At 71.9% G+C, this 56,542-nt stretch carries 50 protein-coding genes (1 of these 50 cut by a window edge); 14 read left to right on the top strand and 36 right to left on the bottom strand.

The genetic code is table 11. The annotated features are described in order from the left end of the window. Positions 1-2,743 carry the 3' portion of an ATP-binding protein gene (locus MDN94_RS00250; RefSeq protein WP_482723996.1) on the top strand. The gene continues 542 nt to the left of window position 1, outside the view, so the window shows 2,743 of its 3,285 coding nt (coding positions 543-3,285); its start codon lies beyond the left edge, outside the window; it ends in the stop codon at positions 2,741-2,743. Between the two features lie 3 nt (positions 2,744-2,746). Here MDN94_RS00250 and MDN94_RS00245 read toward each other — a convergent pair whose 3' ends face one another. The 4 genes from MDN94_RS00245 to MDN94_RS00230 form a co-directional block, all read right to left on the bottom strand. Next, on the bottom strand, positions 2,747-3,571 hold the full coding sequence (locus tag MDN94_RS00245) for an ABC transporter permease (protein WP_482723995.1): 825 nt from the start codon (positions 3,569-3,571) through the stop codon (positions 2,747-2,749). Then, on the bottom strand, positions 3,568-4,569 hold the full coding sequence (locus tag MDN94_RS00240; protein WP_482723994.1) for an ATP-binding cassette domain-containing protein: 1,002 nt from the start codon (positions 4,567-4,569) through the stop codon (positions 3,568-3,570). The genes MDN94_RS00245 and MDN94_RS00240 overlap by 4 nt, the downstream gene beginning before the upstream one ends. 84 nt (positions 4,570-4,653) lie before the next feature. Continuing rightward, positions 4,654-5,295, bottom strand: a complete 642-nt coding sequence (locus MDN94_RS00235; protein ID WP_482723993.1) for a hypothetical protein — start codon at positions 5,293-5,295, stop codon at positions 4,654-4,656. Further along, positions 5,292-5,642, bottom strand: a complete 351-nt coding sequence (locus MDN94_RS00230; RefSeq protein ID WP_482723992.1) for a hypothetical protein — start codon at positions 5,640-5,642, stop codon at positions 5,292-5,294. Before MDN94_RS00230 ends, MDN94_RS00235 begins: the two co-directional genes overlap by 4 nt. A 66-nt stretch (positions 5,643-5,708) precedes the next feature. On the opposite strand from MDN94_RS00230, the gene MDN94_RS00225 reads away from it, so the two are divergent. Continuing rightward, positions 5,709-9,017 (top strand): CHAT domain-containing protein, encoded by a 3,309-nt coding sequence (locus tag MDN94_RS00225; protein WP_482723991.1) that lies wholly within the window; start codon positions 5,709-5,711, stop codon positions 9,015-9,017. A 59-nt stretch (positions 9,018-9,076) separates the two neighbouring features. Here MDN94_RS00225 and MDN94_RS00220 read toward each other — a convergent pair whose 3' ends face one another. Both MDN94_RS00220 and panB read right to left on the bottom strand, forming a co-directional pair. Then, positions 9,077-9,439 (bottom strand): cupin domain-containing protein, encoded by a 363-nt coding sequence (locus MDN94_RS00220; protein ID WP_482723990.1) that lies wholly within the window; start codon positions 9,437-9,439, stop codon positions 9,077-9,079. Between the two features lie 133 nt (positions 9,440-9,572). Then, positions 9,573-10,433 (bottom strand): 3-methyl-2-oxobutanoate hydroxymethyltransferase, encoded by an 861-nt coding sequence (gene panB, locus MDN94_RS00215; RefSeq protein WP_482723989.1) that lies wholly within the window; start codon positions 10,431-10,433, stop codon positions 9,573-9,575. A gap of 346 nt (positions 10,434-10,779) precedes the next feature. On the opposite strand from panB, the gene MDN94_RS00210 reads away from it, so the two are divergent. Together MDN94_RS00210 and MDN94_RS00205 are read left to right on the top strand one after the other, a co-directional pair. Beyond that, positions 10,780-11,811 (top strand): endonuclease/exonuclease/phosphatase family protein, encoded by a 1,032-nt coding sequence (locus tag MDN94_RS00210; RefSeq protein ID WP_482723988.1) that lies wholly within the window; start codon positions 10,780-10,782, stop codon positions 11,809-11,811. 169 nt (positions 11,812-11,980) lie between these two features. Further along, positions 11,981-13,210: an MFS transporter gene (locus tag MDN94_RS00205; protein WP_482723987.1), complete on the top strand. Its 1,230-nt coding sequence runs from the start codon at positions 11,981-11,983 to the stop codon at positions 13,208-13,210. On the opposite strand, the gene MDN94_RS00200 is transcribed toward MDN94_RS00205, so the two are convergent. From MDN94_RS00200 to MDN94_RS00165, 8 genes are all read right to left on the bottom strand, one after another. Then, complete coding sequence (locus MDN94_RS00200; protein WP_482723986.1) at positions 13,179-14,936, bottom strand: NAD+ synthase; 1,758 nt, start codon at positions 14,934-14,936, stop codon at positions 13,179-13,181. The genes MDN94_RS00205 and MDN94_RS00200 overlap by 32 nt on opposite strands. 115 nt (positions 14,937-15,051) lie before the next feature. Beyond that, on the bottom strand, positions 15,052-15,507 hold the full coding sequence (locus MDN94_RS00195; RefSeq protein ID WP_482723985.1) for a CBS domain-containing protein: 456 nt from the start codon (positions 15,505-15,507) through the stop codon (positions 15,052-15,054). A 185-nt stretch (positions 15,508-15,692) separates the two neighbouring features. After that, complete coding sequence (locus tag MDN94_RS00190) at positions 15,693-16,361, bottom strand: DUF305 domain-containing protein (protein ID WP_482723984.1); 669 nt, start codon at positions 16,359-16,361, stop codon at positions 15,693-15,695. A 5-nt stretch (positions 16,362-16,366) separates the two neighbouring features. Then, positions 16,367-17,014, bottom strand: a complete 648-nt coding sequence (locus MDN94_RS00185) for a DUF3105 domain-containing protein (RefSeq protein WP_482723983.1) — start codon at positions 17,012-17,014, stop codon at positions 16,367-16,369. Positions 17,015-17,085: 71 nt separating this feature from the next. Next, positions 17,086-17,520 carry a hypothetical protein gene (locus tag MDN94_RS00180; protein WP_482723982.1) on the bottom strand — a complete coding sequence of 145 codons (435 nt, stop codon included), beginning with the start codon at positions 17,518-17,520 and terminating at the stop codon, positions 17,086-17,088. Positions 17,521-17,658: 138 nt separating this feature from the next. Then, a complete protein-coding gene (locus tag MDN94_RS00175) occupies positions 17,659-19,773 on the bottom strand; it encodes an MMPL family transporter (protein ID WP_482723981.1) in 2,115 nt (704 codons plus the stop codon). A gap of 169 nt (positions 19,774-19,942) precedes the next feature. Further along, positions 19,943-20,197, bottom strand: coding sequence for a hypothetical protein (locus MDN94_RS00170; protein ID WP_482723980.1), 255 nt, complete (start codon positions 20,195-20,197; stop codon positions 19,943-19,945). Then, on the bottom strand, positions 20,194-20,574 hold the full coding sequence (locus MDN94_RS00165; protein WP_482723979.1) for an ArsR/SmtB family transcription factor: 381 nt from the start codon (positions 20,572-20,574) through the stop codon (positions 20,194-20,196). The genes MDN94_RS00170 and MDN94_RS00165 overlap by 4 nt, the downstream gene beginning before the upstream one ends. Positions 20,575-20,797: 223 nt before the next feature. Here MDN94_RS00165 and MDN94_RS00160 point away from each other — a divergent pair, with 223 nt between their 5' ends. Then, positions 20,798-22,159: a glutamine synthetase family protein gene (locus MDN94_RS00160; protein ID WP_159692659.1), complete on the top strand. Its 1,362-nt coding sequence runs from the start codon at positions 20,798-20,800 to the stop codon at positions 22,157-22,159. Between the two features lie 569 nt (positions 22,160-22,728). On the opposite strand, the gene MDN94_RS00155 is transcribed toward MDN94_RS00160, so the two are convergent. Then, entirely contained in the window at positions 22,729-23,190 is a 462-nt protein-coding gene (locus MDN94_RS00155) for a MarR family winged helix-turn-helix transcriptional regulator (protein WP_482723978.1), read from the bottom strand. Between the two features lie 107 nt (positions 23,191-23,297). Here MDN94_RS00155 and MDN94_RS00150 point away from each other — a divergent pair, with 107 nt between their 5' ends. Beyond that, positions 23,298-24,245 carry a quinone oxidoreductase family protein gene (locus MDN94_RS00150; RefSeq protein ID WP_482723977.1) on the top strand — a complete coding sequence of 316 codons (948 nt, stop codon included), beginning with the start codon at positions 23,298-23,300 and terminating at the stop codon, positions 24,243-24,245. 553 nt (positions 24,246-24,798) lie between these two features. After that, positions 24,799-25,005, top strand: coding sequence for an antitoxin (locus MDN94_RS00145; protein WP_307706019.1), 207 nt, complete (start codon positions 24,799-24,801; stop codon positions 25,003-25,005). 68 nt (positions 25,006-25,073) lie between these two features. Here MDN94_RS00145 and MDN94_RS00140 read toward each other — a convergent pair whose 3' ends face one another. The 3 genes from MDN94_RS00140 to MDN94_RS00130 form a co-directional block, all read right to left on the bottom strand. Beyond that, positions 25,074-25,742, bottom strand: a complete 669-nt coding sequence (locus tag MDN94_RS00140; RefSeq protein WP_482723976.1) for a class I SAM-dependent DNA methyltransferase — start codon at positions 25,740-25,742, stop codon at positions 25,074-25,076. After that, a complete protein-coding gene (locus MDN94_RS00135) occupies positions 25,739-25,870 on the bottom strand; it encodes a hypothetical protein (RefSeq protein ID WP_482723975.1) in 132 nt (43 codons plus the stop codon). Before MDN94_RS00135 ends, MDN94_RS00140 begins: the two co-directional genes overlap by 4 nt. Before the next feature lie 118 nt (positions 25,871-25,988). After that, positions 25,989-26,420: a VOC family protein gene (locus tag MDN94_RS00130; RefSeq protein WP_482723974.1), complete on the bottom strand. Its 432-nt coding sequence runs from the start codon at positions 26,418-26,420 to the stop codon at positions 25,989-25,991. Positions 26,421-26,827: 407 nt separating this feature from the next. Between MDN94_RS00130 and MDN94_RS00125 the strand changes: the two genes are divergently transcribed. Continuing rightward, positions 26,828-29,815, top strand: coding sequence for a bifunctional [glutamine synthetase] adenylyltransferase/[glutamine synthetase]-adenylyl-L-tyrosine phosphorylase (locus tag MDN94_RS00125; RefSeq protein WP_482723973.1), 2,988 nt, complete (start codon positions 26,828-26,830; stop codon positions 29,813-29,815). Positions 29,816-30,070: 255 nt separating this feature from the next. On the opposite strand, the gene MDN94_RS00120 is transcribed toward MDN94_RS00125, so the two are convergent. The 6 genes from MDN94_RS00120 to MDN94_RS00095 form a co-directional block, all read right to left on the bottom strand. Further along, positions 30,071-30,964 carry a phosphatase PAP2 family protein gene (locus tag MDN94_RS00120; RefSeq protein WP_482723972.1) on the bottom strand — a complete coding sequence of 298 codons (894 nt, stop codon included), beginning with the start codon at positions 30,962-30,964 and terminating at the stop codon, positions 30,071-30,073. A gap of 74 nt (positions 30,965-31,038) precedes the next feature. Continuing rightward, a complete protein-coding gene (locus tag MDN94_RS00115; RefSeq protein ID WP_482723971.1) occupies positions 31,039-32,118 on the bottom strand; it encodes a LacI family DNA-binding transcriptional regulator in 1,080 nt (359 codons plus the stop codon). 78 nt (positions 32,119-32,196) lie between these two features. Continuing rightward, positions 32,197-32,766 (bottom strand): GNAT family N-acetyltransferase, encoded by a 570-nt coding sequence (locus tag MDN94_RS00110; RefSeq protein WP_482723970.1) that lies wholly within the window; start codon positions 32,764-32,766, stop codon positions 32,197-32,199. A gap of 30 nt (positions 32,767-32,796) precedes the next feature. Then, positions 32,797-33,537, bottom strand: a complete 741-nt coding sequence (locus MDN94_RS00105) for a TetR/AcrR family transcriptional regulator (RefSeq protein WP_482723969.1) — start codon at positions 33,535-33,537, stop codon at positions 32,797-32,799. A 185-nt stretch (positions 33,538-33,722) separates the two neighbouring features. Further along, complete coding sequence (locus MDN94_RS00100; protein WP_482723968.1) at positions 33,723-35,624, bottom strand: hypothetical protein; 1,902 nt, start codon at positions 35,622-35,624, stop codon at positions 33,723-33,725. A 162-nt stretch (positions 35,625-35,786) separates the two neighbouring features. Continuing rightward, complete coding sequence (locus tag MDN94_RS00095; RefSeq protein WP_482723967.1) at positions 35,787-36,587, bottom strand: tyrosine-protein phosphatase; 801 nt, start codon at positions 36,585-36,587, stop codon at positions 35,787-35,789. Between the two features lie 448 nt (positions 36,588-37,035). Here MDN94_RS00095 and MDN94_RS00090 point away from each other — a divergent pair, with 448 nt between their 5' ends. Next, on the top strand, positions 37,036-37,596 hold the full coding sequence (locus MDN94_RS00090) for a hypothetical protein (RefSeq protein WP_482723966.1): 561 nt from the start codon (positions 37,036-37,038) through the stop codon (positions 37,594-37,596). A gap of 171 nt (positions 37,597-37,767) precedes the next feature. On the opposite strand, the gene MDN94_RS00085 is transcribed toward MDN94_RS00090, so the two are convergent. From MDN94_RS00085 to MDN94_RS00070, 4 genes are all read right to left on the bottom strand, one after another. Next, positions 37,768-39,339, bottom strand: a complete 1,572-nt coding sequence (locus tag MDN94_RS00085; protein WP_482723965.1) for a DUF1996 domain-containing protein — start codon at positions 39,337-39,339, stop codon at positions 37,768-37,770. Between the two features lie 164 nt (positions 39,340-39,503). Beyond that, the gene (locus tag MDN94_RS00080; protein WP_482723964.1) at positions 39,504-40,166 is read right to left on the bottom strand and encodes a LuxR C-terminal-related transcriptional regulator; all 663 of its coding nucleotides are present in this window, start codon (positions 40,164-40,166) and stop codon (positions 39,504-39,506) included. Next, positions 40,151-41,419 carry a sensor histidine kinase gene (locus MDN94_RS00075; protein ID WP_482723963.1) on the bottom strand — a complete coding sequence of 423 codons (1,269 nt, stop codon included), beginning with the start codon at positions 41,417-41,419 and terminating at the stop codon, positions 40,151-40,153. The genes MDN94_RS00080 and MDN94_RS00075 overlap by 16 nt, the downstream gene beginning before the upstream one ends. A 164-nt stretch (positions 41,420-41,583) precedes the next feature. Beyond that, positions 41,584-42,567 (bottom strand): NAD-dependent epimerase/dehydratase family protein, encoded by a 984-nt coding sequence (locus MDN94_RS00070; protein ID WP_482723962.1) that lies wholly within the window; start codon positions 42,565-42,567, stop codon positions 41,584-41,586. A gap of 118 nt (positions 42,568-42,685) precedes the next feature. Between MDN94_RS00070 and MDN94_RS00065 the strand changes: the two genes are divergently transcribed. Next, entirely contained in the window at positions 42,686-43,270 is a 585-nt protein-coding gene (locus tag MDN94_RS00065; protein WP_482723961.1) for a hypothetical protein, read from the top strand. 58 nt (positions 43,271-43,328) lie between these two features. Next, positions 43,329-44,759 carry a PepSY-associated TM helix domain-containing protein gene (locus MDN94_RS00060; RefSeq protein WP_482723960.1) on the top strand — a complete coding sequence of 477 codons (1,431 nt, stop codon included), beginning with the start codon at positions 43,329-43,331 and terminating at the stop codon, positions 44,757-44,759. Here MDN94_RS00060 and MDN94_RS00055 read toward each other — a convergent pair. Further along, positions 44,756-45,292 carry a winged helix-turn-helix domain-containing protein gene (locus MDN94_RS00055; RefSeq protein WP_482723959.1) on the bottom strand — a complete coding sequence of 179 codons (537 nt, stop codon included), beginning with the start codon at positions 45,290-45,292 and terminating at the stop codon, positions 44,756-44,758. The two genes, MDN94_RS00060 and MDN94_RS00055, sit on opposite strands and share 4 nt — an antisense overlap. 378 nt (positions 45,293-45,670) lie before the next feature. Beyond that, entirely contained in the window at positions 45,671-46,690 is a 1,020-nt protein-coding gene (gene glnII / locus MDN94_RS00050) for a glutamine synthetase (RefSeq protein WP_482723958.1), read from the bottom strand. 497 nt (positions 46,691-47,187) lie between these two features. Here glnII and MDN94_RS00045 point away from each other — a divergent pair, with 497 nt between their 5' ends. Next, positions 47,188-48,108, top strand: coding sequence for a Gfo/Idh/MocA family protein (locus MDN94_RS00045; protein ID WP_482723957.1), 921 nt, complete (start codon positions 47,188-47,190; stop codon positions 48,106-48,108). Between the two features lie 194 nt (positions 48,109-48,302). Here MDN94_RS00045 and MDN94_RS00040 read toward each other — a convergent pair whose 3' ends face one another. From MDN94_RS00040 to MDN94_RS00030, 3 genes are all read right to left on the bottom strand, one after another. Then, positions 48,303-49,031: an RlpA-like double-psi beta-barrel domain-containing protein gene (locus MDN94_RS00040; protein WP_482723956.1), complete on the bottom strand. Its 729-nt coding sequence runs from the start codon at positions 49,029-49,031 to the stop codon at positions 48,303-48,305. 158 nt (positions 49,032-49,189) lie between these two features. Further along, positions 49,190-50,584 carry a hypothetical protein gene (locus tag MDN94_RS00035; protein WP_482723955.1) on the bottom strand — a complete coding sequence of 465 codons (1,395 nt, stop codon included), beginning with the start codon at positions 50,582-50,584 and terminating at the stop codon, positions 49,190-49,192. A gap of 20 nt (positions 50,585-50,604) precedes the next feature. Further along, on the bottom strand, positions 50,605-50,967 hold the full coding sequence (locus MDN94_RS00030) for an arsenate reductase family protein (protein WP_482723954.1): 363 nt from the start codon (positions 50,965-50,967) through the stop codon (positions 50,605-50,607). Positions 50,968-51,089: 122 nt separating this feature from the next. Between MDN94_RS00030 and MDN94_RS00025 the strand changes: the two genes are divergently transcribed. Further along, on the top strand, positions 51,090-51,356 hold the full coding sequence (locus MDN94_RS00025; RefSeq protein WP_441262654.1) for a hypothetical protein: 267 nt from the start codon (positions 51,090-51,092) through the stop codon (positions 51,354-51,356). Between the two features lie 10 nt (positions 51,357-51,366). On the opposite strand, the gene MDN94_RS00020 is transcribed toward MDN94_RS00025, so the two are convergent. The 3 genes from MDN94_RS00020 to glnA all read right to left on the bottom strand — a co-directional run bounded on the left by MDN94_RS00020 (position 51,367) and on the right by glnA (position 55,545). Beyond that, the gene (locus MDN94_RS00020; protein WP_482723953.1) at positions 51,367-52,233 is read right to left on the bottom strand and encodes an MOSC domain-containing protein; all 867 of its coding nucleotides are present in this window, start codon (positions 52,231-52,233) and stop codon (positions 51,367-51,369) included. Positions 52,234-52,413: 180 nt separating this feature from the next. Next, on the bottom strand, positions 52,414-53,673 hold the full coding sequence (locus tag MDN94_RS00015) for a S8 family peptidase (protein WP_482723952.1): 1,260 nt from the start codon (positions 53,671-53,673) through the stop codon (positions 52,414-52,416). Positions 53,674-54,135: 462 nt separating this feature from the next. Then, a complete protein-coding gene (glnA, locus tag MDN94_RS00010) occupies positions 54,136-55,545 on the bottom strand; it encodes a type I glutamate--ammonia ligase (RefSeq protein WP_189476444.1) in 1,410 nt (469 codons plus the stop codon). A gap of 207 nt (positions 55,546-55,752) precedes the next feature. Between glnA and MDN94_RS00005 the strand changes: the two genes are divergently transcribed. Further along, on the top strand, positions 55,753-56,220 hold the full coding sequence (locus MDN94_RS00005) for an RDD family protein (RefSeq protein WP_482723951.1): 468 nt from the start codon (positions 55,753-55,755) through the stop codon (positions 56,218-56,220). Positions 56,221-56,542 lie beyond the last annotated feature (322 nt).

Here is a 56,542-nt window from a genome sequence, read left to right as displayed (position 1 = left end):
GGCGCATCCGCTCGACGAACGGCTCCAGGCCCTGCGGATCCGGGCGCTGCGCGACGCCGGCCGGCACGCCGAGGCCCTCGCGGCGTACGAGGAGGTACGCCGCGGGCTCGCCGAACGGCTCGGCACCGACCCGGGCCCGGAACTGGCCGCGCTGCACGCCGAGTTGCTGGACCCGCCGGCGCCGGCCGCCCCCGTGGGCAACCTCCGCGCCCGGCTCACCAGCTTCGTCGGACGCGAACCCGAACTGCGCGAGATCGGCGAGGACCTGTCCCGGGCCCGGCTGGTGACCCTGCTCGGGCCCGGCGGCGCCGGCAAGACACGGCTGTCGCAGGAGGCCGCGGAACAGGCAGCCGCACAGCCGGGCAGCCGCTGGCCCGACGGCGTCTGGCTGGCCGAACTCGCGCCCGTCAGCGACCCGTCGGCCGTTTCCGAGGCGGTGCTCACGGCGCTCGGCGCGCGGGAGACGGTACTGCGCGGCGCGGGCGCGGAGGAGCTGCGTGCCGCTGACCCGCTCGTGCGCCTCGCCGAGCACTGCGCCCGGCGCCGCATGCTGGTGCTGCTCGACAACTGCGAACACGTCGTGGAGGCCGCGGCGCTGCTCGCGGAGCGCCTGCTGGGCAGCTGTCCCGGTCTGACGATCCTGGCCACGAGCCGCGAACCGCTCGGGGTCCCGGGCGAGCAGGTCCGCCCGGTGGGTCCGCTGCCGGACGCGACGGCGCTGCGGCTGCTGGCAGACCGGGGCGCGTCCGCGCGGCCGGGCTTCCGTGTCGACGCGGACGAGGAGACCGCCGCCGCGGCTGTCGAGATCTGCCGTCGCCTCGACGGACTGCCGCTCGCCGTCGAACTGGCCGCGGCGCGGCTGCGGATGCTCACACCGCGCCAGATCGCCGACCGTCTCGACGACCGCTTCCGTCTCCTGACGAACGGCGCCCGTACGGTCCTGCCCCGTCAGCAGACGCTCCGCGCGGTCGTCGACTGGTCCTGGGACCTGCTCACCCCCGAGGAACGGGCGGTGCTGCGCCGTCTGTCGGTCTTCGCCGGCGGTTGCGACCTGCCGGCTGCCGAAGCGGTCTGCCCCGCACCGGGCCCGGCCGGGACCGCCGCCGGCACGGGGGACGTGGGTGACGTCGCCGGAGTGGTCGGCGCCCTTGTCGACAAGTCGCTCGTCGTCGCCGAGCCCGCCGCCGACGGGCGGATGCGGTACCGGCTGCTCGAGACCGTCGCCGAGTACGCCGCCGAACGGCTCGACGAGGCCGGGGAGCGGGCCGGGGCCGAGCGCCGGCACCTGGTGCACTACCGGGAACTCGCCCGTACCACCGAGCCCCGGCTCCGCGGTCACGGCCAGCACGCCGCCCTCGCCCTGCTGCGGCGCGAGTACGAGAACCTGCGCACCGCCCTGCGGCGGGCGGTCGCCGCCCGTGACGAGCACGAGGCGCTGTGCCTCGTGCTCTCCTTGGCATGGTTCTGGCACATGCAGGACCTGCGGTCCGACGCCCGCCAGTGGACCGATGCCGTGGCCGCCCTCCACCACGACCCCTTCGCGCCGCCCGCGCGCCCTGCGCCGCCGCTCAGCGAGCGGTGCACGGACTCGCCCCCGCCGCTCACGCCCGAACTGCTCGCGGAGGCGCGGCGGCAGGCCGCGCTGATCCGGATGGTCAACATGGACCACGGCACCGAGAAGTGGACCACTCCGGAGAAGCTCGCCTGGCTGCGCCGCGTCGTCGACGTCTACGACGCGGGCCAGCCGCAGAGCTGCCGCTTTCCCGCCTCACTGTGGTTCTACGCCGTACTGGTCACGGGCGACGGAGACCAACTGCGCCGTGTCCTCGACCGTACCGTGCGGGTCGCCGAGGAGTACGGCCCGGAATGGGAATTGGCCAACGCCCTTCAGTGGCGGGCCAACATCCTGGCCAACCGCGGCATGTGGGCCGGCGACGCACACCGCGACGCGGACCGCAGTCTGCGGATCTTCGAGCGCCTCGGGGACGCCTGGGGCATGGCAGAGGCGCTCTCGTCCCGCGGCGAGGCCCATGAGCAGCGGGGCGCGTACGAGGAGGCCGCCGTCGACTACCGCGCGGCCGTCGAGTACGCAGCGGTGCTCGGCGCCAGGGGGCAGGCGCTCCTTCTGCGGGCCCGCCTGGCGAACGTCCTGTTGGAGACCGGCCGGGGGGAGGAGGCGGAGATCATCCTGCGCGAGGTGGTCTCCGCCGGACACGACCCCGGGTACGAAGCCAGGTCACTGGCCCGGGCGCTGCTCGCGACATGGCTCGGCCGTTCCGGCCGCACCGGCGAGGCACGCAGGGAGCTTCAGACGCTGCGCCGGGAGCTCAGGAGCGACACCCTCGCCATTTTCGAGGGCATCGTCATCGGGTCCCTGGCCTGGCTGGACACGGTCGACGGCCGTTATGCGCAGGCTCGCGAAGGACTCCGTACGGCACTGGCCTACGCCATGGAGCCGTTGTCCATGGTGGTCGCCCCCCAGATTCCGTCGGTGCACATCCTGACGGCGGCCCGTGCGATCGCCGGCGAGGGTGACGCCCTGCTCGCGGCCCGGCTGCTCGGAGCGCATGAAGTGCTGCTTCCGCCGCGGCACTTCATGGCCTCGATGGAGCGGGAGAACCGCAGCATCGCCGAGGACACCGCCCGCGCCGCCCTCGGGGACGCCGCCTTCGAGGACGCGTACGCCGAAGGCGGCAGCCTCACGTTGGAGGAGGCCGCCGCCCTGGTGTGCGGGACGAAGTGAACGTCACGTCTTCTTGCGGAACCTGGCGATCGCGAGGGGCGCCGTCACCACCGTGATGGCGGCGGCCCACCCCAGCGTCATCCACACCGAGTGGGCCACCGGCCCGCCGTTGACGAGCGCGCGGGCCGCGTCCGCGAGGTTGGAGAGCGGATTGTAATCGGTGAACGACTCCAGCCAGCCGGGCATGGTCGACGGCGGTGTGAAGATCGATGAACCGAACTGCAGCGGCACCAGTACCAGTACCGCCATCCCCTGGACGGCCTGTGCCGTCTTCATCGTCAGCCCCAGCAGGATGAAGATCCAGGTCAGCGACGCGCCGAAGACCAGCGAGAGCCCGACGGCGCCGAGGAGTTCGAGCACGGAGGTCTTGATCTCCAGCCCGAGCAGGAAGCCCACGCCGAGCAGGATCGCGATGGCGACCAGCATCCGGCCGACTTCGACGACGATCTTCGCGACGAGGACCGACGACCGGGCGATGGGCATCGTCCGGAACCGGTCCATGACGCCCTTCCTGAAGTCGTCGTTGATGCCTGTCCCGACGGCCATGGCGATGTTCAGGCCCATCATCGCCATCAGCCCGGGGACCACGTAGTTGACGTACACGTCCTGGTTCCCCTTGCCGGAGATGGCGCCGCCGAAGACGTACACGAACAGCAGCGTGAAGACGATCGGCATCAGCAGGACGTCGAACATCGACTCCGGGTCCTGCTTGATCTGCATGATGTTGCGGCGCACCAGGGCGCCGATGTGCCGCAGGTTGGCCCGCAGGCCGATCCTCCCCTCCGGGCGGGGAACGGCGGCGGGGGCGGTGACGGTTGCCGCGTTCATGCCGCGACCTCCTCGGGGATCGTGGTGCCGACGGGTGCGGACGAGGTCTTGTCGCCGGTGATGGCGAGGAACACCTCGTCCAGACTGGGCAGATGGGTGCCGATGTGCGCGATCTTGAAGCCGTGGATGCTCAGCACACCTACGACCGCGGTCAGTTGCTCGTCGCTGAGGATCGGTACGTACAGCTGTCCTTCGTCCGGCACCGCCGAAACGCCTCCGATGCCGTCGAGCCCGGCCTCGGCCACCGCCCGTCCCATGGCGGCCAGTTGTGCCGGGTCGCTCGGCCGGATCTGCAGGGTGCGCCCGCCGACCCTGGCCTTCAGCTCGTCCACGGCTCCGCCCGCGATGACCCGGCCCCGGTCGATGACGGTCAGCTCGCTCGCGAGCTGTTCGGCCTCTTCCATGTACTGGGTGGTGAGCAGTACGGTCGCGCCTTCCGCGACCATCCGCCGCACCTCGTCCCAGACCTCGTTGCGGGTGCGGGGATCGAGCCCGGTCGTCGGCTCGTCGAGGTAGAGCACGGCCGGCCGGCCGATCATCGAGGCGGCCAGGTCGAGCCGGCGCCGCATACCGCCGGAGTACTGCCCTGCGGGCCGCTTGGCGGCCTCGGCGAGCGAGAAGCGCTCCAGCAGCTCCTCCGCGCGGCGGCGGGCGTCCTTGCGGGACAGGTCGAGCAACCGCCCGATCATGTACAGGTTCTCGCGTCCGGACAGCTTCTCGTCCACCGAGGCGTACTGGCCGGTGAGCCCGATGGTGCGGCGCAGCTGACGGGGCTGCCGGACCACGTCGTAGCCGCCGACGGTGGCGTGGCCGGCGTCGGGGACGATCAGCGTGGAGAGGCAGCGTACGAGGGTGGTCTTGCCGGCGCCGTTGGGTCCGAGGACCCCGAGGACCGTGCCTTCGCGGACGTCGAGGTCCACCCCGTCGAGCGCCTTGGTCTCCCCGAAGTGCTTGACGAGGCCCCGTACCTCGACTGCGTTCTTGTCGATTCGCGTCATGGGGACCACGGTGTCCGACCGCGCCGACAGACGGCCGACAGATCACCGACAGGCCGCCGACGGACACCAGCAGGCGGGCGGGACCTAGGGGCAGGCGCCGGTCACGGCCATGTTGTCGACCGACGCGAGCGGGATCTCGACCGGGCCCGCCCGCCCGGCCACGGACAGGCGGACCTTGCCGCCGTCCGCCGACACCAGAACACCGCAGCTGGTCCCCGAGCCGTGTGTCACCTTCAGGAAGGCGGGCCGGGCCGCGGGCGCCCACCAGCTGAGCGCGGTGCCGGCGAACAGCAGCGCGAGGGCCACGGCGACCGCACGGCGGGCACGGGTGAGCCGCCGGGCGGCCCGTATCGCCGTCGCCACCTCGAAACCGTCCACCGATCCGTGATCGCGGTGGATGTCGGCCAGTGTCACGGCGAGCGGCCGGTTTCCCGCCTGCGCGGCGAGGGCGTGCCACAGACCCACCACGGCCAGGGCCAGCCCACCGCCGACGAGCACGGTGACGGCGACCCTCCAGCCGAAGGGCAGCTCGGCGGTGGTGCCCCGCCCCTTGATCACGATCGCCGCGCCGATCAGGGTGATGAAGGCCGCCAGGCCGTTCCGCCACGCCTCCGCGCTCGCACGCACCGCGGGCAGCGACTCGCGCACCAGTTCGCGGAACCGGTCCCGCTCCGCCAGGTCGGTCGCGGTGGGCGGACCGGCCGGCCTGCGAGGCCGCAGGTTCACACGATGTCCAGTTCGAGGCGGAAGGCGGCACCGCACCCCGTCAGGCCCTCCGGGGCGTCCAGGTGGGTGCTGCCGCAGCCGCAGGAGATGTCCAGCACCACGCTCTCCACCGGGCCGGCGCCCGCTGAACGGCCCACCCCGCCGGTGCCGGTGAGCGCGACCGAGACCTGCCGGTCGACGATCGGGTGGGCGCAGCGGGGACACGGACCGGCCACCACGAAGCCGTACACGTCGCCCGAGCCGTGAGGCGAGACCGTGATCTGCCCGGCCTCGAGCAAGTCGTAGGCGCGGTCGGTCAGTTCACGGTCGGTGGTGGCGAGATAGGCAGGGGCCGCTGCGTCGGACATGGCCACACTGTAATGAGCGCCGGTTTACCTTGAGTACTGTTTCGACCACTCGCGGCAAGGGGGCTCATGTCGGTCGGCAGCGGTGAGGGCAAGGTCGGGGGCGACGGGGCGGTGGAAAGCCGTGGGCGGCAACTCCTGCTGCGTGGGATCGAGTTGGACAGCCACGGTCGTACCGAGGAGGCGGAGAAGCTCTTCAGGGAGGCCGCGGAGGAGTACGGCGACTTCAACGGGATGTACAACCTGGCGCTGCTGGCGGAGCGCACCGGCCGGATCCGCATGGCCCGTCTCTGGTACACCGAGGCGTTCCGCCACGGGCATCCGGAAGCCGCCAACAACCTGGGGGTCCTGCTGCACAACCAGGAGGACCCGGACGCGGTCCGGTGGTTCCGGATCGCGGCCTCCACGGGCCACCCCCAGGCCGCCGCCAACCTCCGGCGGCTGCAGGCCGCCCGCACCGCTCCTTCGGTGGACCCGGAGGTGGCGCCGGTGGTCAAGTACCTGAAGGCGGAGGCAGCGTTCAAGCAGTTCGAGGAGACGGGCGACGACGCGGCCCTCGTAGCGGCAGTCAACATCACGAGGGAGGGGGTGCGCCTGGCCCCCGAGGGGCATCCGGCACGTGCGGCGCTGCTCGGGGCCTTACGGGGAGTCCTGCGCCACCGCTACGACCTGCGGGGACACACCGCAGACCTGCGCGAGGCCGTCACCGTGGCGCAGGCGGAGCTGTCGGCCCGTCCCCCCGACGATCCGGGGCGCATGGACGCCGCACAGGCTGCCGTCGCGCTGCTCCGCGACCTGTCCCAGGTCCTCGGCGACGAGGGCCCGGTGCGTCAGGCCGTGGACATCGGCAGGCAGGCACTGGCGCGGCCGGGCGGCGACGAGGGATCACGGGCCCACCTGGAGGCGAGTCTCTGCGGCGCCCTGACGTGGCTGGCCGTCCAGCACACGGACGCCCGTGCCGGGGCAGCGGGCACCGGCGGTGCGGACGCGGCGGACGCGATCGACAGCTACCTGGACGAGGCCGTCGCGCTGGGGCGCGCGGCCGTCGGGCGCCTGCCGTCGGACGACGCCGTCTCGCGCACCAACCTCGGGGCGGCGCTGGCAGTGCGGGGCACGCTCAGAGGTTCGCCGGACGATCTGGACGACGCCGTCGACCTGCTGCGCGCCGCTGCACGCACCGCGGACACCCCGAGGCAACGGGCGGACGCCGCCGTCAACCTCGCGTCGGCGCTGAGCCGCCGGGCCTCCATCACCCGCAGGTCGCAGGACCGGCGCGAGGCCGAGGCGGTGGCGGAAGAGGCGCGGACCGTCCTGCGGGAGGCACCAGCGGACCATCCGCGGACGCTGACGCACGCCCTGTTCGCGGCCGGTCGCGCCGCGACCTCGGGCGAGGCCCGCCGCGCGCTGGAGGCCGTGCCCCGCTCACACGCCCTGCGACCGAAGCTGCTGGTCCTGCTGGCCACGGCACTCGACGAGGAGGGCGACCGGGACGCCGCGGTCGTCGCGGCGCGGGAGGCGGCGGCCACCGCGATGAGCAGGGAGAACACGGTCGAGTCGCAGCGGCTCCTCGGCTCACTGCTGCTGCGTTCGCGCGACGGGGCAGAGCCTGGCCCCGCCGAGGTGGAAGAGGCCGTAGGGGCCTTCACCGCGGCGGTCGCGGCATGTGAGGCGACGGACGTGGACCGCGCCGAAGTGCTGATCGGTCTGACCGTGGCGCTGGTGAACCGCTTCCGGTACGCACCGGACGGCCCCGACCGCGACGCCGCGCTGACGGCGCTGCGGGAGGCGGCCCACGCCGTCGGCTCCTCGCCCGAGCACCGTCTGTCCGCCACACGCATGTGGGCGGGCCTCGCCCACGAGGCCGGCGACACCGCGGACGCCCTGGCGGGGGCGCGCGTCGCCGTCTCCCTGCTGCGGGACCTCGGCTGGACCGGTCTGGAGCGTGCCGACCAGGAAGAGGGCCTGCGCAGCGGCGCCGCGATGCCGCGGGACGCGGCGGGCCTCGCGATCGGCGATGGCCGGCCGGAGACGGCGGTGGAACTCCTGGAGCAGGGGCGTTCGGTGCTGTGGCGTTCCACGCTGCACCTGCGCGGCGACCTGGACGCCCTCGCAGCGCGGGAGCCGTCCCTCGCGGCGGAGTCGGAGGAGATCCGCTCCGCACTCGACGGTGCCGGCAGGGTCGACCCGGAGACCCGGATGCGGCTGGCCCGCCGCTGGACACAGCTGCGCGACCGGATCAGGAGCCTGCCGGGCTTCGAGCGCTTCCTGGCCCCTCCCGCGTTCGGCGAACTCGCTCCCGCGGCGGCGGAGGGCCCCGTGGTCATCGTCAACATCAGCGCCGTGCGCTGCGACGCGCTCCTCGTGCTGCCGGGCGGACACGTCGACGTCCTACCCCTGCCCGACGTCGACTTCCGCGCCATGGACCGGGTCTGCAACACCTATCTCCAGGACCTGGGCCACGCGCTGGCACCCGGTGCCACGGGCCGGGTCCGGCAACGGGCGCGGCACACCGTCCACGACACCCTGGAATGGCTGTGGGAGAGGATCGCCCGGCCCGTGCTGGACCGCCTGGGCCTTCCGCACAGGTCACAGGCGCCGCCGCGGATCTGGTGGTGTCCCACGGCCTCCCTGGTGTCTCTGCCGCTGCACGCGGCGGGGCGTTACCCGCGCACCGGCGCCGACCGGACCGAGCCGGTCGGGCTGCCGTTCGCGGTGGTGTCGTCCTACACCTCGACCCTCGCCGCACTCGTCGACGCCAGGCGGCGGCCGGCGGCCGGCGATCCCCGGCTGCTGGCCGTGGCACTGTCCGACACCGAGCGGGGTCACGCGCCACTGCCGGGAGTTCCCGAGGAACTCCGAGGGCTGCGCGAGGTGTTCGGCCAGGGGCGGCTGAGCACCCTGGCCGACGACGCGGCCACCGTCGCGGCGGTACGGGAGCAGCTGCCCCGACACCCGTGGGCGCACTTCGCCTGCCACGGCAGGCTGGACATGAACGCACCGGCCACGTCGGGCCTGTGCCTGCGTGACGGTGACATGAGCGTGCTCGACTTCGCGGGACTCCGACTGGACGGTGCGGACCTGGCGTTCCTCTCCGCCTGCCACACCCGGCTGGGCGGCGGGCAGTTGCCGGACGAGGCCATCCACACCGCTGCCGCGCTGCGCATGGCGGGGTTCCGCCATGTCGTCTCAACCCTGTGGTCCGTCCAGGACCGGGTCGCGCCCGCCGTCGCCGCCGCGTTCTACCGGAATCTCGGCGCATCGGACCGGCTTTGTTCGGCCGGCGCCGCCGTGGCCCTGCACCGTGCCGTGGCCGAGCTGCGCGACGCCGACCCCACGAACCCGATGCTCTGGGCCCCCTTCACACACGACGGCCCGTAGCGGAGGCGTCGCAGCGCCGCCGGCAGCGCCGCCGGCGCTGCGGTTGTCGCGGAGAGAGGTCAGGACTTCGCGTAGTCGCCGAAGCCGACCCAGTCGAGGACCACGCAGGGCTCGTCGCCGACGACCCAGGCGTCGTGCCCCGGTGCGATGGACATGAAGTCGCCGGGGCCGAACTCGCCGGTCTCGCCGCCGTCCATGACGACCTTCATACGCCCGCTGACCATGTAACCGACGTGCGCGGCCTGACAGCTGTCCGTGCCCGCGATCGGCTTGATGTGGGTGGACCAGCGCCAGCCCGGCTCGAACACGGCACGGCCGATCGGCCCGTGCTCCGTGTTGATGACGTCCAGCTTGCCCTTCCCGTCCTTGAACTCACGGGTCTCGTCAGCGGTGTCGAAGTTCCTGCTCATGATCGCGGCCATGATGTCCCGCCTCCTGGCGGTGCGTGCGGTTCCCCGAGGCCATCTCTCACATTACGCCGACAGCCCGCCGACGGGGGAAGATCGGCGGGCTGTCGTCTGTGCCGGGAGTGGCTCTTCGCGGCGGTGGCGTGGCTCAGTGGAAGCTGTGCTCCTCCGCGGGGAACGCGCCGCCCGCGACGTCGTCGGCGAATGCCTTCGCCGCGTCGCCGAGGGTCTGACGGAGGTTGGCGTACTGCTTGGTGAAACGCGGCACCTTGCCGCCCGTCAGGCCGGCCATGTCGGTCCACACCAGGACCTGGGCGTCGGTGTCGGGGCCGGCGCCGATGCCGATGGTGGGGATGTGCAGGGAGCGGGTGACCTCGGCGGCGAGCTCGGCCGGGACCAGCTCGAGCACCACCGCGAACGCGCCCGCGTCCTGTGCGGCCTTGGCGTCACGGATCAGCTTGTGGGCGGCTTCGTCGCTGCGGCCCTGCACCCGGTAGCCCATGGTGTTCACGGACTGCGGGGTGAGCCCCAGGTGCGACATGACCGGGATGCCGGACTGGACGATCAGCTCGGTCTGGGCCAGCGAACGCTCGCCGCCCTCCAGCTTGACCGCGCCGACGCCTGCCTCCTTGACCAGCCGGGTCGCGTTGCGCAGGGCCTGTACCGGCCCTTCCTGGTACGCGCCGAAGGGCAGGTCACCGACGACGAGGGCGCGCTTGGTGCCCCGTACGACGGCGGCGGACAGGAGGGTCATCTCGTCCATCGTGACGGGCACGGTGGTCTCGTAGCCGAGGTGGCAGTTGCCCATCGAGTCGCCGACGAGGATCACGGGGATCCCGGCCTCGTCGAAGACGGACGCCGTCATGGCGTCGTAGGCGGTGAGCATGGGCCACTTCTCGCCGCGCTCCTTGGCGGCGGCGATGTCATGCACGGTGATGCGGCGCGACTGCTTGCCGCCGTACAGCGCCCTGCTGCTGTCGGTGGCCTTCTGGGCAGGCTGAAGCGTCATGAGTATTCGGCTCCTTCGTCATCTCGAGGCGCCCTGACGGCGTCCCCGGATCGCCTCCCATGGTGGCACTTCATGCCACCCGGGGAAAGAGGACCCCCTCATGCGCCGCGTCGCCTCCCTCGGGGGCACCGACACGCCGACCGCGGTGTGATCCCCGACGCACCGAGTGTGCCCGTTCTGTCACAGCCTCCGCGCCGAGCCCGGCGGCAGGAACCCGGCGTGCGTCCGCGTCGTCATCGAGGCAGAACGGCCGTCCCCACACGGCGGGACGACCACCGGTCATCGCCTAGGGTCCTAAGGACGGCGGCGAGGCCGGGCGTGGCAGCAAGGCAGTGAGGACAGCTCTATGGCGCAGGCGTACACGGCGGACACGGGGAACGGCACGGCCCGGACGCGGCCCACCGGGTCCTTGGCCGGCAGACTCCGGGGGGTGCCCGAGCGGTGGCGCGGCGACCGCGGGATCTGGCGGCGCGGCGTCGTCCTCGCCGTCTGCGCCGTGCTGGTCGCCCTGCTGATGATCCTGCACGCCCACATCCCCAACCGGATCGGCAACCTCGGCAGCCTGACGGAGACGTTCCTGCCGTGGTTCGGCGTGTTCGTCCCGCTGATCGCCGTCGCGGCGGTGCTGCGACGCTCCGCCACCGCGCTGATCGCCGTGCTGCTTCCGGCGGTCGTGTGGCTCAACCTCTTCGGCGGCCTGCTGGGCAAGTCCGCGGCCACCGGCGGCGATCTGACGATCGCCACGCACAACGTGAACGCGGACAACCCGGACCCCGTGGGCACCGCGGAGGTCGTCGCCGCGTCCGGGGCCGACGTCCTCGCGCTGCAGGAGCTCCCGACGGGGCAGGTGACGGCGTACGAGAAGGCCCTGTCCGCCACGTACCCGCACCACGCCGTCGAGGGCACGGTGGGGCTGTGGAGCAAGTACCCGCTGACCGGCGTCTCGCCCGTCGACATCCGGATGGGCTGGACCCGCGCGATGCGCGCCACGGTGGCGGCGCCCGGCGGTGGGGTCGCGGTGTACGTCGCGCACATGCCGTCCGTCCGCGTGAAGCTCCATGCGGGCTTCACCGCCAACCAGCGGGACGACAGCGCCGACGCGCTGGGTGAGGCCATCGCCCGCGAGCGGCTGGACCGGGTCGTGCTGCTCGGCGACCTCAACGGCACGATGAACGACCGCTCGCTGAACGCCGTCACGTCGCAGATGCGCTCCACGCAGGGCGCGGCGGGCGACGGCTTCGGCTTCAGTTGGCCGGCGGCGTTCCCGATGGCGCGGATCGACCAGATCATGGTGCGCGGCGTGGAGCCGGTGTCGTCGTGGACGCTGCCGCGGACGAACAGCGACCACCTGCCGATCGCCGCCCGCGTGGACCTGTGACCCTGGTCCCACCGGGCCCTCCCTGTGACCGCGCCCGGCCCGTGAGGGCCGGGCGCGGCCGTCTGTCCGGGGGCGGAGGAACGCCGGCAACCCGCTGTTCACCGCGAGGAACGAAACGTCTGAGAGTATTTGTTCCGAAAGCGAACTTACTCGGAAGGCTCACCCTCCCATGCCCCTGGCGCTACTCGCCCTCGCCGTGTCCGCCTTCGGCATCGGAACGACCGAATTCGTCATGATGGGCCTGCTGCCCAACGTCGCGGAGGACCTGGGCACCTCCGTGCCGACCGCGGGCCATCTCGTCTCCGCCTACGCCATCGGCGTCGTCATAGGAGCCCCGCTCCTCACCGGCCTCGGCTCCCGCGTCCCACGCAAGCGGATGCTGCTGCTCCTGATGGCGTTGTTCACCGTCGGCAACCTGGCCTCCGCCCTCGCGCCCGGCTTCGGCACCCTGCTCGCGGGGCGCGTGCTCGCCGGACTGCCGCACGGCGCGTTCTTCGGTGTCGGCGCCGTCGTCGCGGCGCGCCTCGTGCGGGAGCACCGGCAGGCGCGTGCCGTCGCGACCATGTTCCTCGGGCTCACTGTGGCCAACATCGTCGGCGTCCCCGCCGCCACCGCGCTCGGCCAGCAGCTCGGCTGGCGCGCGACGTTCCTCGTCGTGACCGCCATCGGTCTCGTCGCCATGGCCGCCCTCGCCCGTCTCGTGCCGAGCATGCCGCTCGACGCCCATCAGGGCATCGGCCGCGAACTGCGCGCCCTCGGCGACCGGCAGGTGCTGCTCGGCCTGCTGACCGCCGTCTTCGGCTTCGCCGGAGTGTTCGCCGTGTACTCCTACCTCGCCTCGATGACGACCGCGGCCATCGGTCTGGAGGAGTCGTCCGTCACCCTCGTCCTCGCCCTGTTCGGTATCGGCATGACGCTCGGCGCGCTCGCGGCCGGTCCTCTCACCGACCGCGCGCTGCGGCCGACGCTCTACGGTTCCCTGACCGCGCTCGCGCTGGTCCTGGCCGCCTTCCCGTTCACCGTCCACCTCCCGTGGCTCGCCCTGACGACCGTCGTCGTCCTCGGTGCGGTCGGCTTCCTGACGACCACCCCGCTGCAGATGCTGGTGATGCGAAAGGCCAAGGACGCCCCGACGCTCGCCTCCGCCTCCAACCACTCCGCGTTCAACCTCGCCAACGCGGGCGGCGCCTGGCTCGGCGGCGCGGCCGTCGCGGCGGGCTGGGGCTGGACGTCTCCGGCGTTCGTCGGCGCCTTCCTCGCCGTCGTGGGTCTCGTGATCGCCGCCGTGGCCGGGGTGCTCGACCGGGACGGCGACGCAAAGAGGGCCTCCCGCGTGATCGCGGGAAGCCCTCTCGCGCCGGAGCCGGTCAGTTCGTCGTCTCCCGCCAGCGGTTCGTGATCGGCAGCCGCCGGTCCTTGCCGAAGCCCTTGGCGGAGATCTTCGTGCCCGGCGGGTACTGGCGCCGCTTGTACTCCGCCATGTCCACCATCCGCAGGGTCTTCGTCACCAGCGCCTCGTCGAAGCCGGCCGCCACGATCGCGTCCTTGCCCTGGTCGCGGTCCACGTACAGCTCGAGGAGCCGGTCCAGCACGTCGTAGTCCGGCAGCGAGTCGGTGTCCACCTGCCCCGGGCGCAGTTCGGCGCTCGGCGGCTTGGTGATCGACGCCTCCGGGATCGGCGGGGTCTGGCCGCGCTCCGCCGCGGCCCGGTTGCGCCACTTGGCGAGCCGGAACACGGTCGTCTTGTAGACGTCCTTGATCGGTCCGTACGCGCCGACCGAGTCGCCGTAGAGCGTCGAATACCCCACCGCCAGCTCGGACTTGTTGCCCGGCGCGAGGACGATGTGGCCCTCCTGGTTGGAGATCGCCATCAGCATCGTGCCGCGCAGCCGCGACTGGAGGTTCTCCTCCGCGAGCCCGGTCAGCCCCAGCGAACCCATGTAGGCGTCGAACATCGGCTCGATCGGTACGGTGCGGAAGTTCAGCCCCGTCCGCCGCGCCAGTTCGGCCGCGTCGCCCTTGGAGTGGTCCGAGCTGTACTTCGACGGCATGGAGACGCCGTACACGTTCTGCGCGCCGAGCGCGTCGCAGGCGATCGCGGCGACGAGGGCGGAGTCGATGCCCCCGGACAGGCCGATCAGCACGGACCTGAACCCGTTCTTGGCGGCGTACGCGCGCAGGCCGACCACCAGCGCCGAGTACACCTCCTCGTCGTCGTCGAGCCGGTCGGCGTAACCGCCCGTCAGCTCGGCCTCGTACGCGGGCAGCGGCTCCTCCGAGAGCACGACGCGGTCGATGCGCAGCCCGTCGTCCACGACGCCCTCGGGCGCGTCGGCGGCCGCGGCGGGCAGCTCGAGATCCAGTACGACGCTGCCCTCCGCGAACTGCGGTGCCCGGGCCACGACTTCGCCGTCCGGGCCGACGACGATCGAGTCGCCGTCGAAGACCAGCTCGTCCTGCCCGCCGATCATCGCCAGGTACGCCGTGGTGCAGCCGGCCTCCTGGGCGCGCTTGCGCACCAGCTCCAGGCGGGTGTCGTCCTTCTCACGCTCGTACGGCGAGGCGTTGACCGAGATCAGCAGCCCCGCCTTTGCGCTGCGGGCGGCGGGCACCCGGCCGCCTTCCTGCCAGAGGTCCTCGCAGATCGCGAGCGCCACGTCGATGCCGTGGACCCGGATCACGGGCATGGTGTCGCCCGGCACGAAGTAGCGGAACTCGTCGAAGACGCCGTAGTTGGGCAGGTGGTGCTTGGCGAAGCTGAGCGCCACCTCACCCCGGTGCAGCACCGCGGCGGCGTTGCGCGGCGACCCGGCGGGCTGACCGAACCGGGGCCTGCCCGTCTCCGAACGGTCCAGGTAACCGACGATCACCGGGAGTTCGCCGAACCCCTCGGAGTCCAGGCGGGCGGCGAGCGCGCGCAGCGTGGCACGGGAGGCTTCGACGAAGGACGAGCGCAGCGCGAGGTCCTCGACGGGATAGCCGGTCAGCACCATCTCCGGGAAGGCGACGAGATGCGCCCCCTGCTCGGCGGCGTGCCGGGTCCAGTGCACGATCGCCTCGGCGTTGCCGGCGAGGTCACCGACGGTCGAGTCGATCTGATTCAGAGCGAGGCGTAGTTGAGGCACGGGCCCAGTGTAATCGTCTTTCTGACGCGATGTCCTTCAGGGTGATGCGCGGCACATCGCCCCACGACACGGCGGAAGGGGGCGGGCCGTGCCGGGCCCGCCCCCGGCAGGGCCGTCAGGTCATGGAGCCCGCACTCTTCAGTCGCTCCGTGCCGCTCTCCGCGTAGACACGCTCCGCCCAGCCGGCGATCTGGTCCTCGCTCAGGTGCTGCGCCAGGTCCGCCTCGCTGATCATCCCGACCAGCCGCTTGTTCTCGATCACCGGCAGCCGCCGGATCTGGTGGCCCTGCATCTCCCGCAGCACCGCCGACACGTCCGCGCCTGCGTCGATCCAGCGCGGGGTGCCCTTGGCCATCTCGCCAGCCGTGACCTTGGACGGGTCGTGGCCCATCGCGACGCAGCCGACGACGATGTCACGGTCGGTGAGGATGCCGCACAGCCGCTCGTCGGCGTCGGCGATCGGCAGCGCGCCGACGTCCAGCTCCCGCATGAGCTGCGCCGCCCGGTCGAGCGTCTCGTGCGAGGGGATCCACCGGGCCCCCGGGTGCATGATGTCCTTCGCAGTGGTCATGGGTCGTGCCTCCTGGATGCGTCAAGGCCCCGAGCCACCTCATTCTCGTGGCGCCGTAAGGCGTACGCGACCGCAGCCGCCCGTACCCGCGCGGCACCGGCCGCCCGTACCCCGCGAGCACCGGAACGCGCACGGCCCCGTCCCGGAGAGGTCCGGGACGGGGCCGTGGGGAACGGCGGCGCGTGTCAGGTACGCGGCTCCGCGCCACGGCGGTGCAGCAGATCGACCATGAGCTCGACCTCCGACGCCTGAGCGTCCACCATGCCCTGCGCCAGATCGCGCTCCACCTCGACCGTGCACTGCTCGACGCAGCCCTCGGCCATGGCGATCCCGCCGTTGTGGTGGATGATCATCAGCTGGAGGTAGAGGACCTCCGCCTCCTTGCCGCTGAGCCGCCCCAGCCGCTCGAGGTCGGCCCTGCTCGCCATGCCGGCCATCAGCGAACCGTCCTCGGCCCCGTGTCCGCCGCCGTGGTCGCCGTGGTCGCCGTGGCCGGAGCCTTGCGAGGCCATCCATCCCATCGGCTCGGCGTCGGCGTCCACCTTCGGCAGACCCCACAGATCCAGCCAGCCCAGCATCATGCCGCGCTGGTTGGCCTGGGTGTTGGCGATGTCGTACGCGAGCCTGCGCACTTCCTCGTCCTTCGTCCGGTCACGGACGATGAACGACATCTCCACCGCCTGCTGGTGGTGGACGGACATGTCACGGGCGAAACCGGCGTCCGCCGACGCCCCCGCCGGCGTACGGTCCGCGGCAGCGGATCCGCTGCTCCCCGCGGAGGCCACCGTGGCCGCCCCCGCGAAGAGCAGCGCGAGCACCACCGCGGTGACGGCGGCCCAGTGCGTACGCGTCATGCCCCTCACTTGCCGCTCAGTCCGCCCGTGCAGGCCGCGCCCGGCTCGGGCGTCTGCGGGCCCTGCACGTACTTGGTGAAGAACTGGCTGACCCGCTTGTCGTCGGCCGAGTCGACGGTCACCTGCTTGCCCCAGGCGCTCAGCATGATCGCGCCCTGCTGGCCCTTGTACGGGCTCATCAGCGTGTACGGCGTCTTCTTGACCTTCTCGGCCAGCTTGTCCACGTCACCCTTGGCCGCCTTGTCGGTGTACGTCACCCACACCGCGCCGTGCTCCAGCGAGTGGACGGCGTTCACCTCGGGGATCGCCTCCTTGTAGACGTCGCCGTTGCAGTTCATCCACACCTGGCTGTGGTCGCCGCCGACCGGCGGCTTCATCTCGTAGGAGACGGCCGTCTCGACGTGGTTGCGGCCGAGCTTCTTCGCGTCCCAGGACTTCTCGTCCTTGACCGGGGCCTTCGCCTCGGCGACGCGCTGCTCCTTCTCCTCGGACTCCTTGTTGAGGACGAAGCCACCGAAGCCGACGAGGCCGGCGACGACGACGGCGCTGATGCCGATGGTGAGGATGCGGTTGCGGCGCTCACGGGACTGCTCGGCCCGGCGCATCTGCTCTATCCGGGCCCGGCGGTCGTTGCTGGTGTTACGGGAAGCCATGGTGGCGGTGTCCTTCGTGAAGTCTGCGGAATGGGGGGTTCAGCGATGCGTGCGAGGTCGTGCGGGCGGTGTCACGTCCGCAGCACCTGAAGGACGTGCAGGTCCGGGGCGCGCGCGAGCGCTCCCGAACGGCCTCGGCCGCCGGCGTCGGCGGAGGGTCCCGGATGGGGGAGCGGCGCGCCCGCCTCCAGCGGAGCGTCGGGCTGCGGAGGCGGCACGGTGAGCACCGCGGGGCTGAGCACCGGCAGCAGGCCGCAGCCGCCGTCGTCGTACGGGCAGCTGTACGCGGTCGCAGTGTGGGCCGCCGTCCGTGCCTGCGCCGCCTGCGCCCCGGCATCCGCCGCCCCCGTCGCCCCCGGGCCGTGGGCCCGGGGAGAGGGTCTGCCGTGGTGGGCACCGGCCGGGCCGAGGCAGATGAAGAGCGCGCCGAGGAGCGTCGCCACGGCGCTCAGCAGAGCCGTGGGACGCGCGGTGCGCGAGAGGCGGTCGGTCCGCGAACCCCCCATGGCCGCAGATCGTAGTGTGCGGACGCCACCGGCACCGCAGACGGGCGGCAATTAAGGGCCTCCCGGCGACGCCGCGGGGCCCCGCCGCGATGCGACGGAGCCCCGCGAGGGCCGTGTGCCCCCGACCGCCGCGGGGCGTCAGACCCGTTCCTGCGCGCGCCCGGCCGGCGCCGACCGCTCCTCGGCGGCCTCCGCCCGTGCCCCGGCCTTGAACAGCCGGCCCGGCCACCAGAACCAGCGGCCCAGGTCGAGGGCGAGCGCGGGCACCAGCACCGTACGGACCAGGAACGTGTCCAGCAGGACGCCGATGCCGACGAGGGTGCCCATCTGCGCCATCGTCACCAGCGGCAGTCCGGCGAACACCGCGAACGTCGCGGCGAGCACGACGCCCGCGCTGGTGATGACCCCGCCGGTGGTCGTCAGACCCTCCAGTACCCCGCGTGCCAGGCCGAGGCGCTCCGACTCCTCCCTGACGCGGTGCATGAGGAAGATGTTGTAGTCGATGCCGAGGGCGACGAGGAACACGAAGCCCATCAGCGGCAGCGACCAGTCGACACCGGCGAAGCCGAGCAGATGCTCGAACAGAACGTTCGAGGCGCCGAGCGCCGCGAAGTACGACAGCACGACCGTCGCCAGCAGCAGCACGGGGGCGACGATCGCCCGCAGCAGCCACACCAGTACGAGCAGGACCACCAGCAGCACCACCGGGATCACGGTCCGCAGGTCACGATCGGCGGCCCGCTGTGTGTCCAGGGTCTGCGCGGTCGTGCCGCCCACCAGGGCGTCGGCCCCCTCCACGTCGCCGACGGCGGTGCGCAGCGCGTCGACGGTGTCCTTGGCCGCGTCGCTGTCAGGGGCGTCCTCCAGGACGACGGACAGCGTGGCGAGTGCGCCGTCGGGCGAGCGGTCACCCGCGTCGACCCGGGCGACGCCCGGCACCTTCGCGGCGGCCGCCTCGACGGCGCCGATCCGGGCCGCGTTCGTGACGATCTTCGCGGGGTCGGAGGCGCCCGACGGGAAGTGGGCCGAGATCCGCTCCTGGGCGACGACCGACTCGGGCTTCTCCTGGAACATCTCCGACTGGGTGAGCCCCATGTTGATGCCGAACGCGCTGAGCGCCAGCACACCCGTGACGCCGACCGACATCAGCCACGACCAGCGCGGACGCCGCGCGACGGCCGCACCGGTACGGGACCAGACGGTGACCGCCTTCCGCGCGGGCGTGCCGTGGCGCGGCACGAAGGGCCAGAACACCCAGCGGCCCGCGATCACCAGCAGCGCCGGCAGCACGGAGACCATCGCCAGGAAGCCGCAGACGACGCCGATCGCGCCGACCAGTCCCAGCGAGCGGGAGGAGTTGATGTCCGCCAGCGACAGGCAGGCCAGTCCGACGGCGATGGTGCCGGCGGAGGCGAGGACCGCCGGCCCCGAACGCCGCAGCGCGAGCCTCATCGCCACGTGCCGGTCCTCGTGGTGGTGCAGCTCCTCCCGGTAGCGGGCGATCAGCAGCAGCGCGTAGTCGGTGCCCACGCCGAAGACGAGGACCATCAGGATGCCGGCGCTCTGCGGGTCGACGGGCAGCCCCGCGTACTTGGCCAGCAGATAGGTGGCGACCTGGGTCAGGACGGCGGCGAAGCCGACCGACAGCAGCGGGAACAGCCACAGCACCGGGCTGCGGTAGGTGATCAGCAGCAGCGCGGCCACCACCAGGCCGGTGGCGATCATCAGCGTGGCGTCGAGCGTGTCGAACACAGCGACCTGGTCCATCAGCGAGCCGGCCGGTCCGCCGACCGCGACGTCCAGACCGGGCGGGGCATTGGCGCCGGCGATGTCGCGGATCTCCTCGACCCGGTCGCCGAGCTCGTCGGACAGCGGTACGACCACCATCAGGGCCCTGCCGTCGTCGGACCGCAGCACGGGCGACAGCTGCCGGCCCTCGGCGACATGCGGGGCGAACGCGCGGCGGTCCGACTCGGCCGCTGCGCGGTCGTCGGCGGCGAGAGGCCGGTCGGCGCTGTACACGACGACGACGGGCATCACCTCGTCGGTGCGGAACTTCTCCAGTTCCGTGTTGACCGCGGCCGATTCGGCCCCCCGCGGCAGGAAGGCGTTCGGTCCGGTGTCCTCGACCTCGCCGAGCTTTCCGGCGAGCGGGCCGAGGGCCACGACGACCACGATCCAGCCGAACAGGACGAGCCATTTGGCGCGTCGGCCGCCGGGCGCCGAGGCCAGGCGCTTGAGCAGCGCTTTCATGAGTAGTCTCCTGAGTGTGGAGTGCGGGACGCACGGAGCCCGCGCCGCGGCGTGACGGGTTTGCAGACCTGCCGTGGCGTGAGGGAAGTGCCTGGGACTTGTGCTTCACGGGTACGGCCGGGAGTTGCAGCTCCCGGCCGTACCGCCATCGCGATACGTGCTCGCGGTCCTACTCGATCTCGCGCATCATCTTCTCCATCGAGGCGAGCGAGACGCGGGTCTGCGTCAGCTCGTCGAGCGTGCGCCGGTGCAGCTCGGTGCTGTCCTCGAGCAGCTGCGCGTACTTCTCCGCGAGTTTGCGGTACTCGGTGTCCCGGGTCGCCAGTACGCGGGCCCGCCACGTCGCGGCGACCTGCCAGACGATGACGATGCACAGCAGGAACACCCCGGCGGAACCGACCGCTCCCACGATGTCGCCGCTCATTTCGCCGTCTCCTTCATCGTGTCCTTGCCCTTGTCGTCCTTGGCGTCGTCGGTGAGCGTGCGCGCGGCTCTCGCGACGACCTCCGGGGTCAGCGCGTAGCAGAACGGCGTCAGCTCGAAGAACTTCATCGCCTTGCCTCCCTCGGACAGCTCGAGCTCGCCCCGGACCAGTCCCGCCGCCTCCAGCCGCTGCAGATGCATGTGCAGCAGGGGGCGACCGATGGCCAGCTCACGGGCGAGCCGGCTCACGTAGTCGCGGCCGTCGAAGAGGGCGGCGACGATGCGCATCCGGTGCGGATTGCCCAGGGCGGTGAGGATCTTCAGCAGCGCGTCGCCCGTGAGCTCCGGTCCCGGTGCCGGGCCCGGCTTCTCGCTCATCGCGCCCCCTTGGCTCGTATGTGTCAGTTCAAACTGACACTCCCGCCGGTACGTGTCAAAGAAACCTGACACATGTCCGGGAGGAGTGAGGGGGGCCTCAGGGTCGTCTCGGGGTGGCCCCTGACCCACAATGGGCACAGCCGCGTGCGCAACCTCCCCGAAACCCGCGGATGGAATGCTCCAGGGAGCAGGCACGCGCCGTGACGGGCAAGGATGGGTGGAAATGGACAAGCAGCAGGAATTCGTGCTCCGCACGCTCGAGGAGCGCGACATCCGCTTCGTACGCCTGTGGTTCACCGACGTGCTCGGCTTCCTGAAGTCGGTCGCCGTGGCACCGGCCGAGCTGGAACAGGCCTTCGACGAGGGGATCGGCTTCGACGGCTCCGCGATCGAGGGCTTCGCCCGGGTGTACGAGTCCGACATGATCGCGAAGCCGGACCCGGGGACCTTCCAGATCTTGCCCTGGCGCGCGGAGGCGCCGGGCACGGCCCGGATGTTCTGCGACATCCTGATGCCCGACGGCTCGCCGTCCTTCGCGGACCCCCGCTTCGTGCTCAAGCGGATCCTGGCCAAGACCTCGGACCTGGGCTTCACCTTCTACACCCACCCCGAGATCGAGTTCTTCCTGCTCAAGGACAAGCCCGTCGACGGCAGCCGGCCCACGCCCGCCGACAGCTCCGGCTACTTCGACCACACCCCGCAGAACGTGGGCATGGACTTCCGCCGACAGGCGATCACCATGCTGGAGTCCATGGGCATCTCGGTGGAGTTCAGCCACCACGAGGGCGCGCCCGGCCAGCAGGAGATCGACCTGCGCTACGCGGACGCGCTGTCCACGGCGGACAACATCATGACGTTCCGTCTGGTCATGAAGCAGGTGGCGCTCGAGCAGGGCGTCCAGGCCACCTTCATGCCCAAGCCGTTCTCGGAGTACCCGGGCTCCGGCATGCACACCCACCTGTCGCTCTTCGAGGGCGACCGCAACGCCTTCTACGAGTCCGGCGCCGAGTACCAGCTCTCCAAGGTGGGCCGCTCCTTCATCGCCGGCCTGCTGCGGCACGCCGCCGAGATCTCGGCCGTCACCAACCAGTGGGTCAACTCCTACAAGCGGATCTGGGGCGGCTCCGCCCGCAGCGCCGGCGCGGGCGGCGAGGCCCCCTCGTACATCTGCTGGGGCCACAACAACCGCTCGGCCCTGATCCGCGTCCCGATGTACAAGCCGGGCAAGACCGGCTCCGCCCGCATCGAGGTCCGCTCCCTGGACTCCGGCGCGAACCCGTACCTCTCGTACGCCGTCCTGCTCGCCGCCGGCCTCAAGGGCATCGAGGAGGGCTACGAGCTCCCCGCGGGCGCGGACGACGACGTCTGGGCCCTCTCCGACGCCGAACGCCGTGCCATGGGCATCGCCCCGCTCCCGCAGAACCTGGGCGAGGCGATCGACCTGATGGAACGCAGCGAGCTGGTGGCCGAGACCCTGGGCGAGCACGTCTTCGACTTCTTCCTTCGCAACAAGAAGCAGGAGTGGGAGGAGTACCGCTCCGAGGTCACAGCGTTCGAGCTGCGCAAGTCCCTGCCGGTGCTGTAGGCGCAGGTCAGCGCTGGTACTGCCTGTCCAAAGCACTCCGGGTCGACGGTCTCGTACCGTCGGCCCGGAAGCGTCGTACCCGCCCTGGGCCGTCTGAGGGCCGTCCGGTGCCGAAGCGATGCCACCTGCTGTCCATGGCCCTGCGCGCGCCCGCCGCTGCTCGGTTTGAAGCTGTAGCCCTGGTCTCCGATGATGTGGTCGGGTCGGACGCGATGGAGTCGACCGACACAAGCCAGTCGATGTCCCCGGCTGCGTCCGCCCTGGCCTGGGCAGCCTGGGTACCCGCTCGAAGGTGCCGTCCAGGGCCCACCGCCGGAACCGGGTGTGCGGCGTGGCCCATGGGCCGTACCGCTCGGGCACGTCCCGCCGGAGCCACCCCGGTCCGGAACTTCCACACGATCCCGTTGAGCACCGTGCGGTCGTCCAGCCGCTTCCTGCCCCGCAACGACTCTGGCAGCAGCGGCCGGACGAACTCCACTCGGCATTCGACAGTTCATGGCGACGTATCACCCGACCGTGATCCGCTTACGTAGTGATGATGGCTGCCGCGCGTGCGGTGAGCCGCGGGCTCAGGTGGCCGGCGGGCCTGGCGCGTGGCGCGTCTGCTGGATCAGGACGGTGGTGGCGCGTTCCAGAAGTTCGCAGAGGGAGGCGTGCTCGGAGGGCGTGAACGCGTCGGTGAGAGCGCGCTCGAGGATGATCACCTCCTGGTAGGCGCGGTCCAGCAGCCCCCGGCCCTCTTCGGTGAGGGTGGCGATCTGCACCTTGGCGTGCACCGGAGACGTCTCGCGGCGGATGAGTTCCTTGGTCTCCATATTGGTCAGCACGCTACTCATGCTCTGCTGCGTAACCCCGCAGGAGCGGGCCAGTTGGGCGCCGGACATGCCGCCTTCGCGCGAGAGGATCAATAGCACGGTGTACTGCGTCATGGTCAGCCCGTAGGCGCGCAGCACTGCCTCGTGGTGGGCCATCAGCGCCTGCTCCGACCGCCTGATCCGGGTGCAGAGGTCATCCTCGATCGGGGCTTCCACCGTGTACTCCCGCTCCGTTGACACAGGTTCCTGGGTTGACCCAGGAACCTTATATACCTACAGTCCTCGACTGTAAGGATACTGACTCAGCACAGGGGGCTGTAACCATGAAGGCTGTCCTTCTCGACACCGATGACCATTACCGGGTCGCCGAACTCGATGAGCCCGCCCCCGGCCCCGGCCAGGTGGCGATCCGCGTCGCCTACGCCGGGATCCAGTGGGGCGACACCATGGTCCGGGACGGGCACTTTCCCGTGCCACGTCCCTTCGTCCCCGGCTTCGAGGCGTCCGGGCACGTTGCCGCGGTCGGCGAGGGCGTCGACCCGGGCCGTGTCGGTGAGCCCGTCACCGCGCTGACCACGGCAGGCGCCTACGCCGAGGTGGTCCTGGCGCCCGCCGTGCTCGCAGTGGGCATCGGCGACATGCCGCTACGGACGGCCGCAGGTCTCGGGTGGGGCGCACCGACTGCCTTCGATCTGATCAACACCGCCGCGCATGTGCGGCCTCGCGAGAGCGTGCTGATCCACGCAGCCGCCGGCTCAGTCGGCACGCTCGCCGCCCAGTTCGCCCGAGTGGCCGGGGCCGGCCGGATCGTCGGCGTGGGCGGCGATGATCTCAGGGCCGACTACGCCGCCCAGTTCGGCTATGACCAGATCCTGCTGCGCGAGGAATTCCCGACCGCGCTCGGCGACGAGAAGTTCGACATGATCCTCGACCCGGTCGGCGGCTCGACCCGCCACGCCGGCCTCGAGCAGCTGGCAGAGCACGGCCGACTGGTGGCATACGGCAACCTCAGCACCTATGAACCTGTGCTGGCCAATACCAATGACCTGCTCATGCACGGCAAATCGCTCGTGACCTACAACAGCAGCCTGCTCAGCCGGACCCATCCCGAGCGGCTCGCCGACAGTGCCCGCCGTGCACTCGGCCTCGTCGCCGACGGCCATGTGCGCGTGGACATCACCGCTGAGTACGACCTGGCGGACCTGGCCATCGCCGTGCAGCGCCTCGCCGAGGGCACAACCCATGGCAAGAGCATCGTCCGCGTCGACTGAGCGATACCGGACTGCCCACGACGTCAACGAACGGAGCCGCAGGCACACGGCGAGCACCGAGCAGCGGTGCACTACCGCGCCCAGGTCCGGCGGCACCGTCGGAGAGGGACGTGGGCCGCCCGTCCGAGGCGCAGCCGCCGAGCTTCCCGGGCGAAGCCTCCGAGGTGCAGAGGAGGCCGACCCCACGCCGACGGCGGCATCGGCCGTCCCGGAGGAGCCGGAACCCCCGCCGGACACCGCGGCCGCGTCCACACGGTGAGAGGTTCCGCGACTGCTGACGTCGGAGGAGGAGGAAGGATTCCGCACACGCCGGCAGGACCGCCACTTTCTCCCGGCACAAGCAGGACCTGGAGGGGCAGTGGAGCCAGGGCGAGGAGACCGACACGGAGGACCTGCGCATGGCCCTGCGGACATACCGTTCGTTCTTCAACCGCCTGCTGTCGAGCTGACCACCCGTGGCCCCGGCTTCTTCGACCACCTGCGCGGATGCGAAACGCGCCCGGTGCGGTGACCCTGGAAGTCACGGGGGACCCTGCGGCGAGGAGGAAACCCCATGTCCATGATGGACAAGCTCAAGAACATGCTCAAAGGTCATCCGGAACAGACGGACCGGGGCGTCGAGAAGACCGGCGACTACGTGGACGGCAGGACCCAGGGCAAGCACAGCCGCCACGTCGACACGGCACAGGACAAGCTGAGGGACCAGTACGGGTCCGGCGGCGCCGGTGGAACGGAACGCCCCGACGAACCGCCCCGGTGACCTCACCCGCGTGAACGTACCGGCCCGGGCCGGTGGGGCAGCGCCCACCGGCCCGGGCCACCCCGCGTCTACGCCCCGGCGGGCTTGCGGGCCAGCAGATGCGCCTGAGGCGTCTTCTCGTCCGGCTCCGCCTCCCGCACCATGGTCGCCCGCACCTCGAAGCCCACCTCCCGCAACTGCTCCGCCACCAGATCCGGCCGCATCCGGCGGAAGGCGAGCGACACACTGTGACCGAAGGCCTCCGTATAGCGCGAGACGTCCTCACCGACCTGGAACGCCAGCGCCAGGTGCCCGCCGGGCGCCAGCAGCCGGTAGAACTCCGCGAGCACGCCCGGCACCTCGGCGGACGGTATGTGGATCAGCGAGTACCAGGCGACGACGCCGCGCAGCGACCCGTCGGCGAAGCCGCCGAGGTCCGTCACCGAGCCTTCGTCGAACCGCAGTCCGGGGAACGTGCGCCGGGCGAGCGCGACCATGGAGGGCGACAGGTCGACGCCCCTGATGTCCGTCCCCAGCCGGTCGAGATACGCCGTCACCCGCCCCGGTCCGGACCCGAACTCCACGACGGGGCCGCCCCCGTCCTTCGCCACGGCCCCGGCGAAGGCGGTCAGCATGGCCAGAGTGAGGGGCTTGCCCTCCGGCTCGCCCTTGAACGTCTCCGCGTAGTCGGCGGCGATCGCGTTGTACGAGTCGCGGGTGTCCCGCAGGAACGAAGGTTCTTCGTGCGGCGTCGTCATGCGGCATCGAACCACGGCTCGGCGACGGCCCGGTGCGCGACCCGGCCGACGGGACCGGATTGCGAGGTGCGGCCGAACTCCGCGCGCAGGGCGCTGAGATGGGCGGGAATCGCGTAATCGGTATCCATGCAGGCCATGGATACCAGACGCGTCCGACAACGACGTTCGCCCGGCGCTCCACGGCGTACGTGACGAAGGGACCCTGGCGGCGGTCCGGTCCGGGACTCGTCCGCCGCCAGGGAATCGTCAGCGCTGCGACAGCGGTGCCGGGGCCTCCTGGACGCACCAGCTGTTGCCGTCCGGGTCCTTGAAGAACATGAACGAGTTCCACTCCTCGCCCGTGCCCTCCTCCCAGCCCGTCGCGCCCACGTGCTGGATCGACGTCACCGGTACCCCGCGTGACATCAGCTCGGAGTGGGCCTTCGCGATGTCCGTGACGCACAACTGGAGGCCGTGGAGCGTGCCGGGGGTCATCGTGGGCTGGTCGGGATGCGGGGGCATGCCGCCCAGCAGGGCGATGGAGCAGCGCGACCCCGGCGGGGTCAGCTGGATGATCCGCATGCCGGGGGCGACCTCGGAGTCGAGGTCGACCTTGAAGCCGCAGGCCTCTGCGTAGAAGGTCTTCGAGCGGTCCAGGTCCGTGACCGGGACGGGGACGACTTCCAGGGTCATTTCCACGGGTGGAATCCTTTCAACGGGCCACATCGGTGGTGAATCGCCAGCGGTCTGTCCGAACAAGGCGCCCTCGGCCGAGCCGAAGGCCATGCGGGGCGCAACCCCGGAATACCAGCGCTTCGCCCGCCCCGTGCGCGAACACGCCGTCGCCGGCCGGAACGCCCGGTCCGGGCCGTACCTTTCCACATGGAGCGCCCCGCCGCGCCCGATGCCGGGCTTCCGGTCACCCGGACCCCCTTGCCTCGGACCGTGCCCGGTGTCGCCTGCTCGTCGGACCGGCGGCGCCGGTGCCTGATCGCCGCCCCGGCGGACCGGCCGGGACCCGGGAACCGCGTGGTCCGCCGGGCCCCCCGCGCGCGCCTGCGGTTACGCTCGAGCGCACACGGCGGCACGGCAGGACGGAGACCGGGATGACGGTTCCGGGGCGCAGGAGCAGCACTTTCACCCGGCTGCTGAGGTACGGCTTCACCGACCCCTCCGCGGCCGCACGCCTCCTCGAGCTCCCCGACATGGCGTCGGTGCGCAGCGACCCCATGCTCCTCGACGCCCTCGGCGCCACCGCCGACCCCGATCTGGCGCTGCGCTCCCTCGTCCGCCTCGCCGAAGCGCACGAACCGGACGAGCGACGCCGGTTCCTCGACGGCCTCATCACCGCGAAGCCGTTGCGTGACCGGCTGCTCGGCGTCCTCGGGGCGTCCGAGGCGCTCGGCGACCATCTGGCCCGCCACCCCCGCGACTGGCACGCCCTCGCCACCTACGAGTCCGCCGATCTGCATCCCGGAGTCGCCGACTTCGAACGCGGACTCGCCGACGCCACCGACCCCGTGTCCCTGCGCGTCTCCTACCGCCGCTGCCTGCTGGCCATTGCCGCCCGCGACGTGTGCGGCACCACCGACGTGGCGGAGGCCGCCGCCGAACTCGCCGACCTCGCCACCGCCACCCTGCGCGCCGCCCTCGGCATCGCCCGCGCCGCCGCGCCCGAGGACGCGGCGGCCTGCCGGCTCGCCGTCATCGCCATGGGCAAGTGCGGCGGCCACGAGCTCAACTACGTCTCCGACGTCGATGTCATCTTCGTCGCCGAACCCACCAACGGCACGGAAGAGGCCAAGGCGCTCCAGGCCGCGACCCGGCTCGCCTCCCAGCTCATGCGGATCTGCTCGGAGACCACCGTCGAAGGCAGCATCTGGCCCGTCGACGCCAACCTGCGGCCCGAGGGACGCAACGGCCCCCTGGTCCGCACCCTCTCCAGCCACGTCGCCTACTACCAGCGCTGGGCCAAGACCTGGGAGTTCCAGGCGCTCCTCAAGGCCCGGGCGGTCGCCGGCGACCCGGCCTTGGGCGAGGCGTACACAGAAGCGGTCGCCCCGCTGGTCTGGCAGGCGGCCGAACGCGAGAACTTCGTCGCCGACGTCCAGAAGATGCGCCGCCGCGTCGTGGACAACATCCCCGCCGCCGAGATCGAGCGCGAACTCAAACTCGGCCCGGGCGGCCTGCGCGACGTCGAGTTCGCCGTACAGCTCCTGCAACTCGTCCACGGCCGCAGCGACGCCACCCTGCACAGCGGCACCACGCTCGAAGCCCTCCAGGCCCTCGCCGCCGGCGGCTACGTCGGCCGGGCCGACGCCGCCCAGCTCGACGAGGCGTACCGCTTCCTGCGCGCCATGGAACACCGCATCCAGCTCCACAAGCTGCGGCGCACCCACCTCGTGCCCGAGCAGGAGGCCGACCTGCGGCGCCTCGCCCGCTCCCTCGGCCTGCGCACCGACCCCGTCACCACCCTCAACCGCGAGTGGAAACGCCACGCGTCCGTCGTACGCCGGCTGCACGAGAAGATCTTCTACCGTCCGCTGCTCGACGCCGTCGCCCAGCTCACCCCCGGCGAGACCCGCCTCAGCCCCAAGGCCGCCGGCCAACGCCTCGAAGCCCTCGGATACGCCGACCCCGCCGCCGCGATGCGCCACCTCGAGGCACTCGCCTCCGGAGTGAGCCGCAAGGCCGCCATCCAGCGCACCCTGCTGCCCGTGCTGCTCGGCTGGTTCGCCGACTCCGCCGACCCCGACGCCGGGCTGCTCGGCTTCCGCAAGGTCTCCGACGCGCTCGGCAAGACCCCCTGGTACCTGCGGCTGCTGCGCGACGAGGGCGCCGCCGCGGAGAACCTCGCCCGCGTCCTGTCCGCCGGCCGCCTCGCACCCGACCTGCTGCTGCGCGCACCGGAGGCCGTCGCCATCCTCGGCGACCCAGAAGGTCTGCGGCCACGCGGCCGTGACCACCTCGAACAGGAGATCCTCGCCGCCGTCGGCCGCGCCGACACCGCGGAGGCGGCGGTCGCCGCGGCCCGCGGGGTGCGACGCCGCGAACTGTTCCGTACCGCCGCGGCCGACATCATCGGCTCCTACGGCACCGAGGAGAACCCCGCGCAGGCCGACGCCGGCACGCTCGTCGACCAGGTCGGCGACGCGATCACCGAACTCACCGCCGCCACCGTCGCGGGCGCCCTGCGCGCCGCCGTACGCGGCACGTGGGGCGACACCCTGCCCACCCGTTTCGCCGTCATCGGAGTCGGCCGCTTCGGCGGCCACGAGCTCGGATACGGCTCCGACGCGGACGTGCTCTTCGTCCATCAGCCCCGTGACGGCGTCGACGAACAGGAAGCCGCACGGGCCGCCAACAGCGTCGTCTCCGAGATGCGCCGGCTGCTGCAACTGCCCACAGCGGATCCGCCGCTGCTGATCGACGCCGACCTGCGGCCCGAGGGCAAGAGCGGACCCCTCGTGCGCACGCTCGGCTCCTACGGGGCCTACTACCGGCGCTGGTCCCTCGTCTGGGAGAGCCAGGCCCTGCTGCGGGCCCGGCCCATGGCCGGCGACACCGCGCTCGCCGAGGCGTTCATCGAACTCGTCGACCCGCTTCGCCACCCCCGCCAAGGACTCGACGACGAAGCGGTGCGCGAGATCCGCCGGCTCAAGGCGCGCATGGAGTCCGAACGCCTGCCGAGGGGCGCCGATCCGACCCTGCACACCAAGCTGGGCAGGGGCGGTCTGAGCGACGTCGAATGGACGGTCCAGCTGCTGCAGATGCGGCACGGCTGGGAGGTGCCGGCGCTGCGCACCACCCGCACCCGCGAGGCCCTGCGGGCGGCCTGCGCCGCCGGCCTCGTCTCCGCGGACGACGCCCGCACCCTGGACGAGGCCTGGGTCCTCGCGACCCGCGTCCGCAACGGCGTCATGCTTGTGCGCGGCCGCGCGGGCGACACGTTCCCGTCCGACGCGCGCGAGCTGGCGGCGGTGGGGCGCTACCTGGGGTACGGGCCGGGGCACGTGGGAGACATGCTGGACGACTACCGGCGCGTGACGCGGAGGGCGCGGGGCGTGATGGAGGCCGCCTTCTACGGGGCGTAGCCCTGGGCCGGGCGGCGGGTGCGGGACCCGGCCCGTCTGCTCCCGCTACGCCGGGTCCCGTGGGGGAACCCCACCGGACCCCCGCGCTTCGAACGCCGGCGAGGTTGAAGTTCCCGGCTCGAAGCGCGGTAACGCCGCCCCGCAGGGCGGTACGGGGTCGGGGCCCTGCCCGCCGCGCGGCGGTCCCGGACATCGGTACAGCGGGAAGGGGCGGGTGGGGAACAGCCCGCCGCAGGCGGGGGCGACGGCCGCTCGTCAGGTGCGGGCCGCGGGGAGGAAGCGGCGGACGCCGCTCTCGCCCGGGTCGCGGGGCAGTTCGACCACCAGCTGCGGAAGCCGATGAGGAAGCGCCCGGTACCACGCGTACGACACCGCGAAGCCGAACATGAGGCACAGCAGGCCGCCCACCGCGTCCAGCCAGAAGTGGTTCGCCGTGGCAACGATGACGACCAGCGTCAGGGTCGGGTAGAGCGCGCCGAGGATCTTTGCCCACGGCGTCGTCGCCAGCGCGAAGATGATCACGCCGGACCACACCGACCAGCCGATGTGCATGGACGGCATCGCCGCGTACTGGTTCGACATGTTCTTGAGGTTGCCCGAAGCCATCGAGCCCCACGTGTCGTGGACCAGCACGGTGTCGATGAAGTTCTGGCCGCTCATCAACCGGGGCGGTGCGAGCGGGTACAGGTAGTAACCGACCAGAGCCACACCTGTGGTGGCGAAAAGGACGAGCCGTGCGGCAGCGTAACGGCCCGGATGCACACGGTAGAGCCAGACGAGCACACTGATGGTGACGACGAAGTGCAGGGTGGCGTAGTAATAATTCATCGACACGATGAGCCATGTCACCGAGTTCACCGCGTGGTTGACGGACTGCTCGACCGCTATGCCGAGGGTTTGTTCCAGCTGCCAGATCCAGTCCGCGTTCCGCATGGCCTGGCTCTTCTGCTCGGGCACGGCGTTGCGGATCAGTGAGTACGTCCAGTAACTCACCGCGATCAGCATGACTTCGAACCAGATGCTGGGGCGCGCGGGTGTGCGCGGCGGCCGTGGCCGGGAACGGGCAGACGACTCGGCGGCCTCGTCCTCCACGATGGGCGACGGAGTCGCCGCCCGGCCTTCCAGAGTCTTCACGGTCACTTCACCCATGGGAGAGGAGTCTGCCAGATGCACGCCGCTCTCCGATCATCCCTCCGACGGGTTCGTGACGCATACTGTCCGACTCACGGACGAGGGGTTTCTCCGGGTCGTTCTCCGGGTGCCGAGGCCGTTGAACCGCGAACCACCAGTTCCGGCATGAAGACGAACTCGCCGTGCACCGGAGCCCTGGGCCGGTCGGGCGCGGAAGCCGAGTGACTGTCGCCGGTCTCCTCCAGGAGGGCCCGCACCGAGGCCTGCCCCATAGCCTGCACCGGCTTGCGGACGGTGGTCAGCGGAGGATCGGTGAAAGCGATCAGGGGTGAGTCGTCGAATCCCACGACGGAGATGTCGTCGGGCACTTCGAGGCCCCGGTGCCGGGCGGCCCGTATCGCGCCGAGCGCCATCATGTCGCTGGCGCAGACGACGGCCGTGCAGCCACGGTCCATGAGCGTGGCGGCAGCGGCCTGGCCGCCCTCCAGCGTGTACAGGGAGTGCTCGATCAGTTCCGCCGACGATTCCGGCGGGATGCCCAGTTGATCCTGGAGCGCGAGCCGGAAACCCTCGATCTTGCGGAGCACGGGTACGAACCGCCGGGGGCCGACCGCGAGTCCGATCCTGGTGTGGCCGAGCGAGGCGAGGTGGGTCACGGCGAGCTGCATCGCGCCGCGGTCGTCGGCCGAGATGAACGGCGCGCGCACGCCGGGCGCGAACCCGTCGACGAGGACGAAGGGGACGCCCTTGGCGCGGAGCCGGTCGTAGCGGTCCATGTCGGCTGTGGTGTCGGCATGCAGCCCGGACACGAAGATGATCCCCGAGACGCCGCGCTCGACCAGCATCTCGGTGAGCTCGTCCTCCGTCGAGCCGCCCGGCGTCTGGGTGGCGAGCACCGGCGTGTAACCCTGCCGGGTCAGGGCCTGGCCGACGACCTGGGCGAGGGCGGGGAAGATCGGGTTGTCGAGGCCGGGCGTGATCAGCCCCACCAGGCCGGCGCTGCGCAGACGCAGGCGTACGGGCCGCTCGTAACCGAGCACGTCGAGGGCGGCGAGCACCGACTGGCGGGTGGTCGCGGCGACGCCGGGCCTTCCGTTGAGAACCCGGCTCACCGTCGCTTCGCTGACCCCCGCCTGGGTCGCGATGTCGGCCAGGCGTGCGGGTGCGGTCACGGACCGGACTTTACCGTCCGGATCTGCGGTTTCCCACCGGGCCTCGGCCCCGCGGGGTCCGGATCCGGCGGCCCCGGCTCAGTGGACCTCTTCCCACCGCGCCTCGTTCGCAAGGGAGTTGTCGGCCGGTGGCACCGGGCCGAGCTGCTTCTCCAGCAGTAGCACCCCGTAAGTGCTGCCGTCGGCGGCCCGCTTGGCCGGCTCCTCGCCCACCACCCGGTAGCCGGCGGCCTCGTAGTACGTCCGCAGACGTGGATTGCGGCTCAGGCAGTCCAGCCGGGCCAGCTGCCGGCCGGCCGCGACGATGCGCCGCTCGGCGTGTGCGAGCATCGCCCGTCCCGAGCCGGCCGGTGCGTGCGCGCGGTCGGTCATCAGGCGGTGCACGTACCCGGCGACGGGCGGCCGAACTCCCCAGGCCGGCACGTCGTCCCACCACAGCTCGTAGGCTCCGGCGGTCCGGCCGCCGGCCTCCAGCAGCCACACCTCGCCCTCGGCGATCCGGTGACGGAAGTGGCCCGCGTCCTTGTCCCCGGGCTTCCACTGTTCGATGCCGTGGCGCAGCATCCAGTGCGCGGCGTCGTCGTAGAGGGCGACGAGAGCGGTCGTGTCGGCGACGGTGGCGGGCCGGAAGGCGTAATCGTAGGTCACAGGAATCGATGATGCCGGACGCCGTTGGTCCTACCGCAGCCGCTGGGCGGGTACTTGGGCGGCCGACGCGGTTCTCGTGATCGCGGGGAGCAGGGCCGCGATCCGGCCCATCAGGTCGCCGAACGGGCCGTCCATCGGTTCGTCCGCGAGGATGCGGACGAGCAGGGCGGCCATCTCGTCGTCGTAGGCGGCGCTCACCGCGGCCAGCGCCGCGAAGTCGTGGACCAGTTGCAGTTCGAGCTCGGCGCGCGGGACGCGCCGCCCGTCGAGCCAGATCAGCGCCGTGGACTCGGCGAGCGACACCCAGGAGCGCACGACCAGCTCGAGGCGCGCGGACGGGCTGTCGATCCCGAGATGCTCGAGGATCTGGTCGTGCGCGGCCTGCCGCACCTCGTCGATCATCGCGTTGGCCGTGGACGAGCCGACGGCGGGCCCACCGCGCATCAACGCGAAGAAACCGGGGCCGTGTTCGTCGACGAAGTCGAAGAAGCGGCCCATGACGCGCAGCAGCCGCGCGCCGAGCGGCCCCTCCCGCGGTTCCAGGAAGCGGGCGGCGAGCTCGTCGGCGGCCCGGCGCAACGCCGCTTCGTACAGGCTCTGTTTGCCGGGGAAGTAGTGGTATACGAGCGGCCGGGAGATGCCCGCGGCCGCCGCGATCTCGTCGATCGAGACATCGTCGGGCGAGCGGTGGCTGAACAGCTCCAGCGCCACACCGATCAGCTGCTGTCTGCGCTCCTCGACGCCCATCCTGCGCCGCACCCCGGTCGTCATGCGGACACCCTACCCACTGGGGTCCGGGCGCCGGGGCGAGGACGGCCCGCCGAGGACACCGGCGGGACGCCGTTGACCAGCGCGTCCACGGAGGTTCCGGGGGTGCCGTCGGGCCGTGCCGGGCCGGTGGGGGCGGGAGGCCGTGGCCCTCGCCGCGGACGTCCGGAAGCGGCACCGGCGCGGGCTCAGCGCAGCGGCCGCACCCGAGTGCCGTCCGCCAGACGGCCGTTCAGTTCCGGCCGTGCACCCTCACGGGAACGGACCGCCACCACATGCCCGGTGGTCCCGCCCTCCGCACCGCCGCCCGCGACGGTGACGGAGGCGAGCTGCCGGCTGCCCGCCGCCAGCACGTACCACTGCCCGGCCCGCGACTGCCACAGCACACCGGCCAGCACCCGCGGTTCGCGCACCCCGCACGCCGGCGAGTCCTCCGCCCGCGCCACCACCGTGCCCGCCGCGCCCGGACGTTCGGCGGGCGCCTGGAACTGGGCCATGACCCTGCTGCCCGTGCCCCGCCAGGTCTCCGCCCGCGTACATACCCAGCCCGCCGTGCCGTTCGCCTCCGGCAGCCGCTGTCGGGCGTACTGCCAGGAGTTGACGCTGCGCACGCCGTGCGCCCGTACGCCGGGCAACAGGCAGGCCGTACGTGCCCACGACGCGCGCGCCGCGGTGCCCGTCACGTCCTCCGGTGCGCCGGGAGGGCCGAACGTGAGCCGCGCGGGGGTCAGTTCGCCGAGGTCCGTCACCAGCGTGAGGGCGCTGCCGTCGGTCAGTTCCAGGCCGTGCCACGCCCGGCACGCCCGTTGCTGCACGGGACTCGGCAGCCGCTCGGTGAGACCGTCCGCGTCCCGCCGCACCGGACGCGGCCGCCCGGCGGGGTCCAGCAGGTCCCGCGCCGACACGTCTCGTACCCAAGGCGCCGTGAGGTAGCGGACGTTGTCCCGCGAACGCCCGGCGACCAGCGCCCCGGAGCCGCCGGCGTCGGCCCCGTCCGTACGGGCGAAGTCCAGCGAAGCGTCCCCGGCCGCGCCCGGCGCTCCGGTCGTCTCGGCGTAGCGGACGACGCGCAGCCCGTCATGGAGGACGACGACACGCGCCGCGCCGACCTCGCCCGCGAACAGCAGCTGCGGCGGTCCCATCGGCGGCCCGGACGGCGTCCCCGGCGTCGACGTGACCCGGACCGCCGCTCCGGGCCCCGCCCAGGCGGTGAGCGCCCGGCGCAGCAGCGTACGGTCCGCCGACAGGGATCCGCGGGCCGGCCACACGGAGAAGTCCCTGCGGGACGACTCCCGCCAGGCCATGGGCGCGACCCGCACCAGCCGGTCCGGGTCCAGCGCCGCCTCCACGGCGGGGTGACGGGTGTGGGGCACGGTGTCGGCGCCGTCGCCGCCGCCCGGCAGCAGGAGCAGCGTCCCGCACACCGCGAGCGCGGCGGCGGCCACCACGGCCGCCCTGGTGTGTCTGCGGCGGCGCATCAGGTCGGTGGGCCGCACCTGGAGGGAGCAGGCGTCGAACTCGGCCGAGCGGAGCAGCTCCGCGCCGCGCGTCCCGTCCGCCACCCCGTCCGCCTCCGCGAGAGCCGAGTCCGGGTCGGCCGCCCTCGCCGCCGTCAGCACCTGGCGCAGGTCATGGTCGGGCAGCTTCTCCAGATGGCGCAGTACGTACGCGGCCCTGCCCGGCCCGGACAGCGCGGAAAGGCGCTGGTCCAGGGCGAATTCGTCGGCGCCCCCCGAGCGGGGGAAGACCCGCAGACCCCACACGTGCGGCAGCAGCGGCGGGAACTGGGCGCGCCGGGGCAGTGCCCGGCGCCTCAGCGGCTGCGACGCGTCCAGCGCCTGGCGCAGCACACGGTCCCGCACGTACCGGTACCCCGGGTCGCCGGCGCCTTCCGGACGGCGGGCCCGCGGCACGGCTGCGGCGGGCGGCGCGGCGGCGGTGTCGCCGCGGGGGAGCGAACGCTGCACGACGGCATGGGCGGTCAGCACCCGGCGGCCCTGGCCGAGGGACGGCGGCAGCACCAGGTAGGCGATCCGCACCAGGCGGGGATAGTGCTCGACGACGGCCGCCTCCGCCTGCCCGAGACCCACCCCCGGCCGGATCCCTGAGCCGTCCTCTGCCCCGTTCGCGGCGTCGGCGGTGACGGGGCCCGGGAGGGGGTCCGGGGAGGGAACGAGGTCGTGTGGGCGCACGTTCAGGCAGAACGAGCGAATCGGCGTATGGTCACCGGGCGCGACGCGGGCGCGGGCGCGTCAGGCGGGGACGATCAGTCGCCCGCGGATGCTTTCCAGCGCCGCCTGCGTGACGCCGAGCCCCTCCCGCACGTACTTCTCCATGGAGCCGTAGCGCGCGTCGACCTCGTCCAGGGCGGCCGCCAGGTAATCGGGGACGACGCCGATGACCGACAGCGCCGTCTCCGGCCGGCCGCCCTGAAGGGTGTATCCCTCGACGAGCGGGGCGAACGCCTCACGCACCGCCACGTTGACGGACATGTACTCGGCCTCCACCGCCTCCGGCGTCGCGCCGAGCAGTGTGAGCACGATCGTCGCCGCCCAGCCCGTGCGGTCCTTGCCGGCCGTGCAGTGGAACAGCAGCGGGCCCGCATCCGGGTCCGCGACCTCGTTCAGGAACGCCCGGTACGACGAACGTGCCGAGTCGGTCGTCACGAACCCTCGGTAGATGTCGCCGTACATCTCCCGGCCCCGGCCGCCGCCGAGTTCCTGCTCCGCCACGGCCGGATCGCTGAGCAGCCGCCGCAGCCGGGCCGCCGCCGGCGTCCGGCCGGCGGCGACCTGGTCGGCCAGGACGTCGGCGAGCAGCAGCCGCCCGCCCTCCGGGAGCCGGTCGGGCCGGGCCTCACGCTCCGCCCGGGTGCGGAAGTCCACGACGGTACGGATGCCGAGGGCGGCGACGGCCGGGTCGGACGCGGCGTCCATCCGGTCCAGCTGCCCGGAGCGGAACAGCAGACCGCTGCGCACCGACCGGCCGCCGGGCAGAGGCGTGCCGCCCAGATCGCGGAGGTTCGCGACGGTGGTCGAGGGGATCGCGTTCATGATGCGGAATGTAGGCCCACCGGACGTCGGCCGCCGGTCGCGACACCGCCGCCCGTCAAGGACCGGCCGCTGAACCGCACCGTCCCGCGCGCACCGCTCCCGCCGTTCGCGGCGCTCACGAAGAACCCGGCGTCCTGCGTCGCCGCCGTGCCCGGTACCGACACGGTGGCGACCGGGTGCGACGGCAGGGCCGGTGCCGAACGCGTCCCCGGCGCGCGCCCGGTGCCGCGGGCGGGGAGGCCGGACGGGGCAGAGCGGCGGCCGCGTGAGAGTGCGCGGCGAGCACCGCGCCGGCTCCCACAGCTCCCGCGATGCCGAGCAGCGTACGTCTCGCCAACTCGTTCACGAGCGCTCCTCCGCGTTGCTGACGCGACAACAGGTGCGTGCGGAGCGCGGGTTACCTGCGGTTCTGCCGCGCGAAGGGAGAGCGGGAAGGCACCATGGCCGGATGCGGACGAGTACGAGTACGAGCACCAGCACACGGCGGGCGGCCCGGACAGGACTGGCAGTTGTCCTCCTGGCCCTGGCGACGGCCTGCGGTTCCGGCGCCGGCGAAGACGGGCGTGTCGGACCCGACAAGGGCGCGAAGGCGCCGAAGACGGCGACAGGCAGTCTGGAGGACCTCGCACGCCAGGCCGAATGTGAACCGAACATCCAGACGGACGCGGACGAATTGCGCCAGGCCAACTGCAGGACGGCCGACGGCAAGTACATCCTCGCGACCTTCGCCACCGACCGCGGCCAGCGCGAGTGGATCAACGAGGCCAACGACTACGGCGGCACCTATCTGGTCGGGCGCAAGTGGGTCGCGGTCGGCGACGAGAAGGTCGTGGCGGCCCTGCGGGACCGGCTCGGCGGCACCGTCGAGACCGGGGCGCAGCACGGCTCCGGCCACGGCGGCGACAGCGGCGGCGAGGTCGGTGGCCACGACGGTCACGAGGGCGGCGCGGGCAGCGGGGAGAGCGGCGAGGATGCCGGGGAGGGGCACGAAGGGCACCAGGGGAGCTGACCGGCCCCTTCGGCTCGGGCCGGTCCGGGTACTGCGGCCCGGACCGGCCCGGGAGAGGTCGTGCTGTGCCGTCCGCAGACGGAAAGCGGCCGGGCCGGTCCGGGAATCTCCCGGACCGGCCCGGCCTTTGAGGCACCGGTGGGTCACCGGCTCTCCGCCGTGCCCGGTGGATCACTGACAGTTGCGGCCGTCGTTGATGCAGTCCACCATCTCGTCCATCAGGTCCTCGTCGAAGACGTTGATGAAGTCACCGTGGTCGGTGATCGGCTTGTGCAGCTGCTCGGGGAACGAGTCCACCGCGAAGACCGACGCGTTGTCCCCGTCGAAGACCGGCGGCGGCACGTCGTAGACGATTCGCTGCACCAGTTGCGGGATCGGCTGGAACCCGTCCTGGCAGCTGCCGTCCTCGTCGGCGAAGGCCACGTGGGTGCGGTGGTTCGCGCTGTCGGTGTTCTGACCGTCCCAGCAGCTCTGGAACTTGAAGCTGCGCACCACCTGGCTGCCCTCGGGGCAGATGGGGTACTTGTCCTTCAGCTGGCGGTCCTCGAATCCGGTGCAGCTCCACGAGGCATTGGCATTCGCGTCGCCGTTGGTGAGCGACTTGGCGTCACCGGTGATGATCCGGAGGAATTTCGGCATCGCGGTGACCTTGCTCCGCGGATTGCCCTCGAACGTCAGCGTGACCTCCGACGGTGTCTGGATCTCACCGACGTTCTGGTCGTTGCCGCCGCCGTCCTCGCCGGCGTCGAACTCGTTCTGGCCGTTTTGCAGACGCAGCACGGGCCAGTAATAGGTCGACTTGTCACCCTGGTTGTTGCAGGTGGTGTCTCCGTTCGCGAAATCGTCGTCGCTGGCGAAAGCGTCATTGGCCTGGTTGCCCACATAGTCGTGCATGTGGTGCGCGCCGTTGCTGACACCAGGGGCGGCGATCACGTTGTCGGAATTGAACTTGCCGTTCTCGTTCACACCGCAGTCGGTGGTGAAACTGCCCTGGGAGGCACCGCTGCCCTGCTGCGGCTCCTGGACGTTCGGCTCGACGGACTGGATGTCGACGAAGTCGCCCTCCTCGGGGCCGTTGCCGGCCTGGCCGCCGTTCCCGTTGTTGTCGCCGTCGTCGTTCCCGTCGTTGTTGTCGCCGTCACCGTTGTCCTGGTCGCCGCCGTCCTGGCCGCCGTCCTGGTCCTGGTCCTGGCCGCCGTCGGCGTCCTGGCCGTCGTTCTGGCCGTCCTCTCCGTCGTTCTGCCCGTCGTTCTGGTCACCGTCGTCGTTGTCGTCGCCGCGCAGGGTGCACGGAGCGGTCGACTCCAGACCCTCGGGGCGTTCGGCGGAGCGGTCTATCAGGGCGACGATGCGCTGGATGATCACCAGGCGCTCGTTCTTCAGCGGCGTCAGAATCTCGTTCTGCGCGAAGGTGCGGTCGCTCTGGACCCGCTCCTGGTTGTCGGCGAACCGCTGGTAGTAGTTGGTGATCTGGGTGTCCAGCGTGGCGAGTTCCCGGTCGACCGCGAACCGCTGGTCGTCAGGGATCTCCTCGATGGAATTCACGACCTCCGGACAGTCGATCGTGGAGACCGCCTGTCCGGCGCTCTGCGTTCTGGGCCCGGTCCGGTCATCGCCCCAGCCCTCGTGGGCGGAAGCGTAGAAATTGGCCGCGACGAGCCCGCCCCCACCCAGAATGAGGGCAGCCGTGGCCGCGATCGCCCGGTTTGCCAGCGTTGAGCGTTTTCTCGATTTGCGTCCCATGGAACTCCAATCCCGGGGGAGGGAAGTAGCGTCGTTCCATACGGAGACCACCGACGGGGTGTTCAGTCCTGTGTGGAAATCGTAGAAGCCTCCAGCGTCAAATCGTTTGGACATAGCCGAAAAGGGGCATTGTCAGGTCTGCACCCCGGAGCCGGCCCCACTTCTCAACTTCCGGTCGTACGCCCGTGATCCAGATATGCGAGCACCGCCAGGACCCGGCGGTTGTCGTCGTCCGACACCGGCAGACCCAGCTTGGCGAAGATGTTCGACGTGTGCTTGGCCACCGCCCGTTCGGTCACCACCAGCTGTGACGCGATCGCCGCGTTCGAACGGCCCTGCGCCACCAGCTCCATGACCTCCCGCTCACGCGGCGTCAGACCCTCCATCGGCCGGTCCTGCGAACGCCGCGACAGCAACTGCGAGATGACCTGCGGATCCATCGCCGTACCGCCCGCCGCCACCCGGCGCACCGCGTCGACGAACTGCTCCGCGTCGAACACCCGGTCCTTCAGCAGGTATCCCACCCCGCCGTTGCCGTCCGCCAGCAACTCCCGTGCGTACAGCTGCTCCACATGCTGCGAGAGCACCAGCACCGGCAGCCCGGGCCTCGCCCGCCGCGCCGCCAGCGCACACTGGAGCCCCTCGTCCGTGTGCGACGGCGGGAGCCGGACGTCGACGACCGCGACATCCGGCTCCAACTCCGCAAGTGCCTTGGTGAGTTCGGGGCCGGTCTCCACCGCGGCCAGGATCTCGAAGTCGAACGCCTCGAGCATCCGGACCAGGCCGTCCCGCAGGAGGAACAGGTCCTCCGCTAGAACAACTCGCAAGGGATCTCCATGGTGACCATGGTGGGACCGCCCGCGGGGCTGCTGACGGCCAGGACTCCGTCGAATGTACCCAGCCGCCGCTCGACACCGCTCAGACCCGAGCCCGCCCCGACCACCGCACCACCTTTGCCGTTGTCCGTCACCGAGATCCGCAGCGCCCCGTCCGCGTACGCAATGTCCACCCAGACGCGGTCCGCCCCCGCGTGCTTGACCGTGTTGGTGAGGGCCTCGCTCACCGCGAAGTACGCCGCGGACTCGACGGGCGCGTCGGGGCGGCCGGACAGCTCGACCGCCACCTCGGCCGGCACCGGCAGCCGCAGCGCCAGGGCCCTCACCCCGTCCCCCAGCCCCCGTTCCGCCAGCACCGGCGGATGGATGCCGCGCACCAGGTCACGCAGCTCGGTCAGCGCCTCCGCGGACGACTCCCGCGCCTTGGAGATCAACTCCCTCGCCTGCGCCGGGTCCTTCTCGATCAGCGCCTCGATCGTGCCGAGGTTCATCCCCATCGCGACCAGCCGCGCCTGCGCGCCGTCGTGCAGATCACGCTCGATGCGGCGCAGCTCGGCCGCCGACGTGTCGAGCGCGTCGTGACGGGTCTCGGTCAGCCGGTCGATGCGCTGCTCCAGCTCCTCCTCGCGGCCGGGCGTCAGCACGGCCCCCGCGAGCCTGAAGTGCGCCCGTACGAGACGAGGGTTGACGTGCAGCGCCACGATCAACCACACCAGGCCGAGCAGCGCCGCCGGCCTGGCCGAGTCACCGCTCGCGACCGGCAGGAACGTGTACCAGTACGTGCCGCCGGCCTCCACGATCGGCTGCCACAGCCCCGCCGCGAGCAGCAGCCCGAACACGCCCTCCAGGACCAGCGCCGGCGCGAGGATCGCGACGACCGCGCCGCCCGTCATGTCGGCGAGCAGCCACCGTATGTCCCGCCACGTCGCCGGGTCCTTCAGCATCAGCGAACACCGCTCGACCCGACCGGCGACGCCCTTCCGCTCGTTCTTCGGGAAGGGCCGGTAACGGACCGGGATACGCACCTTGGACCACTGGGCCGCGAGCAGCCGACGGCGGTTCACATGGGCCCTCAGCAGGGTCAGCACCGGGGGCGTGGTGAACACGCCCAGCCCGATGGGGATCAGCGCGATCGACACCGCCGTGAAAGCGAAGAGGACGACGGACCCGATCATCGCCGTCAGCGCGAGCACCAGCCCTTGCACACCAGCAGCAAGCGCGCCGCGTGCCTTCTTGATCGCCATGAATCCCCCTGCTTGGGCGTGTGTCCGTCGGTCTGTCCCCTGTCGATCACCAGTGTGGCGGCCGCGAACGCGCTTCCGCACTGGTGGAGGGCACCGGGTGAGGGGTGTACCTGACGACACCATGGGGGTCCGGGCGGGTCCCGGCTTCGCTGTGCGTCGCCCGGTCAGTCCGCGAGCAGGCGCTGTTCGACCTCCGGTGCCAACCCCACCCGCGGACGGTCCGCACGGTGCGGCGCCGTGCCGCCCAGGGACGTGAGCCACGTCCACGTGTCGCGGACCGTGTCCGCGACCGGCCGGCACCGCAGACCCGCCGCCCTCGCCCGGCCCACGCCTACGCCGTGCACCGCCCCGTAAGCCTCCTGCGTCGGAGGGATCCAGACGGGCAGGTCCGTCCATGGTTCGATGCCTGCCGCGAGGATCGTCTCCGGGTCCGTCCACCGCAGCCGTGCCGTCGACCCCGTCACCGTGATGCAGGTGTCGAGGAGTTCGCCCGTCGTCGTGTGGCCCGGTTCGCTCGTCAGGTTGTACGGTCCCCGTCGTCCGGCGGCCGCCGCGTCGAGCGTCCACTCGGCGAGGTCGCGTGCGTCGATGTACTGGAGCGGTGTCTCCCGCGGCCCGGGCGCGAGCACGTCGCCGCCGCGTGCGATGCGGCCGAGCCACCAGGGGAGCCGGCCGATGTTCTCCCACGGCCCGAGGATCAGCCCGCAGCGCACCAGCAGCGAGTCCTCGTCGCCGAAGGCGTCGAGGACCGCCAGTTCGCCGCCCCGCTTGGCCTCGGCGTACGGCACGTCGACGGCGTCGGGGGAGCTGTCGACCAGGGGTGCCGTCTCGTCGTACCCGGCCGGCTGGGGCCAGACGTACACCGAGCAGCTGGAGATGTAGACGTAGCGCCCCACGCGCCCGGCGAGCAGTCGGGCCGTGCGGCGGACCGCCGCCGGCGAGCTCGACCAGGTGTCGACGACGGCGTCCCATGTGCCGTGGGCGAGCGCGTCGAGGTCGCCGAGCCGGTCCCCCAGGAGTACGGCCGCGCCCTTCGGCGCCGGATGCCTGCCTCGGTGGAAGACGGTGACGTCCCATCCACGCGCCAGCGCCGCCTCCGTGACCGCACGCCCCACGAACTCCGTACCGCCCAGAATCAAAAGCCTCATGATCACGACTGTGCCTCGGGAGACCCCGCGGAGGACAGTGGTTCTGCTGCGGGAAGAACACGTTCGTACCCGCGGTCACTCTCCCGGACCCGCCGCCGTGGTGGCAGCATGACGGACGATGACGGACACCCGGTCGCCGATGCGCGCCCTGCGGGCCGCGCTCTTCGCGGCGGTGGCCGTCGTTCTCGCCGCTATGGGGCATTCATCCCTGTCTGCGCACGACATCCCGCCGTCCGCGCTGCTGATCGCACTGGGTGTCACCGCGGCTGTGGGTTGGTTCGCGGCCGGACGCCGCCGCGGGACCCGTGCCATCGGCGCCGGTCTGCTCGCCGTGCAGGGCGCCCTGCACCTGATCTTCGCGGACACCGGCCGGCCGGCCGGGCACCACCACGGGCATCGGGCGGAGACGGCCATGGGCCTCGCCGACGGGGCGGGCATGCTCGTCGTGCACCTGGTCGCGGCCGCCGGCTGTGCGCTCTGGCTCGCCCACGGGGAGGCCGCGTTCTTCCGGCTCGCGGGCTCCGTGTTCGCGTTCGCCTTCACGCCGCTGCGACTTCTCCTCGGCGTCGTACGGATTCCTGAACCACCGCGTCCGGTGGTTCGCCCGGCCGTCCGCGCCCGTCACCACGGTGTCGTCCTGGCGCACACCGTCGTCCGCCGCGGCCCGCCGACGCCGGCCGCCCCCCGCGCCACGGCCCCCTGAGCCGCTGTCCGACCTGGGGGCCGCTTCCCCATGTCGACAACGAATCCTTAGGACCGCCATGTCTGTTGACGCCCCCGACCAGGGCGCAGCACCTCAGGCCGCCACCGGCCGGACCGAATCCACCTCCACCTGGGGCGCGCTGCGACCGCTCGTGCTCCGGCTCCACTTCTACGCGGGGCTGCTGATCGCCCCGCTGCTTCTCGTCGCCGCTGTCAGCGGCCTGCTGTACTCCCTGTCCTTCCAGGCTGAGAAGTTCGTCTACCGCGACGAGCTCACCACTCCCGTGTCCGGCCCGTACCTGCCGCTCGGCACCCAGCTCGAGGCGGCCCGCGAGGCGCGTCCCGACGCCACCGTCACCGCCGTGTGGCCCTCGTACGAGGAGGGGGCGACGACCAGGGTGCTGATGGACGCTCCCGGCATCGCGGAGGGCAGGTCCCTCGCCGTCTTCGTCGACCCGTACACCGCCGACATACGGGGCGAGCTCCCGTCGTACGGCAGTTCCGGAGCCCTCCCGCTCCGGACATGGCTCGACGAACTCCACCGCGACCTGCATCTCGGTGATTTCGGCCGCAACTACAGCGAACTCGCCGCGAGCTGGCTCTGGGTCGTCGCCCTCGGCGGGCTGCTGCTCTGGCTGGGCCGCCGGCGCCGTACCAAGCGGGCCCTGATCCTGCCCGAGCGGGGTGCGAGGGGGCGCCGCAGGACGCTGTCCTGGCACGGCTCCGTCGGACTGTGGGCCGTGACCGGCCTGGTCCTGCTCTCGGCCACCGGCCTCACCTGGTCCCGTTACGCGGGCGAGAACATCGGCGCGCTCCAGGACCGGCTGGGCGGCGCCACACCCGGCGTCTCCGCCGTGATCGGCGAGGGCGGGGCGGCCGGCGGCGACGGGCACGAGGGCCACGGCGGCAGTGGACGCGGATCGCAGCACCAGGGCGCGGACGTCGGCATCAACGACGCCGTGGCCGCCGCCCGCGAGGCCGGCGTCGACGGCAAGGTCGCCGTGACCCTGCCGGCCGACGGCACCGGCTATGTCGTCAAGGAGACCGACACCCAGTACCCGGTCCACCTCGACTCGGTGGCGATCGACCCGGCCGACGGGCGGGTCATCGACGAACTGCGCTTCGACGACTACCCGTTGCTCGCCAAACTGACCCGCTTCGGCATCGACGGCCACATGGGCGTGCTCTTCGGCCTGGCCAACCAGCTCGTGCTGGCCGCGCTGATGGGCGCCCTCATCCTGCTCATCGTGTGGGGCTACCGCATGTGGTGGCTGCGCCGGCCCACCAAGGAACGCGCGCTGGGCGCGGGCCGGCCGGCGCCGCGCGGAGCGTGGCGGAAGCTGCCGGTGACGGTGCTGCTGCCGCTGGCCGCGGCGACGGCCGCGGCGGGCTGGTTCGTGCCGATGCTCGGTATCAGCCTGCTGGTGTTCCTGGCCGTCGACATCGCGCTGGGCGCCGCCGCGAGGAACAGGGCACGCACCGGGGGCTAGGGGGCGTACTTGTAGCCGACCCGCCGCACGGTCTGGATCGTGCGGCGGTGTTCGGCGCCCAGCTTGCGCCGCAGCCGCGCCACATGGACGTCGACGGTTCGGCCGTCGCCCACGTGCCCGTAGCCCCACACCGTGGTGACCAGTTGGTCACGGGTGTGCACCCGCTGCGGATGCGCCACCAGATGGGCCAGCAGCTCGAACTCGAGGTACGTCAGGTCCAGTGCCCGCCCGTCCACATGGGCGGTGCGCCGGACCGGGTCGATCAGCACCGGGCCGCCGTCCGTGCCGTTCTGCGGAGTGTCGGTCGGGTGCGGCTGCCCGTCGGCCGGCACGAGCACCAGGTAGCCGATCATCGGGGGCCTTCCCGGCAACTCGGGCAGGGTGTGCGGCGGGGCGGGCAGCCACGTGGCGCCCGGCGGAAGGAGGCCTGCGACGTCGACCACCTCGTCACGGTCGACGGCACGCAGCCGGTGCCGGTCGGAGGGACGCTGGGCGGGCCGGGCGACGGCGGAGAAGGAACGGGTGTTCGCCATGGGAGGTCAGCTCTTTCGCGCGGAGGGAGACGGACGTATGTACGTCGTGCGCGCCGGCCGGGAACCGGGATGACGGCTTCAGAGGGCCTGCGCGCTCACGCGCGGCAACACACCCGGTCGAAGTCGTGATGCTGCCGGGAGGGCCAGAACGGCTCGAGGTCGGTGCGACCTGTCGCGCTGCTCCGGTGGATGCTGGCCATGACCCCATTCAAGCAGACGCGAGGCTTCCGCCGCAGGCCCCTCTCACACGTCGATACGCGTTCCCCGTGGGGGTGTTGACCGAAGACGCCTGTACGGCCCGCGTCCCCGGCCCGCCCAGGCAGACGGAAAGGGGCCCCGCCACAATCGGCGGGGCCCCTTTCACAGAGCTGTTTGCGCTCAGACCTGGCCGGCCTTCTCCAGCGCCGCGCAGCAGGTGTCCACCAGGAGGCGGGTCACCACGTACGGGTCGACGTTGGCGTTCGGGCGGCGGTCCTCGATGTAGCCCTTGCCGTCCTGCTCGACCTGCCACGGGATACGGACCGAGGCGCCACGGTCGGAGACGCCGTAGCTGTACTCGTTCCACGGGGCGGTCTCGTGCAGACCGGTGAGACGGTCGTCGATGCCGGCGCCGTAGTTCTTGACGTGGTCGAGGGGCTTGGAGCCCTCACCCAGCGACTCGCATGCGGTGATGATGGCGTCGTAGCCCTCACGCATAGCCTTGGTCGAGAAGTTGGTGTGCGCGCCCGCGCCGTTCCAGTCGCCCTTGACCGGCTTGGGGTCCAGCGTCGCGGAGACCTTGAAGTCCTCGGCGGTGCGGTAGAGCAGCCAACGGGCCACCCACAGCTGGTCGGCGACCTCGAGCGGGGCGAGCGGGCCGACCTGGAACTCCCACTGGCCGGGCATGACCTCGGCGTTGATGCCGGAGATGCCGAGCCCTGCCTTCAGGCAGTTCTCCAGGTGCGCCTCGACGACGTCACGGCCGAAGATCTCGTCGGCGCCGACACCGCAGTAGTAGCCGCCCTGCGGGGCGGGGAAGCCGCCGGCCGGGAAGCCGAGCGGACGCTCACCGTCGAAGAAGGTGTACTCCTGCTCGATGCCGAAGATCGGCTCCTGAGCGGCGAAGCGCTCGTAGACCTCGGCGAGCGCGGCGCGGGTGTTGGACTCGTGCGGGGTCATGTCCGTGTTGAGGACCTCGCACATCACCAGGACGTCGTCGCCGCCGCGGATCGGGTCCGGGCAGGTGAAGACCGGCTTCAGCACGCGGTCGGAGGCGTGGCCCTCGGCCTGGTTGGTGCTGGACCCGTCGAAGCCCCAGATGGGCAGCTCAGCGCCATCGTTGAGGATCTTCGTCTTCGAGCGAAGCTTGGCGGTCGGCTCGGTGCCGTCGATCCAGATGTACTCAGCCTTGAAGGTCACGGGGCCTCATCCTTTGCGGGTGCAGCGGTATGCCGCGCAGCTTGGCAATACGCGATTTCCCGGCCGTTGCCCGTTTGTGAACCCCGCGTTACGCGGTATGCCGGACGACCGGGACGGGTCGGGGAGGCGCTTGTCCCGCCACGGCCGGAGCAGGGGCGGCGGCACCTCGGACCGGGGTCGCGAATGCGCGTGGCAGGTCGCGATGTCGCTGGTCAGTGGCGCTTCGCAGGGGCTGGGAGCGTTGTCCGGACGCGTCAGGGGAGAGGTCGCGGGAACCGTCCTGGGCAACGTTTCCGGGAATGTTCTGAGACACGCGACACATCCCGGTCGGTCGGTGATCGTCCCGGCCGCCGCGAGCCGGGGTGTGAGAGGCGGGACGTGGCCCGGGCCCCCGGGAAACGGGCCGGCGGCGGCACGTCGTATACAGGGGCCTCCACGGGCGCGCGCCCGCCGGACGGGGCGGATGGGCGGCTCTGTGACCATGCACACTGGTGCGCATGACGAAGCAGACAAAGCCGCTGCGTATAGGCCTCATCGGTGCCGGGCCGTGGGCGGGAACGACGCAGGCGCCGGCGCTGGCCGGGCATCCGGATGTCGTGTTCAGCGGCGTGTGGGGGAGGCGGCCGGAGGCGGCCGCGGCACTGGCCGACGCGCATGGCACGGCGGCGTTCACCGGCGACGAGGGCGTCGAGGCCCTGCTCGCGGTCAGCGACGCCGTCGCGTTCGCCGTGCCGCCGGACGTCCAGGCCCCGCTCGCCGCCAGGGCGGCCGCGGCGGGCCGCCACCTGCTGCTGGACAAGCCGGTCGCGACCAACGTGGCCGCGGCGCACGCGGCGGCCCGTGCCGCAAAGGACGCCCAAGTGGCGTCCGTGGTCTTCTGCACGCTGCGGTTCGCCGCCGACACGGCACCCTGGGTGGCCGAACAGGCCGCGTCGGAAGGGTGGTTCACGGCGCACGCCCAGTGGCTCGGTTCGCTGTACTCGGACGGCTCCGACAGCCCGTTCGCGGCCTCACCCTGGCGGCGTGAGAAGGGCGGCCTGTGGGACGTCGGCCCGCACGCCCTCTCCGCGCTGATCCCGGTGCTCGGCGATGTGACAACGCTGTCGGCGGCCCGTGGCCCGGCCGACACCGTCCACCTGGCACTGCGGCACGCCTCCGGGGCATCCAGCACGGTGACCCTCGGCCTGAGCGCGCCGGGCAAGGCGGCCGGCACGAGCCTTGTCCTGCTGGGCGAGCGGGGGAGGGCGGAGCTTCCCGAGGGCTGGGGCGATCCGGTCGACTCGTTCCGCAGGGCGGTCGACGCGCTGCTCGCCTCCGCGCGAACGGGGCGGGCGCACGACTGCGACATCCGCTTCGGAGTACGGCTCACCGAGATCCTCGCGGAAGCCGAGGACCTGCTCGCCGGGACGGCGCCGTAGGCGGCGGGAAGGCCGCAGCCGCAGGGCCGGCGGGGGCGTTACCGGGGCCTGCGGCTACGGCGGCGCGACGGCCGTGCGGTACGGACGGCGCCGTGCCGCCGGGTGTGCGGCCCGGCGGCCACGGCTCCCCCTGGGACAGTGGAAGGGGGAGCCGCCACGGCGTACGTCCTCGGATCCGGCGCGACCGGTCCGGGTCAGCCGACGCGCTCGATACGCGCGTTGCGGATGAGGAACTTGCCCGCCTCGCGCACCTGCTCGAAGGCGGCGTTGTTCAGCAGCGCGCAGCTGCCGGAGACGGAAGTGACCTCGACGGTCGTGGACTTGTCGTTGTCCAGGTTGGTCACCTTGAGCCGCGTCCCGACGGGGAACTCGCTGCTGGAGGCGGCGGGTGCGCCGCCCTCACCGGAGAGCGTCACGGTGGAGCCGGCGCAGACCACCTCGCCCGCGCCGCCGCCGGCCCCCTCGCCCGCCTGGTCACCCTGCCCGGCGTCCTGGTCTTCACCTGCGCCCTGGTCCTGCCCGGCGTCCTGGTCTTCACCTGCGCCCTGGTCCTGCCCGGCGTCCTGGTCCTCGCCCGCGCCGTCCTCTGCGGGCGGCGCCTCGGCGGGCGGCTGTTCGGCCGGGGGAGCCGCTGCCTGGCCGCCGCCCTCTCCTGCGTCGCAGCCGGCGGCCTCCTGCTGGACCCTGATCTGCGCGATCACCGCCTCGCGGTTGGCGATCCGCGCCTCCGACTGGGCGTCGGGATTAGCCCGTTGTCCGGCGATGAAGTTCTCGTTGTTGCGGACCGCCTGGGCCAGACCGTCGCAGGCCACGGACGCCTGGCTTGTCCCGGTCATGACAATCGCAGTGCCGCCGGCCATGGCCGCCGCGCCGACGAGGAGGGCGAGCTTCTTCTTGCCGCTGAGGGTCTTCTTGCGTGACACGTAAGGGCTCCTGTCCCCGGCCGCGGGGGCGGCCGGATGGTTCCTTGTGCCCTTACGTACGAGTAGCCGTGGCGGGCTGCTCACCGGCTCCGCCCGTCTCTTCCTTAACTTTCCTTAAGGCAAGGGCAGTTCGCGCCGCCCGGTGCGGCACCGCGCTCTCACGCGCCTGCCGCGTCGAGCAGGGAGCGCATCTCCTGTGCGGGCAGCCCCGGGTGCGCAGCCGCGCCCTCCCACGTCCGCGGACCCGCCCCCGGGTCGGCGAGCAGCGCGCGCACGCGTCCCAGGGGCAACCGCGGATCCTGTGCCGCCTTCCCGCGTACCCGGTCGACCGGATCGCGGCTGAGCCGGTCGATCTGCGCCGGTGTCGCGTCAGGGTCGCGGACCACGAGGGCCCGGGCGTTCGGGTCGTCGGCGTCCGCGAGACGCGCCGCGAGACCGGTACCAGGGAACTGCGGCTTGGCGGCCAGCATCGCCACCGCGCGGTGGCTCCCGTGCAGGTAAAGGTCCAGCAGCAGCTCCGGCGGAGCCGCCGGATGGTACTCGGCCAGCAGCAGCCGGACCGCGAAGTCCTCGTCCCGCGCAAGCAGCTCGACCATGTCGGCGGGCAGACCCCGGCACACGGCGGCGCTTCGCCGCAGCCAGGTGTGCGCGGAGGTCGCGCACCGGCGCAGTACTTCGGGGTCGTCGCGGGCGTCCCACACCCAGCGCAGGGTGTCGAGCCGCTCGTCGGAGTCGACCCTGCAGTCGATCGCCGCCCGCTCCTCCTCGGTCAGGCCGGGACGGGCCGACACTGCGAGCCGGACCAGGGGGTCGTCGTCGACGGCGAGCCCGGCCACCAGATCCGACGGCAGCGTGGGGTTGAGCGCGAGCTTCGTGATGTGGACCCGCTCCGAGACCATCCGCTCGGCCACCTCCCGGCCGAGAGTGCCGCACTCCAGCACCTCACCGAGGCGCCAGCCGCCGCGCAGCCGTTCCACGAGCTCCGTGGTGAGGTCTTCGTCGCCCCGGAAGACATGGAGCGCGGCGGCCGTGCGGACCTCCTCGTCCTCGTCGTTCAGCAGTGCCCGGCGGGCGGCTTCCGGCAGCTTCTCCCAGGCCCGGCACGCGGCCGTGCGGTAGTTCGGGTCCTCGTGGTCGGCGAGCGTCACCAGAATGTGCGCGGGTACACGGCCGTGCCGCACCAGCTCGTACCTGATGTAGTCCCGGGGGTGGCGGAGCAGCCGTTCGTACGCCCGGTCCGGCAGCGGTGGTGCGGCCGTACGGTACGTCAACGGCCCGTGCGCCAGCACCATCGCGTCGCCCGGAGGACCGTCGAGGAGACGGGCGCGCTGTTCGGGGTCGGCGGTCGCGCTCAGGCCGTAGAGCCGGCGCACCTGCCGGTCGGGATGCGTGACGATCGCGTCGACGACGTCCTGCGGCAGCTCCTCGCGCCGGACGACGACGCCGGTGATGCCGTGGATGTCACCCAGGGCCAGCAGCCGCAGCAGTACGTCACCCGGCGCGGCCGGGTTACGGGCCAGGCCCACCAGCGTTCCGCGCTGCCGCTCCGTCATGACCGGTCGCGCCACGCCGTTCAGCCGCGCCCCAGCGCGTCCCGCACCGCTTCCTCCGAGCGTCCCACCACCGCGGACCCGTCGTCCGCCGTGATGATCGGGCGCTGGATGAGCTCAGGGTGCTCCGAGAGCGCTGCCACCCACCGGCCACGTGAGGCGTCGTCCCGCGGCCAGTCGGCGACGCCCAGCTCCTTGGCGACGGCCTCGCCCGTGCGCGTGATGTCCCAGGGCTCCAGGCCCAGACGCTCGAGGACGGCGCGGATCTCGTCCTCGGTCGGCACGTCATCGAGGTACCGGCGCACGGTGTACTCGGCGCCCTCCGCGTCGAGCAGATCCACGGCGCTGCGGCACTTGGAACAGGCGGGGTTGATCCAGATCTCCATGGGCTCCACGGTACCGCTCCAGAGCCCCTCAAATACCGTCTGGCCAGGGGAAATTGTCAGTGCCCGCCGGTAGAATGAACAGTAGTTCGGGATGGTCCCGCCACCGCGCCAGGAGGTTGCCGATGGCCGTAGCCACACTCACGACGAAGCCCCTGACCCCGCTCAGCAAGAAGCCGCTCCCGGCCGGACAGCCGCGCGAGTGGTACGTGTCCCACAACCGCCGGCTGAAGGCAATGCGCCTCGCGATCGCGCTGCTCGACTCCGGCGTCTACCACCCGGCGACCGCCGACAACCGGCGGATCCGGTCGACGGCGGAGCGCATCGGCGTCCATGTCCCGTCCGACACGACATGCCGGATGGTCAGGGCCCTGATCCGCTACGGGCGCTGAGCCGGCCGGTTCACGAGGAGGCGGGGCGCCGGGGATCCGGCGTCCCGTTCCCGTACCGCTCCACCCGTACCGGGTCCCCGACCGACAGCGTGCCCTCGCGCACCACGGCCGCCTTCGCACCGAAGCTCACCTTGTTGTCGTAGGCGGGCTCCCGTCGGTACGTGGCGAGCGTGCGCACCGGTTCGGGGCCGGCCCGCAGCCCCGTACGCTGGTCCACCAGCGGCACGGAGCAGCGCATCGCCCTGACGGAGTGGGCGAGTTGCACACCGCCGGCATCCAAGCGCCGCATGACGTCCTCGTCGTGGGGCTCGGCGCACCCGTCCAGCACGATGTTGGCGCGGAAGCGGTCCATCGGCACCGGTTCCCCACCCGCGGCCTCGATCCGCGCGTTCAGTCCGTCCAGCGACGCCTGGGACACGACGAGCACGGCATGGGCGTCCGCGAAGGCGACCTTCCCCGGCGTCTCGCCCCATCCGTCGCGATCGAAGCCGTCCGGCACGCGCACCAGCCGCGACTTGGCGCCGAGCACCTCGGAGAACCACTCGGCCGCGTCCTCGCCCTGGTCCGGGCAGTGCCCGACCGGCTTGTCGAAGAGGCTCACCGGCCGCGGCTGCCCCTGAGGGTCGACCGCCACGACCACGCTCTCGATCCCGTGCGCGCTCAGCCGCATCGTCCGCCCGCCGTCGAGGAGCTCCGGCCGGACCGCGGCCATGGCGGGTGTCTTGCGCTGACTCCGGAACGACCCGTCGGCGGCGTCGACGACCATGAACGTCCGGTCGTGCTCCAGTCCCATGGCCCCGACGCGGACCGACTCGACGTCGGTTCCGGCGCAGCCCTTGACCGGGTAGTACGTCAGTGCCTGCACAGTGATCCCCATACGGCCCGATCGTAGTGCCTGCATGTACCCCACAACTCGTGCCGCCCGGGCGCGGTGGACGCCGCCACCCGCCCCGCGAGGCCCCACCGGTCGCCGCGGCGGCGGCCGCGCAGAAACGAATGTGGCGTGGGCGCGCACCGGCACCGGTGCGCGCCCACGCCACGAGGCGGATGACCGTCGTCAGAAGGACGAGAGCCTGAGCAGACGCTCCTTGACGCCGTCACCGTCCTGCGAGGGCCAGGACCAGCCCAGGCTGCCGGTGATCTGCAGAGCGGCCTTGACGCTCTGCGGCGTTGCGCCGGGGTGGGTGGCCCGGTACAGCGCTGCGCCGCCCGCGACGTGGGGCGCGGCCATCGAGGTGCCGGACATCGTGGTGTAGCCGCCGCTGTTGGAAGTGGAGCGGATGCACACGCCGGGCGCGATCAGATCGATGTCGGAGCCGTAGTTGGAGAAGTCGGCGAAGGTGTCGTCCTGGTCGTTGCGACACGTCGGCCGGCCGAGACCGCCTGGCTTGCCGTCGAAGTCGGCCAGGGCGCTGACGGTGATGACTTCGTTGTACGCGGCAGGAATCATGTTCTTGGCGTCGGCGTGGTCGTTGCCGGCCGCCACCGTGTAGGTGACGCCCCGGGCGACGGAGTTGCAGATCGCCTGGTGCATGGCGTCGTTGTTGCTCTTGCCGCAGTTGCCGTCGTCGGTGCCCGCGCCGCCGAGGCTCATGTTCGCGACCTCGATCTTGTCGGCGTGCTGGGTGACGTAGTCGATGCCGCAGATGACCGCCGAGGTGGTGCCGCTGCCCGTGGGGTCGAGCACCTGGACCGGCCAGAGCCGGGCGCCCGGTGCCGTACCGACCACCCCCGTGTCGTTGTCCAGGGCGCCGATGGTTCCGGCGACATGCGTACCGTGACCGTGCCAGTCGTTCGGGGGCAGGATGGGGAGCCAGCAGTTCTTGCCGCCGGCCCGGTACACATTGAGGTCGGGGTGGTTCGGGGCGATCCCGGTGTCGATGACGGCGACATCAGCGTTCACCCGGGTGTCGACACCATTGATGGCCGCTGTGGGGCTCTTGTCCGCCTCCACCCGGTCCACACCGGTCGGGACCGACTGAGCGGTGGCCTGTACCCGCCGGTCGGGCTCCACCGAACGCACCCGCGGGTCGTCCGCGAGCGTGGCTGCGACGCTGGGGCTCATGGATGCCGCGTAGCCCTGGAGGGCGTGGCGGTACACGTGCTGGACATCGGCACCCAGTGTGGAGGCCTCCTCGACAGCCGCGTTCACAGCCGCCTCCACGTCGGCAGCGTCGGCAGCGGCCTTTTCCTTGAGGATCACGATGTAACGGCCAGGGAGCTGGTCGGACTGCGGAGGCGCCGTGGCCAACGCCGGGGTCAGTGGTGCGGCGGCAAGAGCGAGCGCGAGGAGGGCCACAGGGAAGATTTTGGGCATCCCAGACCTTTCTTGGGGCATGGAGACCGGAGAGCAACGCCGTCTTTCCGGACAGCTTTCGTAGCTGCACGTTCAGCTACCGCGCTCACAGCTAGCAGCTTCGCGGCGGTGGCGGCAGGCCGACATCCGGCGTTCACCGGATTTCCTGACCCTCTGTCAACCATGTGGTCCTGTGCTCCCCGGCTGCCGGTCGCAGTCCGCGCTCCGGGTCTTCGGGACTTCGAGCAGAGGGCTGAGCCGAGCCGCCCGGGGAGTCCGGCGGCGCGTCGTGCGGCCGGGCGGGACGCGACAGGACGGGACCGACCGACTGGCATACCCGCACTCTCGGCCGCTGCCGGCGCAACGCCGCCACGCGTGAGGCGCCGAACGACCGTCGGCCGTGCCTTCCGGAAGCGGAAGGACACGGCCGACGGTCGTTCAAGGGGTACAGGCGGGCGGAAACCGCTCCGACCTGTGGCGATCTTAGATGTCGAAGTACAGCTCGAACTCGTGCGGGTGCGGACGCAGCTGGATCGGCGCGATCTCGTTCGTGCGCTTGTAGTCGATCCACGTCTCGATCAGGTCGGACGTGAAGACGCCGCCGGCGAGCAGGTACTCGTTGTCCGCCTCGAGGGCGTCCAGCACGGCCGGGAGGGAGGTCGGCACCTGCGGGACGCCCGCGTGCTCCTCGGGGGCCAGCTCGTACAGGTCCTTGTCGATCGGCTCGGCCGGCTCGATCTTGTTCTTGACGCCGTCGAGGCCCGCGAGCAGCAGCGCGGAGAAGGCCAGGTACGGGTTGGACGACGGGTCCGGGGCACGGAACTCGACGCGCTTGGCCTTCGGGTTCGAGCCCGTGATCGGGATGCGCATCGCGGCGGAGCGGTTTCGCTGCGAGTAGACCAGGTTGACCGGGGCCTCGAAGCCGGGGACCAGGCGGTGGTAGGAGTTCACCGTCGGGTTGGTGAAGGCCAGCAGCGACGGGGCGTGCTTGAGGATGCCGCCGATGTAGTACCGGGCGGTGTCGGACAGGCCCGCGTAGCCCTGCTCGTCGTAGAACAGCGGGGCGCCGCCCTGCCACAGGGACTGGTGGACGTGCATGCCGGAGCCGTTGTCACCGAAGATCGGCTTGGGCATGAAGGTCGCGGTCTTGCCGTTGCGCCAGGCGACGTTCTTCACGATGTACTTGAAGAGCATCAGGTCGTCGGCCGCGGCGAGCAGCGTGTTGAACTTGTAGTTGATCTCGGCCTGGCCGGCGGTGCCGACCTCGTGGTGCTGGCGCTCGACCTGGAGGCCGTTCTTGTCCAGCTCCAGGGAGATCTCCGCGCGCAGGTCGGCGAAGTGGTCGACCGGCGGGGCCGGGAAGTAGCCGCCCTTGTAGCGGACCTTGTAACCGCGGTTGTTCTCGATGGCGCCGGTGTTCCAGGCGCCCGCCTCGGAGTCGATGTGGTAGAAGGACTCGTTCGCCGAGGTCTGGAAGCGCACGTTGTCGAACACGTAGAACTCGGCCTCGGGGCCGAAGTACGCGGTGTCGGCGATGCCGGTGGAGGCGAGGTAGGCCTCGGCCTTCTTGGCCACGTTCCGCGGGTCACGGCTGTACTGCTCGCCGGTGATCGGGTCGTGGATGAAGAAGTTGATGTTGACCGTCTTGTCGCGGCGGAAGGGGTCGACACGGGCGGTCGACAGGTCGGCACGCAGCGCCATGTCGGACTCGTGGATCGCCTGGAAGCCGCGGATCGACGAGCCGTCGAAGGCGAGCTCCTCGGCCGGGTCGAACGCCGCTGCCGGGATCGTGAAGTGCTGCATCACGCCAGGCAGGTCGCAGAACCGGACATCGATGAACTTGACGTCCTCGTCCGCGATGAACTTCTTGACGTCATCGGCGTTCTGGAACATCCAACTCCTCCTACTCCCACCCGGGAGGGGCGGGGTTGCAGCTCGTCCGTGCGGCCAGTGCGGTGGCACACGCTGGTCTCGACCGTAGGCGGACGGGATTTCTCCAGCATGACCCATTTGTTTCGACGAAGTTAACCGGACGAGGGTCACGGTGCGGGAACGGCCCCGGACGCAGGAGGGTGAAAGGGGGCGCAGTACCGTGGACGGGTGGACAACAGGCAAGCAATCGGATCGTGGCTTTCCGGGCCCCGCGCGGCCGCGGAGGACATGGGTGTCGACTTCGGGTACCGGGGTCAGCGGCTGGGTCTGCCGGAGCACGGGCCGGGTTCCGTGGCCCCCCTCGGGCGCCGCTTCGGGGCGATCTTCATCGACTGGGGACTGTGTTTCCTGATCGCATACGGACTGTTCGCGGGCCGTGACCAGCAGGCGGCCGGAAACTGGGCCCTCGGCATCTTCCTCACCCTCGGCGTCCTGACGGTGGGCACCGTCGGCTTCACGCCCGGTAAGCGCCTCCTCGGGCTGCGGGTCGCCTCGGAGAACGGTGGACGCCTCGCCTTCGGGTGGGCCGTCGTACGGACGGTGCTGCTCTGTCTCGCGATCCCGGCGCTCGTCTGGGACCGCGACGGCCGCGGCCTGCACGACCGGCTCGCGCGCGCGGTGCAGGTGCGTATCTGAACCGTCCGCCGCGGCGACGCTTCAGATACGGGCCCGGCCCGCCCCACGGAGCTGGAACGCAGGCTCGGACCCGGCCGCGGTCGGCCCCGTCCTCCTCGCCCGCCCCGGGCACGGTCACGCCCGGCAGGGCGGAGCACCCGCCGCAGAGGTGAGGGCCGGCACGGCACCAGCCACCCCCGGCACCCGGTCGATACACATCCCCACGGACGTGAGGCGGGGGCCCGGCACCCTCCCGGGCCCCCCCCCCCCCCCGCGGGCGGGGGGGGGAGGGGGGGGGGCGACGGGGGCGGGGTGGCGGGGGGGGAGGGGGGGCGGGGGGGGG

The organism is Streptomyces sp. WAC00040, from assembly GCF_056835925.1.
The sequence above is the reverse complement of the archived record's forward strand: the minus strand, read 5'-3'. Positions and strand labels throughout refer to the sequence as shown.

What these genes read in the sequence shown, in the direction of transcription:
- MDN94_RS00245 (WP_482723995.1), bottom strand. Translation starts at nt 3,571, where the DNA reads ATGAACGCGGCAACCGTCACCGCCCCCGCCGCCGTTCCCCGCCCGGAG.
- MDN94_RS00240 (WP_482723994.1), bottom strand. Translation starts at nt 4,569, where the DNA reads ATGACGCGAATCGACAAGAACGCAGTCGAGGTACGGGGCCTCGTCAAG.
- MDN94_RS00230 (WP_482723992.1), bottom strand. Translation starts at nt 5,642, where the DNA reads ATGTCCGACGCAGCGGCCCCTGCCTATCTCGCCACCACCGACCGTGAA.
- MDN94_RS00225 (WP_482723991.1), top strand. Translation starts at nt 5,709, where the DNA reads ATGTCGGTCGGCAGCGGTGAGGGCAAGGTCGGGGGCGACGGGGCGGTG.
- MDN94_RS00220 (WP_482723990.1), bottom strand. Translation starts at nt 9,439, where the DNA reads ATGGCCGCGATCATGAGCAGGAACTTCGACACCGCTGACGAGACCCGT.
- panB (WP_482723989.1), bottom strand. Translation starts at nt 10,433, where the DNA reads ATGACGCTTCAGCCTGCCCAGAAGGCCACCGACAGCAGCAGGGCGCTG.
- MDN94_RS00210 (WP_482723988.1), top strand. Translation starts at nt 10,780, where the DNA reads ATGGCGCAGGCGTACACGGCGGACACGGGGAACGGCACGGCCCGGACG.
- MDN94_RS00205 (WP_482723987.1), top strand. Translation starts at nt 11,981, where the DNA reads ATGCCCCTGGCGCTACTCGCCCTCGCCGTGTCCGCCTTCGGCATCGGA.
- MDN94_RS00195 (WP_482723985.1), bottom strand. Translation starts at nt 15,507, where the DNA reads ATGACCACTGCGAAGGACATCATGCACCCGGGGGCCCGGTGGATCCCC.
- MDN94_RS00190 (WP_482723984.1), bottom strand. Translation starts at nt 16,361, where the DNA reads ATGACGCGTACGCACTGGGCCGCCGTCACCGCGGTGGTGCTCGCGCTG.
- MDN94_RS00185 (WP_482723983.1), bottom strand. Translation starts at nt 17,014, where the DNA reads ATGGCTTCCCGTAACACCAGCAACGACCGCCGGGCCCGGATAGAGCAG.
- MDN94_RS00180 (WP_482723982.1), bottom strand. Translation starts at nt 17,520, where the DNA reads ATGGGGGGTTCGCGGACCGACCGCCTCTCGCGCACCGCGCGTCCCACG.
- MDN94_RS00175 (WP_482723981.1), bottom strand. Translation starts at nt 19,773, where the DNA reads ATGAAAGCGCTGCTCAAGCGCCTGGCCTCGGCGCCCGGCGGCCGACGC.
- MDN94_RS00170 (WP_482723980.1), bottom strand. Translation starts at nt 20,197, where the DNA reads ATGAGCGGCGACATCGTGGGAGCGGTCGGTTCCGCCGGGGTGTTCCTG.
- MDN94_RS00165 (WP_482723979.1), bottom strand. Translation starts at nt 20,574, where the DNA reads ATGAGCGAGAAGCCGGGCCCGGCACCGGGACCGGAGCTCACGGGCGAC.
- MDN94_RS00160 (WP_159692659.1), top strand. Translation starts at nt 20,798, where the DNA reads ATGGACAAGCAGCAGGAATTCGTGCTCCGCACGCTCGAGGAGCGCGAC.
- MDN94_RS00150 (WP_482723977.1), top strand. Translation starts at nt 23,298, where the DNA reads ATGAAGGCTGTCCTTCTCGACACCGATGACCATTACCGGGTCGCCGAA.
- MDN94_RS00145 (WP_307706019.1), top strand. Translation starts at nt 24,799, where the DNA reads ATGTCCATGATGGACAAGCTCAAGAACATGCTCAAAGGTCATCCGGAA.
- MDN94_RS00140 (WP_482723976.1), bottom strand. Translation starts at nt 25,742, where the DNA reads ATGACGACGCCGCACGAAGAACCTTCGTTCCTGCGGGACACCCGCGAC.
- MDN94_RS00135 (WP_482723975.1), bottom strand. Translation starts at nt 25,870, where the DNA reads ATGGATACCGATTACGCGATTCCCGCCCATCTCAGCGCCCTGCGCGCG.
- MDN94_RS00125 (WP_482723973.1), top strand. Translation starts at nt 26,828, where the DNA reads ATGACGGTTCCGGGGCGCAGGAGCAGCACTTTCACCCGGCTGCTGAGG.
- MDN94_RS00120 (WP_482723972.1), bottom strand. Translation starts at nt 30,964, where the DNA reads ATGGGTGAAGTGACCGTGAAGACTCTGGAAGGCCGGGCGGCGACTCCG.
- MDN94_RS00105 (WP_482723969.1), bottom strand. Translation starts at nt 33,537, where the DNA reads ATGACGACCGGGGTGCGGCGCAGGATGGGCGTCGAGGAGCGCAGACAG.
- MDN94_RS00095 (WP_482723967.1), bottom strand. Translation starts at nt 36,587, where the DNA reads ATGAACGCGATCCCCTCGACCACCGTCGCGAACCTCCGCGATCTGGGC.
- MDN94_RS00090 (WP_482723966.1), top strand. Translation starts at nt 37,036, where the DNA reads ATGCGGACGAGTACGAGTACGAGCACCAGCACACGGCGGGCGGCCCGG.
- MDN94_RS00085 (WP_482723965.1), bottom strand. Translation starts at nt 39,339, where the DNA reads ATGGGACGCAAATCGAGAAAACGCTCAACGCTGGCAAACCGGGCGATC.
- MDN94_RS00075 (WP_482723963.1), bottom strand. Translation starts at nt 41,419, where the DNA reads ATGGCGATCAAGAAGGCACGCGGCGCGCTTGCTGCTGGTGTGCAAGGG.
- MDN94_RS00070 (WP_482723962.1), bottom strand. Translation starts at nt 42,567, where the DNA reads ATGAGGCTTTTGATTCTGGGCGGTACGGAGTTCGTGGGGCGTGCGGTC.
- MDN94_RS00065 (WP_482723961.1), top strand. Translation starts at nt 42,686, where the DNA reads ATGACGGACACCCGGTCGCCGATGCGCGCCCTGCGGGCCGCGCTCTTC.
- MDN94_RS00060 (WP_482723960.1), top strand. Translation starts at nt 43,329, where the DNA reads ATGTCTGTTGACGCCCCCGACCAGGGCGCAGCACCTCAGGCCGCCACC.
- MDN94_RS00055 (WP_482723959.1), bottom strand. Translation starts at nt 45,292, where the DNA reads ATGGCGAACACCCGTTCCTTCTCCGCCGTCGCCCGGCCCGCCCAGCGT.
- MDN94_RS00045 (WP_482723957.1), top strand. Translation starts at nt 47,188, where the DNA reads ATGACGAAGCAGACAAAGCCGCTGCGTATAGGCCTCATCGGTGCCGGG.
- MDN94_RS00035 (WP_482723955.1), bottom strand. Translation starts at nt 50,584, where the DNA reads ATGACGGAGCGGCAGCGCGGAACGCTGGTGGGCCTGGCCCGTAACCCG.
- MDN94_RS00030 (WP_482723954.1), bottom strand. Translation starts at nt 50,967, where the DNA reads ATGGAGATCTGGATCAACCCCGCCTGTTCCAAGTGCCGCAGCGCCGTG.
- MDN94_RS00025 (WP_441262654.1), top strand. Translation starts at nt 51,090, where the DNA reads ATGGCCGTAGCCACACTCACGACGAAGCCCCTGACCCCGCTCAGCAAG.
- MDN94_RS00020 (WP_482723953.1), bottom strand. Translation starts at nt 52,233, where the DNA reads ATGGGGATCACTGTGCAGGCACTGACGTACTACCCGGTCAAGGGCTGC.
- MDN94_RS00015 (WP_482723952.1), bottom strand. Translation starts at nt 53,673, where the DNA reads ATGCCCAAAATCTTCCCTGTGGCCCTCCTCGCGCTCGCTCTTGCCGCC.
- glnA (WP_189476444.1), bottom strand. Translation starts at nt 55,545, where the DNA reads ATGTTCCAGAACGCCGATGACGTCAAGAAGTTCATCGCGGACGAGGAC.